Below are 57,421 nucleotides of genomic sequence, written 5' to 3' on the forward strand. Positions count from 1 at the left end.
GGTGGCGCGGCCCGGCTTCGACCGTCTGGTCGCTTGGCTCTGCGCGGGTAAGGTCGGGGCCGTCCTGTGCTTCGACGCGTCGAGGCTCGCGCGCATCTGCTGAGCGTGGCGCGTTCCTTCGTCAACCACTCGCGCATCTCATCGAACAGCGGCTTGCTCTTCTGTTGCCGCACAGCCAGTCGTTCTTCAGCGCTCAAACCGTTGATCTGGCGCTCGATTTCGAACAACTCGTCATAGCGCTTGACGGCTTCCAATGCGATCGGCGAGATCGGCTTGCCTTTGCGCTTGTGATCCCGAGCATTTTTCTGGATATCGGCCAGGGCAAAGAATTTCCGACGCGCATGCGCATGGCAAAAGGCAAAGGTGATCGGAACCGTCTTTGTCGCGGCGACAGCGAGCGGCTCGAAGCCATTGTAGCAGTCGCTCTGTAGAATGCCGCCATACGCGGCCAAGTGCCTCTGCGGATGCTCGCCGCGCCGATCACTCGACGCATAATAGATCGCCGCCGGCGCAGCCGCTCCCCCGAACGGCTGGTCGTCCCGGATGTAGCTCCATATTCGCCCGGTTACGCATTTGCCCTTGGCCTGGATCGGGATGGTCGTGTCGTCACCATGCAATCGCTCGGCCCCGAAGACATGCTTCTCGATCAGGTCGTAGACCGGCATGAGGGCCGCCGTTCCAAATCCGACCTGATCGGCCAGCGTCGAGGTCGACAGGTCTATGCCCTCACATTTGAACCTTGTGCTCTGGCGGTTCAGCGGACTGTGCATCCCAAATTTGTCGAAGACGATCGTCGCCAGCAGATGCGGACCAATGAAGCCGCGCGGCGTCGCATGGAACGGTGCTGGCGCCTGGCTGATCGCCTCGCAATCGCGGCAGGTAAATTTCTCCCGAACCGTCTCGATCACCTTGAAGCGGCGCGGTATCTCCTCCAGTGTCTCGTTGACATCCTCGCCCAGCTTCGACAGGCGCGAGCCGCCGCAGCAAGCACAGATGGTCGGGGGATCGATCACCACGCGCTCGCGCTCGGCATCCTCCGGCCAGGGTTTGCGCACCGGCCGTTTGCGTGCGAACGAACGCACACTCGACGTTCTGGCGGCAGCAGCCTTGGCCGCCACTTCATCCTCGGTCGCGGCCATCACGAGTTCTTCGAGCTGTAATTCCATCTGGTCGATCAGACGCGCCGTGCGCTCGGATCTCTGACCGCGCAGTTCGCGCCGGAGCTTTTCGATCGCCAGTTCCAGACTGACGATCAGCGCCTCACTGTCCGACAGCATGGCCTGCACATTGGCGGCCTGCGCCACCGCGATGTCCCGCTCGGCGACGACCGTGTCGCGCTCGGCGGCAACGACATCACGTTCAGCCTGCAGCATCTCACGCTCGGAAAGCAGCGCCAGATAGGCGCTCGCGAGGTCCGCAGGGAGATCCACAGGCTTCGATATCATGAAGCCATTCGATCAGATTCACCCAATATTTTCAATGCAATAATGCTACCCGACCCGTGTCGGACGAAAGGTTTCCTGCGGATGGCGCCAATCAATTCCGGACAACAAATAAGAAAGCTGCGCAGGCGATATCGCGATCGCGCCACCTTCTGCAGACGGCCAGACGAACCGGCCGCGCTCCAACTTTTTTGTAAAAAGGCAGCTCCCCTGGCCGTCACTCCAGATCACTTTTATCAGCGATCCGCTGCGACCGCGGAACACAAATAGATTGCCGTCCAGAGGGTTCAGTTTCAGCACCTCCTGCACCCGCAACGCAAGGGATGGAAACCCACACCGCATGTCGGTATGGCCCGTTGCAATCCACACCCGCACATTTTGACCGGAAGGAAGCGTGATCACCGCAACGTCTCCAGCCCCCGCATGATCCGCAGCAGCGCCTCAACGTCGACGCTGCCGTCCACGACCACACGACGGCCATTCGCCGCAACAATCTCCATGCGGCCGGAAGGAGATGCCACCGGATGCTCCATCGCAGCAGGTGGAGTGACCTGCTTCACCGGCACAAAAGTTTCCGGCATCACGAACGCCGGCACAAAACCGTCGGTTTGTTTCTGGCTGTGCAAACCCTGGCGTACCGATTTGCGCCAACGGTTCAACAGGGAACGGCTGATGCCGTACTCACGAGCCGTGGCCGACGCACGGCCTCTCCCCGCAAAGCTTTCTGCGACAATCCGCAGCTTCTCATCCTCAGTAAAGCGACGCCGCCGACCGGTGTTGATCACCTCAAGACGGCTCACCCGAGACCCGCTGTCTCCTTCAAAAATCTCCATGTTGGCAACTGTCCTTATGCATGGGAATAAGGACAGGGTCTGAACAGTTTTACTCAATATTCATAGGCGGTCTCGCTCGGACGGATACGTTGTACAAGGATCATCGGCGTGTGCAAATTTTGCCCAGATCCCTCAATGCCTCCCAAGGCAACTTGGCTGTCGTCCGACATGGTTCGGCGGCAGCCATTTTTTATACCGGAGAAGCAAGGTCAGAGGCATGGAACTACGCAATAGATCCATGGAGGACCGATGGATCTTCGTAATCACCGAACTCGGCGGCGGGGTACGGCGACTGCCCACAACGGCAGATTGGCCGCCTCTGGTGGATCCGCATCCTTGTTTCGAGCGCGTCCAGTTCGTCGAAGCCGGTTTGCCCGGTTTGCGCGGCAGGGTGAGATATGGGCTGCGGTTTTCGCCTTTGACCTCTTCGATGCAGCCGGGCGCCGCACCGGGATGGAATGATCTATCTCGGGTGCCTGCACGGGTACGTACATCGCGGGAGCGTCATCGTCTCTTCCGGTTGCGGAGGGACATTCTCAGTAGGTAACTAGACCGTATGTTCGCCTGAGTTGAAGGTGGCCCGCCCCGCAGTAAGTAGAAACGGGGGTTGCTCTGGATTGGCCGGAGCCGAGCCCCATACTTAGGAGGCGAGCCGTGGAAGAGTATAGCGACGTTTTTGTTGGATTGGATGTGAGCGCCACGAACACCCCACCTTTTCTTGTTTCGCTTGAGGCTTGAGGATCTGCCCTTTGATTTGGAAGGGCAGATTGGATGGACGACGAGAACGATAGTGCCATGCTCAGAGCCAGGTTTGAAGCCAGGCACCAGGACAGCTACCGCCGGGTTGAAGTGATCACTGGTGAACGTCGGCGACGGGACTGGTTGCCGGAAGAGAAAGACGAGATACTGCTGGCATGTGCCGAGCCCGGTGTGAACATCTCGGGGGTGGCGCGCCGGTATGGTGTCAATCGCGGCCTCCTGAACAAGTGGCGGAAGGCTGCGGGTCTGCCGGTCGGCAGGCGTGGCGGTAGAGGACTGGATGTTCCGGTTTTCGTTCCGGTGACGATTTCGGACGAAGTGGTTGAGGCGCAGAGCGTCGACAGCAGGTCCGATGTTGATACGAGCCGCATCGAGATCGAGCTTGGCGGCGGGCGGATTGTCATGAGCGGCAATGTCGCTCCAGAGCTGGCGCAAGCGGTGGTGTCGGCGCTGCGGGGCAAGCGGTGATCGGTGCGTCGAGGGGACTTCGGATCATGGTGGCGACGCAGCCGATCGATTTCCGGCGCGGTATGAACGGCCTCGTCGCTTTGGTGGCGGCTGCACTTGCTGCCGATCCCTATTTATGTGCCGGGCGAGATTATGTGGCGGAGCCGCGAAGACGGCTGCCGAAGCCTGCCAAATCTGGAATCCTCCGCCACATAATATTCAGATGCTGTTCAGCAGTTGCAGCACGGCGTCATCTGGTCGGAAACGGACCCCAAGATCGCCGGAGACTCCAGCCTTCTCGAGACCTTTGCGCATCATCTCGACATCGGCGGCGGCATAGCGATGGGTTGTGGCGACCTGTGCGTGCCCGAGCCAGGCTTGGATTGTCAAAAGGTCCACGCCCGACTGCAGAAGCATCATGGCAAGTGAGTGTCGGAAGATGTGCGGCGATATAGGCTTGTGGGCCAATGCGGGCCGAATGGTCACAGCTTGGACCGCCGCACGCCGCACGATATGGGTTGCTCCGAAGCGCGTCAGCCGCTCTTGGCGGGCGCCGATAAAGATCGGTCGCGGCTCGTGGTTCGCGATTCCATGCTCGGCCAACAAGGCCGTCAGTGCTCTCGCAAGATCCTGAGGGATGGGGATGACACGGTCTCTGCGCCCTTTGCCGCGCAGCAGCACTTGCGGGTGCGACCGCTCCAACTGAAGGTCGTTTGCGTTGACGCCGATAGCTTCGGAGACCCGCGCGCCGGTCCGAGCCAGGAACAGTAGAAACGTACGGTCACGCCGACCACGGGACGTCCTTGGATTGGGTGCGGCAATGACGGCGTCCACTTCGGCCTTGGTGAGGTGGTGCGTCACCTCGATGTGCGCCCGTTTTATGGGAATCGTCAGCACGCGTTGGGCGACACCGAAGGACGCCGGGTCGGCGGTTGCGACATGGTGGAAGAAAGATCGTATCGCCGCAAGACGGGCATTGCGCGTGGCGACGGAGTTGTTTCGCTTCTCTTCGAGTTCGTCGAGAAAGGCGAGAACGAGGTCTCGATCGAGATCTTCGAGCGCCAACGCCGCCGGCTTCTTCCGCAGCCGGGCGGCGGCAAAGAGGATCAGCATGCGCAAGGCGTCGCGATAGCTGGCCACGGTCGCGGGAGTGGCGTTGCGTTGTTTGGTCAAGCGCCGGCGAAAGTAGGACTCCAAGAGCGGCGCCAGGAGTAGGTGTTCACTCATGCTGCGCCTCCGTCGAGGAAGGCGCGCTCCGCTGCCATGGCGAGAAGATCCACCGAGCCAGTGAGGTAGTAGGCTGTGTCGCTGTAGCTGGCGTGGCCGAGATAGGTGGCGAGTAACGGGAGCAGCGCCTGGACGTTGGCGCGCTGTTGATGCCAAAGGCCCAGGCGGGTCACGGCAAACCGGTGCCTCAGATCGTGCGGCCGCAACGGTTTGCCGTCATCAAGGGCAGCGATCTTGCGGACCTGAGCAAATCCGCTTTGCAAGCCAGTCGCCGAGAGGCGGTTACCACGAGAGCTGAGGAAAAAGGCCTGGTCCTTGGGACTGGGAAAAGCGGCATCGCGCTCACGGGCATAGCGACGAAGCGCTGTTTGGGTCGTCGTGTGAACCGGAACGAGACGATCCTTGCGGAACTTCGTCTTCCGCACGAGGAGAACTCCGTTGGTCAGATCGACGTCGGAACGATCAAGCCTGACCACTTCGCCCGATCGCAGTCCCGAGCTTGCTAACAGTCCGATCAGCATCGCCATCGTCCGCCCCCTGAGAGGGATATCTGGAGAAATGCGGGCGCATGCGTCGATGAGCGACGCCAACTCTGCCTCGCTGAGGATACGCGGAGGCGGAATCGCCCTGGATCTGGGGAAGACTCTACGCTCCAAGGCCTCGGTTTGGGCATCATAGACGGCGAGATATTCGTAGAATCGGCGGAGCACGCCGTGACGAGTGGCGCGGCTGTTGGCAGCGCCGCCGAACGACAGGACGAAGTCCAGCGCCATCGTCCGGGTGGCGGGCGCATCGAATTGAGCGCGTTCAACGTAGCTGACGAAAGCCCGCAACGTGCCGGCTTGTTTGCTGAAAGAGTAGCCGAGCGAGTGGCGCAGTTCGATGTAACGCTCAGCCTTCTCGCCGAGGAATAGGGCAAAGGCGGTCATGCCGCGCCTCCCGGAAAGGGGAGTGCGACCTCGGCGAGCTGCGAGGTCGCAACCTTTACGTAAAGCGCCGTTGTGTTGATGCTCCGGTGGCCAAGAAGATCGGCGATCTCGTTGATTGGCCTTCGCTGCCCGACAAGCTGGGTGGCGAGGCTGTGGCGCAGGAGATGTGCACCTGCGACCCGCCCGAGTTCGACCCCGCCATGCCGCAACCGCTTCCGCACGATTCTTGAAATAGGCGCCGCAAACTTGAACGGTCCCACCGGCGGCGTGAACGACAGGAGCAGATACGGACTGTCCACTTTTGGTCTAGCGCGCAGGATGTAATCGGCGAGTGCGGCGCCGGTCTCTTCAAGGAGTGGCACCACCCGATCACGCTTGCCCTTGGTGCGCCGGACAAAAACCTCGCCAGTACGCCAGTCGATGTCCCGCAGCCGAATGGCGCGTAACTCGCCGTTGCGAATGCCCGTGGTGGCGAGCAGCAGCAGGATGGCTCGATCGCGGATATCGACCGACGTCGTTGCGCCGATCGCATCGATTGCGCGCCGAACGTCACCCCATGCAAGGCGCGGCGGCAGATGCGCCAAACGCCAATAGGGCGTCCTCGGGACGATGCGGGCAAGATCTTGGTGATGGTGGCCAGCCCAACATAAAAACCGAAGAAATGTTCGAATGTGAGAAGTCGCTGCCGTGCGGGTGCCGGAGGTCGCCGATAGCGACAGTCGATGCTCGACAGCAGCGAGCACGTGCTCAGCTGTCAACGCCTCAAGGTCTTGGCCGGGGTGACGCTGGCGGACCCAATCCAGAAAGCGTCGGCCGCCCAGAAGAACACCTTCGCGGGTCTTCGGCTCCAGGCCCCGTACTCTGCGCAGATAGTCCGAGAAGGAGGCCAGAAGCAGAGCATCCGGGTCAGCCCCTTCACTTGGAACGGAAATAATGAATCGTTCCGGAGCCACTCGCCGTGCGTGTGCCAGAGCCGATACTGCCCCGATGCGCGGAGTATCCGTAGTAAACGAGCCCAAATAGCTGTCGATGACATCTTGATGGATTGGCATCAGGCCACAGCGCGTCGCGGCAAACTGGCTAAAACGCGCAATCCGGCTCAGGTAAATCTTGGCGGACGCTCGCTTATAACCGACCGTGAAGAAATGCTCCGCGAGGCGATCCATCTCGCCACCGAGCGCACCGCTCCGCAGTCGTTTGAGTACCCCACGATACGAAAAATAGAAGTCGAGCATCCTGCCCCTCCAGCATTGCGGCGCAGGGGGATCCCGCGTCCGTCAGAGAGGCATGAAATATTATGTGGCGGAGGATTCCAGATTTGGCAGGCTTCGGCAGCCGTCTTCGCGGCTCCGCCACATAATCTCGCCCGGCACATAAGAACGGTTGGACTAACCCGCTCCGCTACGCCGGAGCGGGAAGGAGGTCAGGTATTCAGTAGGAGCCCCAACTGCGAGAGGATGGGACGGCTGTTTAGCAGCCATTCCATCCGACAGAGGAGCTCGTCATGACCCCACTTCGCCAGCGCATGAGCGAGGACATGCAGGTGCGCAATTTTTCGCTCAATACCCAGCTCTCGTATCTGCGGCAGGTGTCGCTGTTTGCACGATACTTCGGCAAAGCGCCGGACTTGCTCGGCCGCGAGGATATTCGAACCTATCAGGTCTATCTGGCCAACGAGAAGAAGCTGGCGCCTAACTCAATCCATATCGCCATTTCGGCGTTGCGCTTTTTCTTCAGCGTCACGCTCGAGAGGGATTGGGTGCCTGCAGAGGTCTTGCCGCTGCCCAAGAAGCCGCAGAAGCTGCCGATCATCCTCAGTCCGGATGAAGTGCAGCACTTTCTCGGCTGCGTGGCCGATCTCAAACACCATGCCATCCTGACGACGTGCTATGCCGCCGGCCTGCGCATTTCGGAAGCGGTGCAGCTGAAGCCCACGGACATCGACAGCCGGAGAATGGTCGTCCGTGTCGAGCAGGGCAAAGGCCAGAAGGACCGCTATGTGATGCTGTCGCCGAAGCTCCTGGAGATCCTGCGCGATTATTGGAGGATGCGGCGGCCAGAGGCGTGGCTTTTTCCCGGAGATCGCGCCGGCCACCCGATCAGCCGGCATGCAGTCGGGCAAGCCTGCGAGAAAGCGCACGATCTCTCCCGCTTGTCCAAACCGGTGACACCGCACAGCTTGAGACATGCCTTCGCCGTTCATCTCCTGGAGGCCGGCGCCGACGTGCGCACCATCCAATTGCTGCTCGGTCACCGCAGCCTGGCGACCACCGCCCACTACCTGCGCATCGCCACCAACAAGGTCTGCGCCACCTCCAGCCCCCTCGAGCTTTTGCCCCGTCCAGCGCCCACCCCGCCGCCGCCCGCCAAGCCTGAGTATTTCTGAGCTCCCGATGGCCCGTTCGGGGCCGGAAGTGGCGGATATCTTCCGCCGCTACGGCGAGGCCTATCGTGCCCAGCACACATCGCTGTCGACCGCTCAGCGCCGTGTCATGACGGCGATCGAGCTGTGTCGGACTGCCGCGCTCGGTGGGCACGTCGAAGCGTGCGATCAATGCGGCCACCGGCGCATCGCCTTCAACAGCTGCCGCGACAGGCATTGTCCCCGCTGCCAATCGCTGGCCCGGGCGCAATGGCTGGAGGATCGACGCGCCGAGCTGCTCGACACCCAGTACTTTCACGTCGTCTTCACGCTGCCGGAGGCTATTGCCGCCATCGCCTATCAGAACAAGGCGCTCGTCTACGGGCTACTCTTCCGCGCCACCGCCGAGACGCTGCGCACCATCGCCGCCGATCCCAAACATCTCGGCGCCGAGATCGGCTTCTTCGCCGTTCTGCACACCTGGGGGCAAAATCTGCTGCACCATCCGCACCTGCACTGCGTCGTCCCGGGGGGCGGATTCTCGCCGGACGGCACGCGATGGATCGCCTGCAAGCCGGGCTTCTTCCTGCCGGTCCGGGTGCTCTCGCGCCTGTTCCGACGCCTGTTCCTGGAGCACCTGGAGAAGGCCTTCAACGCCGGCAAGCTGCAGTTCTTCTCCGACTTACAGGCCTTGAGCGACCGCAACGCTTTCCGGCGCTATCTGGCGCCGCTGCGAAAGGTCGACTGGGTGGTTTACGCCAAGCCGCCGTTCGCCGGGCCCGAACAGGTGCTCGATTACGTTGGCCGCTACACGCACCGCGTCGCCATCTCCAACAACCGCCTCGTCGATATCGAGGATGGCGCGGTGCGCTTCCGCTGGAAGGATTATCGGCACGGCGATCGGCAAAAGGTCATGACCGTCTCCGCCGACGAATTCATCCGCCGCTTTCTGTTACATGTCCTGCCCGAGGGCTTCCACCGGATCCGCTATTACGGCTTCCTCGGCAACCGCTACCGCGAGCAAAAGCTTGCCCATTGCCGCGACCTGCTCGGCATGCCGGTACCAGAGCCATCACAGAGCCAGGCTCCGAAGGACTATCGCGACCGCTACGAGGAACTTACCGGCTGTTCCCTCAGGCAATGCCCGGCCTGTCGCCAAGGGCAGATGATCACCATCGAGACCTTCGACGGCGTCAGCGGACCGCCGCGATGCTGGGACACGTCATGAAAGAAGCACGCCGATGTCATCGTCACCGTCGCATCGTTCCGCCGGAAACCGGTCGGTCCCAAGCAGGTGCGTACCGTCGCGCCCACCAGCCCCTCCCGGCAGGCTACAGCGGTCATCGTTACCCTTTTCCACTCTGGAATCGGCGCTGCTTTCGCCTACGGCGTTCCCGCAGCCGCTGCGTCAACACCGCCCGATGATGCCCTTCCGGGGAGGGGGCATGATTCAATCCCCATAGAACCCTGGTCGCGCCCGCGGCTCAGTCCAACACGTTTTTAGCGCACCGTCGCTGTCGGGCTCGGTGCGCTCCTCAACGTCGATACCCGCGACGCCACGCTAAAAACGCTCTGCATTATGTGGCACGCCACATAACCGTTCTGCGGCGACGTTTTCGTTTTCCGGGCTAAACGTCGCGATCGGCTGCGCTGCATTTACTGGGACGGATCGGGCATGATTTTATCGACGAAGTGGCTGGAGAGCGGCAAGTTCGTCTTCCCGCCCGTAAAGGACGGCGCGATCTGCATGTCCCCGGAGGAATTTAATCTACTGGTTGCCGGGCTGGACTGGACACGGGTTCAGCAGAAGGCCGTAAAGCGGCCTACGAAAGCCGCTTGATCCCATTGTATTTGCTTGAAGATCCATGCCGGTATGGTAGGTTTCGGCATGTCTCTTCCAACCGATCAGCTTCCGCAGGATGTCGAGCAACTGAGCCGAATGGTTCTGGCTCGCGATGCCCGGATAGCCGACCTTCAGGAGGAAGTCGCCAGCCTCAAGCGGCTGATCCATGGCGCGAGATCGGAGATGCTTTCGACCATCGATCCGGCACAGGCGAGCTTTGATCTTGGCGATCTTTCGACTGTCCCGGTCGCCGCTAATGACGATCGACCGGACGGCGGCGAGCAAGGTTTGCGATGCAGGCCATCCGCGGCGCGCAATATCGGCTTTCTTCCCAAGCACCTGCCACGATACGACGTCGTCATTGAGCCGGAAAGTCGTACCTGCTCCTGTTGTGGAGGCGGCCTACATGGCATTGGCGAGACGACGAGCGAGGCGCTTGATGTCGTACCAGCCATCTTGCGCGTCAGACGGACCATTCGCCCTCGCTATGCCTGCCGGGCCTGCGAGAATGGTGTCTTGCAGGCACCTGCACCGGCACGCTTCATGGATGGCGGCATGGCGACGACAGCATTGGCCGCCCATATCGTCGTTTCCAAATTCGCCTGGCACCTGCCGCTCTATCGGCAGACACAGATCTTCGCAGGCTATGGCGTAAGCCTCGATCGTGGAACGCTCGGCATCTGGGTCGCCCGTGTTGCCTGGTGGCTCAAGCCCCTCTACGACAGGCTGCTGGCCTTCATTCGCTCACAGCCAAGGGTATTTTCCGACGAGACGCGGTTGCCACGGCTCGATCCGGGGCGAAAGCGAACGAAAGTCTGCCAGCTCTGGGCACAGGCCATCGATGACCGACCCTGGAATGGACCCGCCCCGCCGGCGGTCGGCTATATCTTCTCCGAGAGCCGCAGCGCTCGTGAGGCAGAGCGTCAGTTGGCGTCCTTCAACGGCGTTCTCCAGGTAGACGGATATACCGCATACAAGACCCTTGCCAGACATCGCGGCAAAAGCAATTCCAGTCCCCTGAGGCTGGCCTTCTGCCTGGCCCATGCCCGGCGCAAGTTCGTCGACGTAGTCAAGCTGACAGGGTCGCCGGAGGCGCTCACGATCGTCTCGATGCTGGCCGAGATCTATCGGATTGAACAGGAGATCAGGGGGCAAAGCGCCGAGGACCGTCAAAGCATCCGGCAGCGTCGTTCAGCCCCTGTCATGCGTGAGATAAGGACCCGCCTGCTTGAACTGAAGGACGACATCTCGACCCAGTCCGCCCTGGCCAAAGCCATCAATTATACGCTGACGCATTGGACGGGTCTCACCGCTTTCATCGACGACGGGACGATAGAGGTCGACTCCAACATTGTTGAGCGTTCGATGAAGTCCGTTGCCCTGACGAGAAAGAATTCGATGTTCGTGGGTAATGTGAAGGGTGGCGAGACCTTTGCGATCCTGGCCTCGCTCGTTAACTCCGCCAAACTGAACGGGCTCGATCCACACAACTGGCTTGCCGATGTTCTCGAACGGATCGTCTCGGGAAGCACCACGATCAACCAGCTCGATAGGCTGCTTCCCTGGAACTGGAAAGCAGAGCACCATCAGGTTGCCGCATGACAAAATCCACCCAGACCAGTTCCACCAGCCCGGCGCAGGCGGCAACAGCACGGCCGAAGCTTGACGATGAGGCATTCGAGGCCTTCATTCGCAGGCGGCGTCCTGCGGCGCCGGTGTGGAGCATGAGCGGGCTGGATGGCTATCTCACCGCGTTGATCATCGGGCCAAAGTTCATCAACCCCTATCAGTGGATACCCCTGTTCGCCGGTGAGGGCGCCATGGCCTTGCCAATGGAAACCACAGAGCACCAGGCCGTGCAGACGATCGTCGCCGAATATAACCGCATATCGGCAACCCTTGGGGAAAGGCCGGAAGAATATCGGCCACGCTTCAGTCACATCACCTACTCCCACGACAGCTTCGATTGGCACACCGGCTTTCTCCTCGGAACGGAATTCGCCCCCAGACTATGGAGTCCGGTCATCCGCGGCCATGCTGTGACCGGTGACATCATCGCTCCTATTCGCGCCCTCTGCGACGCCACAAAGATCACCCCGCCCGCCGAAATCATCCAGATCGCTGGTGCCGTCATCAAAATTCGTGACTACTTCATGCCGCGGCGCGCAAGGCAGAAGTTCTGAACCCGGCCTTCTTCAGACCACTGCAGATGTCAACGGAAATAGCCGTGGGTTGCTCGTAGCGCTTACGATTGGATGTCTCAAAATTAAAGATTTCGGTTGCGGTTGCAGAGGGCGGCCGCACGGGACAGGTGAGGTTCTATGGCGACATCGGCTCCAGCCCCGGGGTGGTGGCGACGATGATCAGGAAGCTGGCGAAGCCAGGGTTGAAGCTGCACTTTTGCTACGAGGCGGGGCCCACGGGCTACGAGCTGTACAGGCAGATTACCGAGGCGAAGCACGAATGCACCGTGGTGGCGCCCTCGCTCATTCCCAAACGGCCAGGCGAGCGCGTCAAGACCAATCGCCGGGATGCGTTGAGTCTGGCTAAGCTGCATCGGGCAGGCGAGCTGACGGCCGTATGGGTGCCGGACAGGAGCCATGAAGCCATGCGGGATCTTATGCGAGCCCGAGAGGCGGCCTCGACGGCGTTGAAGGTGGCTCATCAACAGTTGCAATCCTTCCTTTTGCGTCATGGCCGCATTTACACGGGTAAAAAGCCTTGGACGAAGGCGCATTCAGGATGGCTTTGCGATCAGACATTCGACCATCCGGCCCATCAAATCGTGTTCGAAGAATATCGGCGCACCATTGAGGAGGCGGGAGTTCGACTGGACCGCCTAACCGGCCAGGTCAGAGAGACGGTGGCGTCCTGGTCCATGGCGCCTGTGGTAGATGCCTATCAGACGATGCGCGGCGTCAGCCTGATTACGGCGGTCACCTTCGCCGTGGAGATCGGCGACGTGCGCCGCTTCGATAGTCCCCGTCAGCTGATGGCCTATCTGGGCCTTGTGCCTTCAGAGAGTTCGACGGGGGAGCGAGTGAAGCGCGGCGGCATCACCAAGGCCGGCAACAGCCGAGCACGACGGGTTTTGGTGGAAGGCGCGTGGACCTATCGCTACCCCGCCCGCATGAGCCGGCTGCTGCAGGCTCGCCAAGGGGGCGTCGCCAAGGTGGCGCGCGAGATAGCCTGGAAGGCGCAGGTGCGTCTGTGCAGCCGCTACCGCAAGCTGATTGCGGCGGGGAAGCTTAAGACGGTGGTGACGACCGCAATCGCACGGGAGATGGCGGGGTTCCTTTGGGCGATCGCACAGAACGTTGCGCCCAAGGCCATTTAGTAAGCTGAGGTCCGAGGATCAAGCAAAAGGCGGCTTCCAAGGACTGCACGACAAATCTGCTACTGTATAAAGTTGGAGGCAGGGACGCGGTCGGGGAATCCTCGTTGGTACTATGTGGCCGACATCCGTCGACGCCCGCTTCTAGACCGAGGCAGCCCCAGACGAACACACGGGAATGCGGTAACCAACCCGCGGATAAGAGCCTGTAAACCGTCGCTTTGAGGCCCTGTCTCCTGCTTTATACAGCAGCTAAACTTCATATATTCCGCTAAAGTAAGCGGAAGGGCGGATCTGTGACCGTTACTGTTGACGGCGAACATAAGAGTACTACTGTGTCACAAACTTTGTTAATGATTGATTGCGAGAATGGCGATTCAAGCTTCAGATGGAGGGAGCGATGGATCTCCAGGACGGAATCGAAACGAGTGAATCGCGTTTTGCGGCCTATGTCGAGGCGCTCGCATCGGCACTGGGTCATGCTGACCGGGTGGCGCCGCTGAAGGCGTATTGCACCGGGCTGCTTTTGCCAGGCGATCGCAAGAGCGTCGAGCCGATGGCGGCACGGGTGGAGCCTGGTCGTGTCCAGGCGGCGCACCAGTCTCTGCATCACTTCGTGGCGAAAGCGGACTGGTCGGACGATGCCGTGCTTGACGCCGTGCGGGCGCAGGTTCTGCCGGCCCTTGAGCGTCAGGCGCCGATCCGCGCCTGGATCGTCGACGACACCGGCTTTCCCAAGAAAGGGAAGCATTCGGTCGGTGTGGCGCGGCAGTATTGCGGCCAACTCGGCAAGCAGGACAATTGCCAAGTCGCGGTCAGTCTGTCAGTTGCCACCGAACAGGCGAGCCTGCCGGTCGCCTATCAGCTCTATCTGCCGGAAAGCTGGGCGAACGACCGCGGCCGGCGGGAAAAGGCGGGCGTGCCGGAAGACGTTATCTTCCAGACCAAGCCCGCAATCGCGCTCACTCAGATCCGGGCGGCGCTGGATTCCGGCGTCTCGTCGGGCGTTGTGCTGGCCGATGCCGGTTACGGCAACGACACCGCCTTCCGCACCGGGCTGACAGAGATGGGCATGACCTATGTCGTCGGTGTCCAGGCCTCGATCAGCCTGTGGCCGCCGGGCACGCAGCCGCTTCCGCCCAAGCCGTGGAGCGGACGCGGTCGCCCGCCCTCGCTGGCCCGGCGCCAGCCCGGGCACGCGCCCGTTTCCGCCAAGGAACTGGCGCAAGTCCTGCCCGAGGACGCCTGGCACCGCATCACCTGGCGCGAGGGCACCAAGGCGCCGCTCGCCTCGCGCTTTGCCGCCGTCCGCGTCCGGCCGGCCCATCGCGATTACTGGCGCTCCGCACCACGAGCCGAGGAATGGTTCCTGATCGAGTGGCCGGACGGCGAGGTCGAGCCGACCAAGTACTGGCTCTCGACCTTGCCGGAAGATACCGAGCTCACCGACCTCGTCGACCAGGCCAAGCTGAGATGGCGGATCGAACGGGATTATCAGGAACTTAAGCAGGAGATCGGCCTTGGCCATTATGAGGGCCGAGGTTGGCGCGGCTTCCATCACCACGCCACGCTCGCGATCGCCGCTTACGGTTTCCTGGTCTCCGAACGGAGTCTGATTCCCCCCTCAGCCCCACGCTCAGCGCCGTTCCTCAAGGCACCTGCGCTATCCAAAGATTATCGACCCCGCGGCGCCGCCGCTCCGTCCCGAACGCCACGTCAGCAATTCAATCGCCACCATCAGGATTAGACTCGCCTATGCCTTGGCGCGGCGGCTGCCACGATGTCCATGCTGCCACAGCGGTTTTATGACACAGTAGTACTAGGATGTCGATCCGGGCAGGGCTAGCCGGCTTGTGTTCGACCCACAGCTGATTTCTCTCCCAGGACGTTCTGAACTCCATCGAACCTTTGCAATTCGCCGGGCGGGCATCGCTCGAAATTTGGCGCTGGTTGCCGCGACTGGAGTGGTGTTCGAGGCACTTGAGTGACAAGAGGCGCTCACGACCGAAGGCGTATTGGCGGCGGTTGCCAATTCCACAGGCATTGCCCATCTAGAAACGCGATGGCGCCATGCAGGACTTTATATTGGCGAACTTAGCGGCACGCGCGCATAGTTGAAGGGAGTGGCTTGAACTGCATCGGCCATCATCGCAATCCAATAGAATCGAGTGAAGCGAAGTGCAAATCAAAGACGTCCTCCTCGCGCCTGGCAATGGCGCATTTTTCTATGACGATCAAGCCGCTATCAGGGCCGGCGCTTCGCAGGACGGTTTCGTCTATCTCGGCGAGCCCGTCACCCCGGGATTTAAATCCATCCGCGTTCCGGCGCGTTCGCTGAGCGTCGGACTTGTTCTTGCCGACGATACCGTCGTTTGGGGCGACATGATGGGCGTTCAGTATTCTGGTGCCGGCGGTCGCGATCCTTTGTTCGAAAGCGCCCAAATCTCGGATCTAACCTCGCAGATCGTGATACCGCGCCTTCATGAGGTCGATGCGTCCCAATACCTTGATGCGTGCGAAAAGGTCTTCGAGCCTTTCGATGGTAAGCGGCTACCTCTCGCGATAGAGTACGGCGTCAGTCAGGTGCTACTTCGAGCTGCCGCCCATCTCCAGCGCAGGACCATGGCGGAGATCATTTGCAGTGAATTTGACCTTCCGCTGCCGGCGAGGAGGATTCCGATTTATTGCCAGAGTGGCGATGCTCGCGAAATCAACGTGGACAAGATGATCCTGAAGGGCGTGGATGTGCTTCCCCACGGCCTGATAAACTCCCGGCAAAAATTCGGCCAACACGGTCAGACTTTCAAGGAGTTCGTGAAGTGGGTCGCCGCTCGCATTCGCCAACTCGGCGGCCCTCATTATCAACCAGTGCTACATTTCGATGTCTATGGCTGGATCGGTATGGAAATCGGCCTTGAGCCGCAACTTATCGCGGACTTCATCTCCAGCATTGCCGACAGCGTTCCGGGATTTACCATAAACATTGAGTGCCCAGCGGATTTCGGATCGACCCACGCCCAAATGGAAAACTACGCACGGCTTGTATCGATATTGGATCAACGAGGTTCCAACGCCCGCATTGTCGTGGACGAGCGGTGCAATACGCTCGAAGATATTCGCCTCTTCGCCGAAGCGAAGGCTGCGCATCTCATCCAAATCAAGACACCCGATGTTGGCTCACTGGCCGATACCGCGCGCGCCGTGCTCCATTGCAAGAAAAACAAGGTGGGGGCGTATGTCGGGGGAAGTTGCTCTGAAACGGATCTGTCCGCCCGGGCTTCGGTTCACGTATCGGTGGCAACCGATGCAGATATGATGCTCGCCAAACCGGGAATGGGGGTCGACGAAGGATTCTCGATTGTCGGGAACGAACAGAACCGCCTGCTCGCGATGGTAAACCGTCGCCGGGGTCACGTTGGGAATAGTCAAACGAAGGGCGCGGTATCTTATGCAAAACAGTCTTGAGGGGGTCACGGTCGTTGCCGTGGAGCAGGCCGTAGCGGCGCCTTATGCGTCCTCTCGCCTTGCGGACGCCGGCGCCCGCGTGATCAAGGTCGAGAGGCCCGAAGGGGACTTTGCCCGAAACTATGACAGGTTGGTTCGGGGGCAAAGCGCCTATTTCGTCTGGCTCAATCGGGGTAAGGAGTCGGTCTGCCTGGACCTACGGTCCGAAGAGGATCGTGACGTCCTCAAATCGCTCATTGCCGATGCTGATGTGTTCATTCAGAACCTGAAGCCGGGCAGCATCGGAAAACTCGGATTCGGCTCTGCGGACCTCCGTCGGCGCTTTCCACGGCTGATCACCTGTGACATCTCTGGTTTCGGAGAAGGGGGGCCGTTTTCTCACCTGAAGGCTTACGATCTGATTGTTCAGGCAGAAGCGGGCCTATGCGCCATCACAGGTACACAGCAGGGACCAGCACGGGTCGGTGTCTCGGTCTGCGACATCTCGGCAGGGATGACGGCGCATAGCGCAATCCTCCAGGCGCTTTTTCATCGCGAGCGGACAGGGGAAGGCGCCGGAATACAGGTTTCACTCTTCGATTCTGTCGCTGATTGGATGAACGTACCGGTGCTGCAACATGACTATGGCAGCTACGAAACTGTACGCGCCGGCGTGACCCATCCGTCGCTGGCCCCGTATGGCGCCTATCGTTGTGCCGATGGCAAGGACGTCATTTTCTCGGTCCAGAATGACCGTGAATGGGTGAATTTCTGCGAGAAGTTCCTCAAGCTTCCGGAACTCACGCGCACGCCCGGTTTTGCTGACAACATGGAGCGGCTCGGCAACCGTGCTCGTCTGGATGAGATCGTCGGACGGCGTTTCTCCGAACTGTCGAGCGAAAAGGCGATGCAGGAGCTTGAGGCTGCCGGTCTGGCATATGGCCGGTTGAACGAGATCTCGGATGTTTCAAAGCATCCACATGTTCGCAGAGTGCCGGTCAGAACGCCTGCAGGAGATGTCGAATCTATCGCGCCTGCGGCGGTCTTCAACTCGGAGAAGGTCTCACTTCGCCCCGTCCCGGCGCTTGGCGCCCACACGACGGCGATCCGCGGGGAGGTCGAGGCGCGTCTCCGCAAGAGCGGAGTGTCCGCGTGACAACGGGATTGACCAACTGGGGAATGTGCGCAGCAAATGCAGGATCACGGCAGCCTTCCATCCGACCCCCATTGCGATTGCAGAAAGCCGCTGGAACCAAATACCCGTATGTCGCCACCAGGAGTCGTCCATGATCGGCAGCACAGATCTATCCACTCGTAGCGTGGCATCCATTCCCCGTTGGAGGTCTCTGCTATTTGTCCCCTCCCACATCCCCCGGTTCGTGGAAAAGGCCCATGAACGGGATGCGGACGGTGTCATTCTCGACCTCGAGGATTCGGTGCCGCAAGACCAGAAACATGGTGCGCGGCGGCAACTTGTTGAATGTGTAAAAACGGTGGCCGGCAAAGGCACGTCCGTATTGGTCCGTGTGAACCGCGGACTGCGCCACTTGGCGGCCGATCTCGATGCCGCCGTAGTGGCCGGCGTTGACGCACTTGTTCTCCCGAAAGTGGATTCCGCAGAGTGGATTTTGGAAGTCGCAAATGCCGTGGCGGAACTTGAAGGCGAGAGAGATCTCGCACCGGGGCGTATCCGGTTTCTCGCCCAGATCGAGACTCCGGGCGCATTGCAAAAACTTGCAACGATCGCGTCGGCCCATCCGCGGATGGCCGCAATGGCGCTCGGTCCTGAGGATTTCAGTGCCGCTGTCGGCGGAACGCCGGAATTTGATCTGCTCCTGGCCCCCAACCTTGCCGTACTTTATGCTGCGCGCGCGGCGGGATTGGTCCCCTTGGGGTACATAGGAAGTATTGGCGATTTCACGGAAACCAATAACCTCCGTGAAGCTGCGATGCATGCGCGACGGCTTGGCTTCGCCGGCGCCCTGGCGATCCATCCGGCACAGGTCGCGATCCTGAACGAGGCTTTCTCGCCGACCCGAGAGGATATCGAGTGGGCGCGCCGTGTCGTCACGGCCTCGCAAGATGCTTCAGGGCATGGTGCTTCGGCTTTAGCAATAGACGGCAAGATGATTGACCCGCCAGTGGTCCGGCGTGCCCAAGAGATTCTGGCGCTCGCCGGCGGCAGTTGATCTGTCTCTGGCGATAGCGTGCAGAGCACCAGAGGCGTCGTCGCTCACCGCTTGATCGCCATCTCGTTTCAAGATATTTTCAAACGAACTGGAGGAGAGACCCCCAGTCGGATCCCTTAAGTCGTGGAAATCAGACAGCTAAGATACTTTGTTGGCGTAGTGGAGGCAGGCAGCTTTACGAAGGCAGCTAGCGTCCTTCATGTTGCACAAAGCGCGCTTAGCCTACATGTGCGACAATTGGAGGAAAGCTTTGGCACTCAACTGCTGGTACGCGACAGGACCGGCGTAACTCTGACGGAGCCCGGAGCTAAATTGCTCAAGCGGGCTCGATCCATTTTGAAGGAAATCCAACTCACCGAGGCGGAACTGACCAGCACGGCGGCGTCTCCTTCGGGGGAGGTAACCATCGGTGTTCCGTCCGGTGCTGCCCGTGTGCTGAGCGGTCCACTGCTGGAAGCGGCAGCGGCCGAACTGCCGCGGGTCTCTCTCAAGATGATCGAAGGCATGACGGGACCGCTTGAGGAGTGGATGGCTGGCGGCCGCTTCAACTTGGCAGTTCTCTACCGCACCGCGGAGAACGTGGGGCGGATGACGGTGCTGGCACATGAGGAGCTTTGCTTGGTTGTTCCGCCCCACCAACCGCCCTTCGAAGACTCGGTGCCTCTTGCGAACCTCCACACGTTTCCGCTCGCGGTTCCAATGCGTAGCAATAATGTCAGGCGTTCGGTGGGAGATGTCGTCGCACAGCACGGGTGCATGCTTGACGTCAGGTTTGAACTGGACTCGCTTTCGACGATCATCAATATGGTTGCGGAGGGACGGGCGTATTCCATTCTTGCCCCATCCGCCGTTTACAAAGAGGCCTCACAGGGACAGGTCCGGACGGTCAAGATCGTCGACCCGGTTATTACCCGTTCGGTGGTGCTCGCCGTCAGCCCGAGCGATGACAGTTCTCCGGCGGTTTCCGCTGTCCGCAAGCTGATCCCCATTGTGGTCAGAAAATTGATCGAGACTGGTCGCTGGTCAGCCACTGCCCCGGAACTCGCCTGACAGGCTCTGATCCATCTTGGCAATGGCAACTTCCCATCCATAGCGAACGGAGCTGTCTGGATCTGGATTCCAGATGGTCCTCGGCAATATTCTATATTTGACCTGCAAGGCCCCCCCGAGGACATTGGCAGGTGAGCCAGCGTCGCCATCAAAGATACTGAGCGATGCTCACAGGAAACACGAATGGAGCATGAAATGTCCGACGCCAAGAGCTACCGGCTATTCATCAACGGGATGTGGCGCGCTGCTAGGGACGGAACAACTCTGCCGGTCATCAATCCTGCGACAGAGGAAGTTTTCGCCTCCGTTTGCTCGGCGTCGACGGCGGACCTCGACGAGGCTCTCGCTGCTGCGGAGCAAAGTCGTAGGGCTTGGTCCTCACGACCGGCAAAAGAGCGTGGCAAGATTCTGCGAGCAGCCGCCAAAATTTTGGATGCGAACGCCGGAGCCGCGGCTAGGGACTTGTCGGCCGAACAGGGAAAGACGATCGCTGAAGCTACAGGTGAATATAAGCGCGCTGTCGAGACACTGGAATGGAATGGTGCGCACGCGGAAGAACTGTCGGCCTCGATCCCGATGGGCCCAAACCGGATGGTTGTACCGGAGCCCCTAGGCGTCGTCGCTGCGTTCACGCCGTGGAACTATCCGGCCGTCCTAATCGCCCGCAAGCTCGCCCCAGCCTTGGCGGCGGGCTGCCCGGTCATCTTAAAAGGGGCTGAAGAGACGCCGAGCGTGGCTGTGCATACCGTCGAAGCCTTGCAGCAGGCGGGTCTTCCCGCCGGTGTTGTGAATCTCGTCTTTGGCGTGCCGGCTCAGATCTCCGAGCGTCTTCTCAGTTCTCCGATTGTGAAAGTCCTGACGTTTACAGGATCCACGGCGGTCGGAAAACAGCTCGCCAAACTCGCCGCAAATAATTTGCAGCGGTGCATCCTTGAACTGGGTGGGCACTCCCCGGTCGTCATATGCGAGGATGCCGACCTCGAAAAGGCCATTCCGGCAATCACGGAATACAAATTTGAATGCGCGGGTCAGAGCTGCAATGCGCCCAGCAGAATTTTGGTCGCACGTCCTGTCTATGAGGAGTTTCTCTCCCGGCTGACGGAAGCGGCCCGCAACATCAAGATCGGCCCACCAGACGACCCGGCAACGGAGATGGGCCCGATGGCGAACGCGCGGCGAATTGAGGCCATGCAGCGTTTGACAAGGGATGCGGTCGACCGTGGCGCCCGCGTCGAGACCGGAGGAGAGCGGCTCGATCGCCCTGGCTTCTATTGGCCTCCAACCATCCTGAGCGGCGTTCCTAAGGATGCGAAGGTGCTCCATGAAGAGCCGTTCGGGCCGATCTTGACCGTGGCGCCGTTCGATACCATCGAAGAGATGATGGAAGAAGCCAACGCCACCGAGTATGGCCTGGCCGCCTACATCTTTTCCGGCACCGACAGTGCGAAGCGCGAACTAATCAATGGTCTTGCCGCGGGCGCTGTGAGTGTGAATTATCTGAAAGGCGTTTCCGCGGATGCGCCATACGGAGGCGTCAAGCAGAGCGGTTACGGTTATGAGGGTGGCGAGCCAGGGTTTCGGAGCTTCCAAAGCTCGAAGCTAGTCAACGGACTTGGATCGTTTGGATCAGATCAGTGACCAAAAGAATACGGACCATCGCCGGCGAGGAGATTACGAGGAGCGTCGCAGACGCCCTTCAGTATATCTCGTATTACCACCCACCGGACTATATCCGGTCCCTTTCTCAGGCTTATGCACGCGAACAGAGCCCCGCGGCAAAGAACGCCATCGGGCAGATTCTGATGAATTCCCGTATGGCCGCCTTCGGGCGTCGTCCGATCTGCCAAGATACCGGCCTCGTCGTGGTCTTTGCAAAGATCGGCATGAATGCTCGCATCAAATCAGAGAGCAGTTTCGCGGATCTCGTGAATGAGGGCGTGCGCCAGGCATATCTCGACCCGGAAAACCCCCTTCGGGCTTCGATCGTTAAAGATCCGCTCGCCGGGCGGGTCAACACCAGGGACAACACGCCCGCGGTCATCCACGTCGATCTCGTGCGCGGCAGTCAACTAGAGATCACGATCGCCGCGAAAGGCGGCGGATCGGAGAACAAGTCGCGGTTCACTACCCTCAATCCCTCAGCTTCCGTTGCCGACTGGGTGGTTGATACCATGTCAAAGCTTGGTAGCGGGTGGTGCCCGCCCGGTCTGATTTCCGTGGGCATCGGTGGCAGCGCCGAAAAAGCGATGTTGCTGGCTAAGGAAGCCATGAACGAGCCGATCAACATGTCGGAACTGATCGCCAGAGGGCCGTCCAGTGCCGAGGAGGCACTGCGAATTGAGCTTTATGAGCGAATTAACGCACTTGGTATCGGCGCTCAGGGCCTTGGCGGCTTGACCACAGTCGTGGACGTCAAGGTTGCTACCTATCCGACGCACGCGGCGTCTAAGCCTGTGGCGCTCATTCCTCAATGCGCTGCCAACCGGCACTTGACGTTCACACTGGATGGCACGGGGCCGGTAGAGCTACAACCGCCCGACCTGTCGGAGTGGCCCGAGATCGACCGGGAGGACTTGCATGCAGCCGGCGTCCGGCGAGTCAACCTGGACTCGCTTACGAAAGAAGAGACGGCATCGTGGGGCTGCGGGGAAACCCTACTTCTGTCTGGAAAGATGCTGACGGGCCGCGATGCTGCCCACAAACGAATGGTCGACCTGATTGATGCCGGCAAGCCACTTCCCGTCGACCTTCGGGGACGTGTGATCTACTACGTGGGACCAGTCCGCGCGGTAAGAGATGAGGTGGTGGGCCCGGCGGGTCCCACCACCTCGAGCCGTATGGACGGCTTTACAGAAAAAATGCTCGCTGAAACCGGGCTCATTGCAATGGTGGGCAAGGCGGAGCGGGGGCCGGCGACCATCGAGTCGATTGTCAAGCACAAAACGCCCTATCTCATCGCGGTAGGTGGTGCTGCGTACCTCATCTCGAAATCGATCAAGGCGGCGCGCCTGGTTGCCTTTGAGGATTTGGGTATGGAAGCCATTTATGAATTCGAGGTCCAAGACATGCCGGTCATCATGGCCGTCGACGTCGAAGGAAACTCCATTCACAATTCAGGGCCTCTTGAATGGCGCAGGCGCATGGCGGCCGATAGCATCGCACGCAACATCGGTCTGTAAGCAACGGTGCGCGGCGAGGCTACCCAAAAGGTAGCCGCTGCTGAACGGCAACAGGGAGAAACACTATGCTCGCGGGCAATCTCGGAACAGAACAAATCCAGGAAAAGGATCGTAACTTCCTTTTCCATCCTTCCACGCATCTCGCCAAGCACAGCCGAGGCGAAACGCCAAACCGGATCATGGCCGGCGCGGAAGGCGTCTACATGTGGGATACTGCCGGCAACAAGTTCCTTGATGGTTTCGGCGGACTGTACTGCGTCAACATGGGATACGGGGTCAAGGAGATTGCCGACGCCATTTCCCGGCAGGCTCGTGAACTGCCGTTCGCGCATGTCTATGCGAGCCAGACCACCGCGCCCGCCGCGCTTCTGGCTGAGGCGGTGGTCGAGTATTTCGGAGAGAATGCGCGAAGGGTCTTTTTTGGCCTTTCCGGTTCAGACGCCAACGAGACCAACATCAAGCTCGTCTGGTACTACAACAACATCCTCGGTCGGCCGGAAAAGAAGAAGATCATTTCGCGGCATCGCGGCTATCATGGGTCGGGCCTGGTAACAGGCAGCCTGACAGGTCTTCCGTTCTTTCATGATCATTTCGATCTGCCCCTCAATCTGGTACGCCACACGACAACGCCGCACTATTACCGGCAGGCGCATGACGGGGAGGGTGAGGAAGCATTTTCACAGCGATGCGCCAACGAGCTTGAAGCCCTGATCCTTGCCGAAGGGCCGGAGAGCGTCGGCGCGTTTATCGGAGAGCCCGTGCTCGGAACCGGCGGGATCGTGCCGCCGCCGGCAGGATACTGGAACGCGATACAGAAAGTGCTCGACAAATACGATATTCTTCTGATTGCTGATGAAGTTGTGTGTGGCTTCGGGCGGACCGGTGAGAAGTTTGGTTCTCACCTCTACGGAATGAAGCCGGACTTTGTGACCATCGCCAAGGGCCTCAGTTCTGCCTATCTTCCAATCTCCGGATCCATAATCGGCGAACGGGTTTGGTCCGTGCTGGAACAGGGCACGGAAAAGCACGGTGCTCTTGGTCACGGCTGGACTTATTCCGGTCACACACTCTGTGCCGCAGCGGCATTGGCCAACATTCAATTGCTCAAGGAAAGAAACATCCTTGATCATGTTCGAGACGTTGGCCCCTATTGGCTTGGCCGAATGAAAGCTGAGTTGGAGGGTCACCCAATTGTCGGCGAAGTTCGAGGCGTAGGAATTCTTTCGGCCGTCGAACTCATGAGTGATCCAAAGGGACGAGTACCCTTCGAACCAGACCTTCAGGTTGGCGCTCGCGCCGCGGCGGCTCTGCTTGAAAACGGCGTGATCGCCCGGGCGATGCCTCATGGCGATATCCTCGGATACGCTCCGCCGCTTGTCATCACCCGTGAGGAAGTCGACACGATCGTGAGTGCGACCGCGAAGTCGGTTGATACGGTCTACAGCGGACTAAAGGCTGAAGGCGTGATCTGATCGTGACAGAGCCTAGTAGGTGTCGCTGCGGGTGAACAGCTAGGCCTACCTGCTTCTCGGCGGCCACGCTGATTGGAGCACTTCGAGAGACATAAGGGCGCGTTGACAACCGCGCCCTTAGACAGCCTCCCGGGGAACAACGAAACACCGTCCAGTTCCAAAGAATGCCATTTCGGGAGTGAAGCTGGGTGAGTGAGTAAGCCTTATCCCCTGATCAGCATGGGCTCTCGCTTGGCGTAGCTCAAGAACGCTGTTGCGTGCCGGATTTTCCACCTTTTGTTGCTTTCGCTCAGACGCGGATTCGCAACGGCTGTTACCAGTGTTGCGGAGCCTCTTCGGCGCTGTGTTGCTTTATTCCAGCTCAAAACGCAGCGCCGTTTCCCGCGATAGGCTTTTCGGCGCAGAGGTGACAATTTCATTGATGAGATCGAGGTCGCCGACCAGCACCACGGTCTCGATGCCGCGAGTGATGGCAGTGTAAAGCATGGTTCTGTCGAGTAGCCTGGAGCGAACGACGGGAATGATGACGCGGCGGAAGGCAGAGCCTTGCGCCTTGTGCACGCTGATCGCCCAACCGTGCGTCAGCTTTTCGAGATCAGCTACAGTGATCATGTCCTCAGCGCCGTCGTCGAACCGGACCCAGGCACCTTTCGGATGAGGCTTCTTCAGGACGCCGAGGGAGCCGTTCATGAACCCCGAGCAGATGGGCTCTCCCGTCGCCTGGTCAGTCACTGGATTCCCCGCTGCATCAAACTGCGGGGCTTTGGAATAATCGTTCCTGAGCCAGATAACCTTGGAGCCTACACTGAGGCCCCAGTCCTCGATCTTCGGCTGACGGACCATATATTCGGCCTCGATGGCACGGTTCAGGTCCTTCGAACCGGCAGGTCCGTTTTTCACCTGGGTGAGTATCTGCACGTCGAGATCGTGCAGTGCCGAACTCTTGCCGTTCGCAGGTGCCGGGCCACACATGGCGCGGAATGCTGCCAGCGCCTTCGTCGCGACCTCCTCCTTCGAGGCAGGAAAGAGATAAACACCCGGAGAGAGGGCGACGTTCGGATCGAACCGCCGGAGGTTCACTGGTTTGCCCTGGCGGACGGAAGAGGCCACGGCAGGAATGCCGGTGGCGTCGTCCTGCCGATGGACGACATCCAGAGTGACCGCGGGAATGCCGTCCGCCTTGACCATCGTGTGGAACGGCAAGCCCGGTCCTATCGGCGGAAGCTGTCCCGGATCGCCGATGAAGATCAGGTTGACCTCGGGCGGCAATTGCATGAGCACCCGATAGATCGAGGGCGTGTCCAACATCGAGGCCTCGTCGAAGATGATGGTCCCACCACGAATCTTGCGGCCGGCGTCTTCAATCTCGTGCACCAGTCGGGAGAGGGTGCAGGCAGGACGGCCAGTCGCCTCGCCGATCCTCCTCACGGCGCGTCCCGCCAAGGCCACTTGCAGGTGCTCGATCCCGTCGCGGTGGCCGACCGGAAGAGTGTCGCGCAATGCTTCCAGCGCAGCGAGGATCGCCCGTATGGCGGTGGTCTTGCCTGTCCCGGCGCCTCCGCTGATAACGCAGACGCCGCAGGACGTCGCCATGAACACTGCCTCCCGCTGGGCCTCGGTCAGGCGGTAGTCGCTCTCGGCTTCGACCTCGGCAATGGCATCAATGATGCGCTTGCCGTCCGAGGCCGGGGGCTGCCGGCGGACCCTTTCCGCGATCAACCGCCTGACCTCGTCCTCGATGAACCGGCACGCCCGGGATTGCAATGTCTCAGGCGTCGGCGAGACGACCCGGCCGCTCGACAGAGCGACATCGAGGGCCTGCGCCGGGTCGCCGTTCCACGGCATCAGCAGACGACCGACCAATTGCTTTACCACCGGAGCAGGGGAGGCCATATGCCCGGAGCGGAAGCTGACAGCAAGGGCTTCCTCGACGGCCGCAGCAAGCCGCCTGTGATCGTCGAGGGCGACGCCGAGACGAAGTGCTCGAGCATCCACATCCCGCCACGCCTCCAGAAGCGTCATGGTGTACGGATCGGCCTTGATCCGCTCGATCGCACCGAGGCCCCAGACACGCGCCGCCGCGCCGGCGACGCGGGGCGAGACGCCATAGCGGTCGAGCCAGCGAAAGATTTCGACCTCGTCGCACAGTATGCCGAAGCCGTCGACGATGGCGACGGCGCGTTCGGCGCCGACGACGTCTGCCAGGGGTTTCAGCTCGCGATCGCGAATGCGGTCATAGATGGCTTCGCCGAACGCAGTCCAAAGCCTGTTCGCGGTCACCCAGCCGATACCGGGAAAGCGCTTGTCTGTCGCCAAATGCCGGATGATCGCCTGGCCTTCGGTGACCAGAGGGAGCGCCACATCCGCATGAAGTTGAGGGCCAAATTCAGGGTGCGGCCGGACCCGGCCGGTCACGCGCCAGGTTTCACCAATCGCCGGATCGCGCGGCGTTCTCTTCGCTGGCGCGAGCGCGCGACGAAGCTGACCCCCGCCATCGCGCCCGATGATCACATTGTCGCCGAAGCGGCTCGTGTGGACTGAGGTAACGGCCAGCTCCCAGGAGGACTGCTCAGATCGCTCACCAAGGACCGGGACCGTCTGCCCCTCTGCGCCACCCCGTCGTTTCACGGTCCCTGCCATGGTGTCCGGCTCTCCGTTCACTGCGGCCACCCACGACGTTCCGTCGCGGGTCCCTGCGCCTCGTTCACTGCGATCCGGCCTCCACGGCTTTTCGGGGCCACGACGGCGCGGCTCCGAGGACCAGACTTCGAGAACCCAATCACGGAAGCCTGCCAGTCTCGGCAATCACCGCGCTCAATCTTTTCAGGCGGTCGAGCTCTCGTCGAAGCGAGGCATTCTCGGCCAGCAATCGAAGGTTTTCGTCCTCGAGCGCCATCTGGGCAGCATCTGTCTTCGCCTTCTGATCCCGGACAGCTTCGGCCTGCTCCAGCCGCGACAGGCTCACCTTGCGATCCCGGTCGTCGGCGTCGCGGAGGATTTCGGCGCAACGCGGATTGGTTCGGAAGACCTGCCGGTCAAAGCCGCATTCCTTGGCGATAATGCTCTTGTTCAGATCGACACCGTATCTCGGAAGCGGCTCGTCCTTGTGCCGCTCCAGATAGTCGATCAGGGCATCGACGTGCTCCTGGGCGATTTCGACGCCGCTTTTGCCAGTGCCCCGCGCCATCAGGCGTCTCTCCGCGACGACAGGCTGATGACGCTCGCCTCGGGAAGGCTGCCCATCTTTTCTAACCGATCGATGGCAGCCTGGTATCCGTCGAAGAACCGTTTCCACGCCGGGAAGCCGCCCGTTTCGGCGACGGCCAGAATCATGGCACGATGCGACGCAATCAGCAGTTCCTTGTCAGTCTGCAACTGGTCGATATCTGCGGCCTTCATTGCTGCGAGCCTTTCCAGCTCAGCAGGGGACTTCTTGCTGGATCGCTCGACGACTGAGCGGATGGTTTTCTGCTTTTTGATCGCTGCCTCGACCATCCCGCGACGGCTTTCAATGCGGGTGATGTCGGTCGCATGCCTGAAGACACCATCGCTGCGCCTGCACACAGCACGCACGCTGATGTCCTCGTCATCGGCGATCATCGCCTCCAGAAGTTCCTCAAGCAGCCGGCTCTTATCAATCATCGAGGTCCCTCAAACGCTTCATCGTGTCGATGATGGTGGTGCCAGCTTTCCGTTCGGCCGACACGGACAGATCGCTCCCGTCCGGGAATGCCTGTCCCGCGTCCGTGCCGAGCGCCTTGACGATGTTGTCGTAGTGGAGGCGAGCGTGGGTAAGCTGGTTGGCCCAGCCGACGTTGCGTTGGTTCTCGGGCAGGGCTTCCAGCTTGATAATCACCTTGGCAAACCTGTCTCGCATGCGCGCCAGGTTTTCCTGTTCGCTGATGACGTCGGTCCGCGCCAGGTGGCGACAACCGTTGAAGCACTCGAGATGCTTGGGGCAGGGGTCGCTGGTGAAGCTGTTGATACATAGGCCGTAGGGCGTGACGTGCAGCCCGTCGGCCTCGGCATTGAGATAATCGAACGCCGCCTCCTCGCCGTACTCGCGTTGGACACGGCGGAACTCCTCAACCACAGGACCACGCGCCTTGTCAGCCAATATCAGCTTGGAGACCTGCTTCGCTTTGTCACCGAGCCTCTCCTCCGCCTCCGGGGCAAGGTCGATATCGGCGAGGTCCTCGGCAAGGCTGCGATGATCGTAGACGTGGCTCTGCTGAACGCTGCGCCGGTTGAACTTCTTGGTGATGATCGTGTCGGCGACGCCCAGACGGAATAGCTCGGTATTCTGAAGGTGTCGCAGCGCATGCGAGGTAAGCCGAAGAGCGCGATCTTCCTTAGTCATTCCGTACCGCTCAAACAGGGATTCGCCGCCACCCTTACCGCTGGTCGAGCCGATCAGGTCGCCCCTGTCGATGCGACCAATCGCGGAATACAGAGTGGTATCGAGGATGCCGTTGTTACGACCTTCGATCAGGTTCCTGACCGGCATGATGAACATGAGTTCGTGAGGGTAGAGCTCGGTACCGTCCGTGATTGTCGTTGGCGTCGTATCCGACAGCTTGGTCGTGCGGTTCTTCCAGATATGCTGCTCGACATCACCGACGCGAACGTGGGCCGACCGCCAGTCGGCCCGGCCGTACATAGAATTTTCCCATGGTTTTCTGACGGGGATGTCCTTTTGCGAAGGGGCGCCCCAGAACCGTGGAAGCACGCTCTGATTACCGCTCAGTTGGTACTGCCTGATTTTATCGAGTGCCTCGATGTCATAGGATTGTCGGTAATTCTCGACCAGGCTAACGGGGATGTCGGGGTCAGAGAAAGCGATATTGCCCGTCATCCTGACGTACATTTCCCAGGCAGGAATGAGCGCATCTTCGGGGTATTCCGGGAAGATGCGGCCCGTTTCCGTCTGTCGTCTCAGCCTCTCACGCAGTGGGGTCGTGATCCTTTCGACATGCTCAAGTGTCTCGATGAGGATCTCCTCGAACATCGGCGGGACATGCTGGGTATTCTCATAAAAGGACACGCCGTCAGGGCGCTCATCTTCTTCCTGCTTTTCGGCGAAGTGCCTGATCATCAGGGAGCGTGAGAAGCCGCCGCGGTCTGCGGCCGGTCGCCCATCGGCATCCAGATATTCGCGCCATCGCTTCCAGTCCAAGGGCACGCGCACAGCTTCGCCGATCCGGAAGCCCATGATGATCTGCACCTTGAAGACGGCAAAACGGATCGCGTCGGAGAAGGAGCGCGGGGTTTCCGTGAACACGATCCGCGCTAATTCCCAGAACGCACGTTCCTCGGGCAACTTCGCCGCCGATTTCCTTTCGGTGAGCGAGCGGCGGAGGCCGTCCTTTCCGCCGTGGGCATTCTGCCGCTTTCGAAGGGTCTCGACCTGCTGCTGGGCGGACAGGGATTCGTTGGTCGGGTAAGGGATGCAAAAACGGGCCAGGGCAGGGATGTCGGCGAGCTTCTGCCGGTCGAGAATGGTTTTCACCATGGTGACGAAGTCCAGAGCAAGCTTCCCGGAATTTGCAGAACGCAAGGCTGCATTGTAGGCGAGCCGGATTTGCTCGGGGGTGATCGCCCAAGGCGAAGCGCCGTCAGCGGCAGGGGCGAGCCTCCTAATGCCGTGCGCAACCAGCATCGCACTCTGCGGCTTGGTCTTGCCGACGAGCAGCTTATGAACGAAGACCGCTTGATACAGGTCGCGCCAGTGTTGCGGCATTGCCCCAAGGGCAAGAGGCTCCTGGTTCATCCCTTGTCTGATCTCGTTGACTTTCTGGAGTGCTACCGGATCTACCCCCAACTGCCCGAGCCAGTGAGTGGGTGGCGGCAGCATACCCACGAGTTCAGTGAGATCCCAGCGCGTGTCTTTGCTGACCTTGCCCTTTTCGTCGCAGACGAGGTCCCAGACAAGGCCGCGCGCATTCGCCAACTGCTTGGCCGTGGCGATGTATTCCGCATAGAACGGGTTCACGATTGCTCCTCGTCCATGCTCTCGGATTTGAGTTCCTCAACGACCCGGCGCACCGCGTCGAGGGTCGTCTTGAGCTGTGCGTAGGCGTGGGACTGCTGGTTATATCGGGAGGCGGCGGCGAACTCGGTCACCACGGGCCGCAAGCTCTCCAATACCTCCTGATGGATTTCCGGCTCGCCAAGCGGCATGAACCTCGAACAGGTATAACACGCCAGAACCGGATTCTTGATGCAAAGGCTCTGGCCGAGATTGCAGCCGCCGATCCCGGCAATCGGGATGCCGTGTGGCACAGCGCCGATTTGCTGATCTGACGGCAGCCCGAGAAGCATTGCCTTGTCTATGGTCTTCGTCTTGGCGATTTTGGCGAGGTTCGAATAAATCGGCGAGATCGCCAGCGCCTCGTTGATGCGCTGCGCCTGGGCGGGCGACGCGTCGAAGTAGACGTTGGCAATGCGGTCGCTGTTGTGGCCGAGGAACTCCGTAAGGCCGACATGCGAGATGCCGCTGTCTGCGAGACGCTGTGCTGCCGTGTGCCTCAGGTCGGTTGGCGACCAGGCTTCGCCCGTCAGATCCCCGGTCAGCTCCATGATGGCGCGGCTGACCGCTAGCGGCTTGAGGCCGAAGAGCAGGCGAGGGGGCACTCCCTCGTCCGGCTGCATCGTGCCGTTCTCCCGGCGTTTCACCAATTCGTTGAACAGGGGTCCCCATTCCCGTTTGATGCGTCTGGTGACACGGATACGCTGGCTGTTGTCCTTTTGCTTGATCAGCAAAACAGCGACGTGGACCGCACCAGTCGAGAAGAGCCGCACGTCGGTAAGCTCGATGCGGGCGATCTGGCCCGGTCGGAACGCGTACTGGTACGACATGACGAGCATGCAGACGTCACGCAACGCGGTTCCATCCACCGCGTCGGGATTGGCCGCAAGCGTCGCGCACATATCATCGATGTGGTTGACGATCATGACCTGCTGGTCGAGGGGTAGGAAACAGTCGCCGGCGCGGACGACGCGGTACTTGAAATATTTCACCACGCGCGGTAATGGCGGTAGTTTGGCAGACAAGCCGCGGATCTCGTTTAGAAGTCCAATCTCCAACTTGTGACCGGGCGCGCTCAATGATCTCGCTCCGGATTGATGCTCCTCAAGGCCTCCACGAACGTGCCGAACTTCTCGTCCCAGACCTCGGCAAGGCTGGTCTCGTAGTACGCCTTGGCGTAGAGGCGCGGCATGTTGGATTCCTTTGACCACCCGAAGTATATCCGGAGCTTCTCCTGCGCCATTTCAACATCAACGCCGGCCTCCTGATAACGCCTCATGCGGATGGCCGCCGCGGTATGGCGAAGATCATGGCAGGTAACGCCTTGAAGACCCTGTTTCTGCAAGGATTTTCTGGCGTCACCGGACAACGCTGTTGTGACGGTCGCGAAGATTTCGTTTAACGATCGCAGGGCCAGCGGTTTAGCCTTCTGCGAGATGAGCAGTTGGGGATAATTGGCCTGTCCGCGATAGTTCACTCTATATATGTGCTCCAACTCAATGATCTCCTGCGGGAGCGGGAGCTGGCGTCGGGACTGCTCTGTCTTCAAACCTGGCCGTTCGTAGCGGGGATCTCCGTCATCTGTATCTTCGATGTCCAGCCAGTGAACGGATTTTCCCACCACAGGATCGAAGTCTTGCTTGAATGAATTGGTGTGCAGAAGTGCCACCTCGCCACGACGCAAACCGAGGCGCAACAGCAGCAGGAAGATCAGCAAATTCCGCCAGCGTAGCGCCCCCGTCTTGAATGGATTGCGCGAGGATTCCGGATTGAAGATGTCGTACAAATCCTCGACCACAATCGGAGGAAGTGCCCGGACCTGCGACACTGACGTCTGGGGATTGGGCGCGAGCTGCCGATACAGCGTGTCGAGCCTGAGAAGCTTGGCCTCCATTTCGGAAGCGCGAGCGCCAGATGCATCGCCGGCAATGCGCAGCATATCGGTCACGAAGCTGACGGCAGACTTCCAGGTAGAGGTCTTATCGACTCCAGCGACGGCGGCCTCGTTGCGGAGCTGTGCGAGGAAGCCCATCAGGCAGTTTTCGAGCGCATTGGCATCGGCGTTGGCGATCAGGCGTTCGAGGCAGTCGCTGCCACGCTGGCGCCCAACCGACTCGTAAAGCTGGTCCAAAGCGGCAAGATGCCTGCGGCGTGTCGACGGCCGCAAGGACGTCTTCAGCACATCGCTCCAGATCGTGGCCCAGAAGCGCGGAAAGCCGGAAGCACTGACGCAGACCAATCCGGTCATGGTCTTTGGAAGTGAAGAAGAAACGAGATTGACTGGCATTGGCGAATCGCACTCAATGGCGAGCGCGCCTTTCACGTTTTCAACGGGAAACGCAACAATCCAAACTGCTCATTATCGGAATGTGCCACACCGGCATGACGGCTGTTTGAACGCCAAAAAGCAACAGGAGCCAAACCGCCTGGTTGTTCCATAAGCTATCTTATGCGATATGTTATAACGTTACGGTAAATGGTCACTCATTTAATGGTCGAACTATGCCGGTTTCCTGCATCGGATAACTGCATAACGCCGAAATCCGTCCGTCGGTACCAGATATTCTGCTGCGTCGCAGCAAGGCGTTAGGAGCCTGGAAAGACAAGAAAGCAATGCAGCGTGACGATCCGCATTCGGCCGTTTCGACCACCCTGGCTCCTCTCCGGAACCGGGCGTTTCGTGCGATCTGGACGGCCACGCAGATCTCCAGCCTCGGCTGGCTGATCCAGACAACGGCAATCAGCTGGCTGATGGCGACGATCTCGGCCTCCGATACGATGGTCGCGCTGGTGCAGGCCTCGTCGACGCTGCCCGCCTTCTTCCTGTCCATCCTCGCCGGCGCCATTGCCGACAGTTTTAGCCGGCGGGGCGTGATGCTCGCCGGACACGTCCTGATCGCTCTGGCTTCGCTGACGCTGGCGGTTACCGTCGCACTCGGCCTTGTCAGTCCATGGCTGATCCTCGGACTGGGGTTCCTGGCCGGATGCGGCTTTGCCTTGAACGATCCGGCGTGGCACGCCTCTGTCGGTGACATCCTGGAAAAGCGCGACATCCCGGCGGCGGTGACGCTGATGTCGGTCGGCTATAACATCGTGCGAAGCACGGGCCCGGCCATTGGCGGCGCGCTCCTCGCCTTCTTCGGACCCCTTGCCGCGTTCGTGCTGGCGGCGCTGAGTGATCTTGTGCCACTCGCCGCGATCTCCCGCTCGAAGTGGCACGTGCGCTCGTCCTCGCTGCCGCGCGAACGCGTGGTTACGGCCATTCAGGATGGACTGCGCTTCACCGCGATGTCCTCGGAAATCAGGGCGGCGATCGTGCGCGGAACGTTGTTCGGCTTGGCGAGCATTTCCATCCTCGCGCTGCTGCCGCTGATCGTCCGGGATCATCTGGCGGGCGGTCCAATCGTCTACGGCGCCCTGCTGGCCGCCTTCGGCGTCGGTGCCTTTACTGCTGGTCTCAGTAGCAGCCACCTCAGGCGCATTGTGCCTCAGGACCGGCTGATCGCACTCGCAGCCGTTGCCTGTGCGGCCTGCTGCTTTCTCCTTCCGCTCACGACGTCGATCCCCGTTGCGGCGCTGGCGCTGGCAATCGGCGGCGCGGGCTGGCTGCTGACCTGGACCGGCGTTGACGTTGCGATCCAGCTTTCGAGCCCGCGATGGGTCGTCGGGCGGACGCTTTCGATCTACTATGCCCTTTCCTACGGCGGCATGGCCGCGGGCAGCTGGATCTGGGGTTCTGTCGCCGATAACTACTCTCTGACCATGGCTTTCCAGGGCGCCGCCGCGATTCTGCTCCTGGTGGCCGCTCTTGCCTTCGTGCTGCCGATCGAGTTGTGGGAAGAATCGGAACAGCAGGCCTTGGAGTTTGTCCCGCCGTCGCTCGCAATCGACTTGAAGCCGAGAAGCGGACCTATCGTCGTCAAAGTCGAATACGCCATAGCGGAGCAGGATCTCGAGGCCTTTCTCGAGTGCATGCGCGAGCGGCGGCGCATCCAGAGCCGGGCGGGGGCACGCAACTGGACGCTCCAGCGGAACCTTTTGACCCCTACCCTATGGACGGAAACGTTCCGGACGCCAACATGGACGGACTATCTTCGTCTGAACCATCGACTATCGCCGGCCGATAAAGAACTCGGCGAGCGACTTGCCGCCTTCCACGATGGGGCCGGCGCCCCTGAGACCGTGCTGGCAATCGAGCGCGCGACAACCCCGTCTCGCGCCCGAAGCCAGCCGATAACCCGCGTCTCGCGTCCCTGAGGAGCATTTGAGATGCGGCAGACCATCAAGCGCCAGCAATATCTGCACCCAGTGTGCCTAATCGAAATTTTGGCCCAGACCTCGACGATTAACCCGCATCAGCGTCGATCTGGGGAAGTTCCCGGCCTGCGAGCGCCATTTTTCCGAGCCTTGCAGGGTTGTTCGGCTGCCGTCGAACAGGTCCCGACGGCAGCCGCTTTTTCTTCGGTTTGCGATGGTGTGCGTGTCACCGGCCGGCAGCCTGCCACGCTTGGGGGGCCTCGCGAGGACACTTCCCGCGATGACGATGGCGGTCGGACGCGAATGCGCGGCAACAGAGTCAGCCGCCGGTTTCCGCGTCGAACGCGCCAAACGACGTTTTCGGACAGATTTTCGGTTTGCCCAGCCTCCCAGGGCAAAGCGGCTGTCGTCGGGCCCGTCCCGGCGGCAGCCGCATTTGGTGTTTCCACCGACAGGCACTCGCGAGCGGATATTGTCGGCGCTGTTGCGGGAGGCCGTGCGCAATGACCTGCATGAACACCGCACCGTCCCGGTTTCGGCTTTCAGCGATTTCGCTGGAACCGCCGGGCGGCCCGATGGATGCCGCACAGAAGCACGAGCAGGCTGTCGCCATTTTCGACCTGCTGGACAACAACAGGTTCGAACCGGTCGAACATGGCGGCGGCCCCTACCGGCTGCACCTTGAACTCATGGAGCGGCGACTGGTGCTTTCTGTCACCACGGAGTGTGGCGCGCTCGTCCTGTGCCATCACCTCTCACTGACTTCATTCCGCCGGCTGCTAAAGGACTACCGGATTGTCTGCGAAAGCTTAGCCAACGGTGCTGCGCGGCTGCCGCCCGATCGGCTGGAAGCCATCGACATGGGGCGACGTGCGATCCACAACGAAGCCTCCGCCTTGCTCAGAGACCGCCTCAAATCCAAGGTCGAGATCGATCAGTCTACGGCCCGTCGGCTGTTCACGCTGATCGATCTCATGGTCTCGCAGACGCTGCCGGCAGGGGTCGATTGAAGTGCAAATGCCAAACAGTCGAGCAATCGCAATTCTCCTCCTTCCGCCGGCCGCGACAGAACACTGTCCGAACGGTTGATGACGGGACCGCCTTCGGGAGCCGGCAAGCCCATGTCGAGCGGCTTGCACGGCTGGACCACTCCGGCGCGGCCCAACATATGAGGAGAAGACTGAATGCGACAGTGGCTGGACAAGCTGACCGATCTCGCCGCCATACCTGGCGATGAACGCATCATAAAGCATGGGCTTGCCAATTTCACCGAGGAGATGGGCTTTGTCGGCTATGCCTATGTCAACATCCTCTCAAGCCACGCCCACGTTGTTTCAAACTATGGACCGGCGTGGCAGGCCGAATATGCGGAACAGCATTATTTTGAGATCGATCCTGTGGTGCGACGCGCCCGAGCGCTCAAAGGCGCCTTCACATGGAGCGGTGAAGCCGAGAGGTCAAAGCTTACGAAGGAGGAGCGTTCGTTTTATGCACACGCGGCCGATTTCGGCATCCGCTCCGGCGTGACCATTCCGATCAGAGCCGCACACGGCACGCTTGCGATGTTCACGCTGGCCTCGGGGAAGCCGGAGAGCGAATTGAAACATGGGCTGGACCCGCTGACCGCGGCCGCTGCGGTCGGACAGTTGCATGCCCGCATCAGCTTTACCGACCTGGCGCCGACGCTTCCGCAGCCTGACTTCTTCGATTCCACCGCAGCCAGCTATCTGTACTGGATCTCCGAAGGCAAAACGAAGCGCGAAGTGGCAGACATTTACAACGTCTCATATGGCAGCGTGCGGTCGAAGTTACGAATAGCGGGCCAGTATCTCGAGACCGGGAACACGACGCACATGGTCTCGACCGCCATCCGCAAGGGACTGATCTGACACTCAGTTTGCCCGCACCTTCGGAATATAGCCGAGGATGTTGATCAGCGTGTTCGTCGTATACAGCTGGGCGTGCATCTCCATGCAGGCCCTGATGTAGTCGAGATGCTGCGCGCTGCCGACCATCTCCGGGATCTTGTCCTCTTCAGGCAATGCCTGGAAGAGCTGATCGGCCTTGTCGACCAGGGTCCGGTGGGTTCGGATGGCTTCCACGGTCAGGAGTTCCAGCTGGGGCTTGGGAAGCCCTTTCGTGAGCCCGAACAGGGCCCGAATTTCAGGTTTCGATTGCAACGCGGCTGTTTCCGGTCCCATTTCATTCTCCCGGCTTGTCCGCGGTACGCCCCCGCAAACACTAATCCCATGATCCCAAGCCGGGGGTTGGAAAACTGTCGTAGACAGTCCTGCGACCTTTAGCACTGGAGTACCTGGACATGCGTCACAGGCCCCCGGCCAAATGGTCAGAGGATCTGGCGCCGTTTCGGCCGGCGCCAACCGCTACGAGAGGTTTCCACACCCCGAGGCAGCGCGTACTGCCCTACCCGCCCTTATAGAGGGCGGAATCAATATTCGCCAGTGCAAACAGCCGGATAATTGCCGACGGCACGGTGCAATACTGGCTGTCTCTTGCGCTCATTCTGTACCGATGCCCGAGAGATCAATCCGGATGCTGGCCTTGTTGGGATCGCCGTCACCTACAGGATCTTCGGCCGGTTGGCGCTGTCCTTCGTCACCGGGCTTTTCCAACCCGGCCTGATCGTCCACCGGCTCTTGGGCATCGGGCGTATCCGCTTCGGCCTCGCCAGGATCCGGTGTGCGAAACACCGCCTCCCCCTCGAAATACCCCGTCTGCCAGGCAATGATCGCGTCCTTGAACACCTGGCGCGCAGCCTCTTCACCGGTCGGGTTGCCGTACCACTTCAAGACGATCCGGTAGATCTTGGAAAAGAGCGCGGTCCCCATCCGGAGATTGGCGCAGGCATCGATGAGATCGGGCTTCAACGCACCCGCCTCGAGCACACCGAGGCCGGCCGGATACTGGGTGATGCCGACGCGCACGACATTGCGGCCGATGTGCTCGCGGATCAGAGCAAGCGCCTGTTCCGGCGTGGTCGGTTTCGGGACGAGGACGACGCGCTTTCCCCAGCGCACCGTCACGGAAAGCGGATCATCCGTGCCGGCCGTGGCGACAAATTGCTCGACGATTGCGGGCTTCAGCCCGGGATCGGCGCATTCCTTGATCAAAGCCGCATCGACCATGCTGGTTCTCCATGTCTCTCAGGTGTTGAATGCCGTGACGAGCGGCAGGCCGAACAGTTTTGCCCAGGCGATCGTGCTCGCCCGCTGGATGGCGACGATCGAGGTGCCTGTCGTCCACCAGCCATTGCCCGTCGCCACGATGATCTCGGGGGATTCCAGCATCGACTGCACTGCGGGCCAGACGAGGAGCTGCTCGTAGCAGATCAACGGAGCAAGCCTTGTGCCGCCAAGCTCGACGACGGGATTGGCGAAGATGTGGGCGCTGGCGCCGCCGCCCTCACCCGTCCAGGCTTTCCAGGGTTGCCACATCGAAACCGGAACCGGCATGCGTTCGCGATAGAGGATTTGCGAGCTCTCGGCCGAGACCGCCACCAGCACGTTGTCATAGCCTTGGGGCTCAAGCACCGCCGCGCCGGCAATGACGGTGATATCGCGACCACGCAACGCCTCCCGCCAGAGACGTTCCACGGTGGGCGTCCAGAAGCCGAGCGCGCTTTCGGGAAGCACGATGAAGCGAATGGACGCATCCGCGGCCGATTGCACCGTTGCGATGAGGTCACGGTGATGCTTGCGTGAGCCATCTCGCCCCAGGGTCCGTCCCTGTTCGAGGTCGACGCCTTTCCATCCGTCCGGTAGGGTCGGTGCTGTCCACGTTGCGACGGACCAGAACCAGAAGCCCATCAAGGCGACGGCGGCTGCCGGCCAGTAGCGCGATGTCATCATCGCGAGGCCGGCAGCCGTTGCGACCAGACCCCACCATCCCCAGCCGGGAAACAGCACGCCGGCCGCGGCGATTGGCTGAGCCCAGCCGGTGATGCCGAATGGCGGCAGCGCCATCACCACGGTCGCCGCCAGATACCGCAGCGCCCGCCCTCGTTCCGGATCAGCCCTTCCCTCCCGCCCCGCATGCGAGTGCCCCAATCCCGGTCGCGCCCGTCCCGACAGCTTTGACCAGGCCGCCGCATGCACGGCGACAAAGGAAGCCGAGGCCACGATCCACAGCAGAAGTCCCGGCCACAGATCGGCGGCATAGAAGGTGGCGACGCCTTGCGGCAGGCCGCGTGAGGCGGCAAGGAAATATCCTGCCGAGACAAGGGCTGCAACTCGGCGCGACCGCGACATCGCCCAGAGCGCCGGAAAGATCATCGCGACCGGCAGGGCGAGGACGAAGCCGCTCCAGCCGACCGCGCCGGCGAGGATTGCCAGCGCAACAAGAAATGCGGCGTTTGCGCACTCACGGATCGACCGTGAGCACCGGCCGGGCAAGGCCGAGCAATCCGGTCTCGGGGACCGGGCCAAAATATCTGGAATCATAGGAGCTCGCAAAAGGGGAGTGCAGATAAAGCATGCCCGCCGGCACGATGCCGCCGGCAAAGGGTTTTAGCGATCGACCGGCGCCGTCAGTCCGGCGCAGACGTGACGACGGCAGAAGCTTGCCGTCGATGCGAACCGCGTCGCCGATCTCGACCCGCTGTCGGGGCAGTGCCGCGACCGCCTTGATCAGCGGTGCGACGCCACCTTGGCAGAGGCCGCGGGCAAGATAGGAACGACGGCGGGCCTCCTCGATCACCGGCGTCATCGGCGGGCAGACGAACACGAGATCCCCGACCGCGATGGCCCGGCTCGGCGCCTCGATCCGCCAGAGGCCGAGCGGTTCGCTTGGCGTCAGGTTGAGGCGGAAGCCGCCGAACACCGCGGCGCTCAAAACGACACCGGTTATGATTGCTGCCGCCGCAAGTATCATGATCGCACCTCGCCGCTTCATTGTTTCAGGGCCGGGGTCTGGCGCTGGCTGAGCCGTAGGTCCTCTATCTGCTTGAGGGTAACCGTCGTGCGCTCATGGGCGGCCAGTTGCTGGGCCGTGCGCATCACAGGCCAGGCCTCTCTGAGGCTTTCCTTTTCCTGTGCCTTGAGGCCGGCGGAAAGCTTGTCGAAGAGCTGTCCCTCCGGATGGCGCGCGGCATTCGAAAGCAGTGCGCGGTCACCGAAGCGCTCGGCGACGGCCTGGATGAGAGTATCGATTTCAAGCTTGGCCTCGCGGTTGCTGATCGCAAAGCCGAGTGCGGCCGGAAGATCGTTGCGGTCGATCGCGTCGCGCACCCGTTCGAGCACGACACGCGCCGCCGGCGACAGCGCCGGGATGTCGATCGACACGCGGTTGCGAAGAGTCTGCTCCTCTGCCGCCAGCCGCTCGCGAGCGCTCTCGCGCATGCCGAGATACTGTTCGATGTCGCGTTTCAGGGCGGGGACATTGACCTCGGCGACGCGCCGCGCCTCGCGCTCGGCCTTGCCGGCAAGCAGGCCGGTCTTGCCCTTCAGCGGTCCGATCGACGCCGGCTCACTCGCGAGTTGCTGCAGCGCCTTGCTGGCTGCCTCCCGGTCGGCCAGCACCGCATCGAAATTCATCGCCCGGAAAGCGGCTTCCGGATCGGCGAAGACATAGCGGAAGCGGGTCGAGACCTCCTGCCACTGGGCTTTGAGCGCTGGATCGTCACCGAGCTTGCGCTCGACACTGTCCCCCACGGAGAATGCGAAGTCTTTGATGCCAGCGACCATCGGTCGGGTCTCCTTCTTCTGTTGCTGGACGGGTGATGGGAAAAGCCCGAGCCGTTCGCCGGCGACACGCAGACGAGACACGAGATCGGTCAGCTTGTCTTTCTGCCTGAGCGTCCAGTCGAGCCGGTCGCGGACAAGCGTGCGGGCGACCCGGACCAAGTGCAGGCCGCGGTTCTCGGCAAAGGAAAGCGCTTGGCGGTAGAGCGTGGCGCCTTCGTAATCGAGCGTCGTCTCCTTGGCGTTACGACGCGACAGCACCTGTTCGAGCCCGCCATTGAAGGCGAAGGATCGCGTGCCGTAATAGACCTGCAGATCCTCGCGGTGGCGCGTCATCGCCACATAGGTCAGGTGCCGGTCGAGCGACAGTGACGCGAGCACCTTGACCCGATCGACGGTGGCGCCCTGGCTCTTGTGGATCGTTGTCGCATAGCCGTGATCGAGATTGTTGTAGCGCCGCTGTTCCACCGTGACCTGCCGGCGTTGATCGCCCTTGCCGATCACAGCGACGAGACGGTTTGGGGCTGCCTCGACGACATGGCCGATCATGCCGTTCTTGACGCCAAGCGATCCCTCGTTCTTCAGGAAGACGATCTGGTCGCCGGCATCGAAGCGGCGCATGCCGTCGGCGGTGCGAAACGCATGGCCCTCACTGAGGACGCCGCGCTCGACGAGTTTTTGCCGCGCCATTTCATTGAGGAGGCGCACGTCGCGGCGCAGATGCGCGAGCATCAGCATCGACTTTTCCGGATCGTAGTCGCGGTCCCAGTCGCCGATCAGACGGTCGATCGCCTCGGATTTCAGCGTCGAACCATGCAGCCGGCCATGGCTGCCGTAGGCGGCAAGGGCCGGCCCGATGTTGCCGCGCGCCAGATCAAGCGAGGCAGACCGCATCCAGTCCTGGCGCTGGCGGTAGATCGTTTCGAGTTCGGCGTAACCGATGCGATCGGCAATGGCGCGGAAGGCCGCTCCCGCCTCGATCGGCTGGAGCTGGTCGGGATCGCCGACCAGGACGAGCTTTGCCCCTGCCCTGACCACCGCCTCGACGAAGCCCGCCATCTGTCGGGAGGCGACCATGCCGGCCTCGTCGATGACGAAGATCGTCCTCGCGTCGAGACCATCGCGCCCGCGGTTCCAGCGCAGTTCCCAGGAGGAGAGCGTGCGGCTCGCAATGCCGGCTTCCTTCTCCAGGCCCTCTGCCGCCTTGCCCGCAAGGGCTGCGCCAACCACGCGATAACCGGCCAGTTCCCACGCCTCCCGTGCCGCCTTCATCATCGTCGTCTTGCCGGCGCCGGCGCGGCCGACGATCGCCGCGATCCTGGCCGGCCCGGCAACGTGCTCGATCGCGGTTTTCTGCTCGTCCGAGAGCCGCGCATGGCGGGCGAAGGTCGCCTTCAGCACGGGGTCGCGAACGCCGTGCGAGAATTGCCGCGAGAGCCAGATGGCGCGATTGGCCATCTCGGCTTCAAGCCGGATCAGCGCCCGCGTCGTGTAGCGCGACGGAACCCGTTTCCCCGTGGCAAAGTCAATCCTGTCGCGCTCGAGGCGCAACACGTCGGGGTCCTGAAGAACACGCGCCATCAACTGCTGGAAGATGCCGGGATCGTCGACATAGCGATTGAGGACCTTGGCAATGTCCTGGCTGTCGAAGACGCTTTTCTCCCGGGTGATCAGGTCGAGGACGATCGCCGGGTTTCGGAGCATGTGGCGAGTGTTTTCGGTGCGGCGTTTTTCGTTGAGATCGAGCCGTTCCAACTCCGGCCGGACGCCTTGGCTTTCCGCCTTGCGCTCGATCGCCTTGGCGCCGACGCCGACATGCAGCGTCGGTTCGAGTTCGATGCCCTGCTTTTCATAGGAGCGGCCATCGACACGAAGCGAAATCCCGTTCAGCGCCAGATGGTGGTTCTGCCGCTCGAACCAGCCGCCGCGCAGGGCATTGAAATCATCCGTCGAACCGGCCCAGAGTTCATAGACGATTTTGCCCTCTTTTGTGCGAAGCGGCTGCCCGTCCTCGCCGATGACCGGAACCTTCTTGGCGCCGAAGCCGTCCTCGGTCAGCGGCCGCAAGGTGGTCATCAGGTGGATGTGCGGGTTGCCGGGGTTGTCGTGATAGACCCAGTCGGCGACCATGCCCCTGGCGAGGATGTGTCTGTCGACGAAATCGCGCGCCAGCGCAATGTTCTGCTCGGGCGTAAGCTCCAGCGGCAGCGCGATGGTCAGGTCCCGGGCGAGTTGCGCATCGACGCGCTTCTCGAAGGCTTCGACCCGGTTCCAGAAGCCTTCCGATGCCCCGGCAACGGCGCGATCGGCGATCAGGGCGCGCGCCCATTTCGGGGCATCGGCCGGAAGGGCAAATTCCTCATGCAGCAGGCCCTGCTTCCGCGTGTAGTCGATCGTGCGGGCCTCGCGCTCGTAGTCCATCCGGGCGCAGTGGCGATAGGCCGCCGACAGCACAGCGCTGCGGCCGTCGCCGCGGCTGACGATGCTGGCGGAGAAATGGGCGATGGCCACGGCGCGAAAAACTCCCGGGGTTGAACCTTGTTCGGCCTGAGAGCGGGCCCCGCCAGGGCAGGCAAGACAGCACGTCGCGCCAGCGACGTATAATTGCGCCCTTGGATCCGCTCTCATCGAGCGGCGGGATGATGCGCCAAAGTGTCGGCTTTGCCGACGTGCAATTCTGCACCTTTCGCTCGGTGACCATTCGGAGCAGTCTGGCGCCGCAGAAGCAACGCCGGAACGACCAGGAGATGCGACCGGAATGAAGAAGCCGTCAGCGAAGATCAGGGAAGAAATCGCCCGCCTGCAGGAGCAGCTCAAAGCCGCCGAGACACGCGAGGCTGAGCGCATCGGCAGGGTCGCACTGAAGGCCGGCCTGGGCGACATCGAGATCGACGAGGCTGACCTGCAGGCGGCGTTCGAGCAGGTTGCTCAGCGGTTTCGCGGAGGCAACGGGGTTGCGACCGGAAAGAGACATGCCGGCGACAGCAAGACCGCCGGCGCATCGTCAACGAAGGACGAGACTGGCCCGGCTCAGAGCGGCGCTGGCGAGGCTTGAGCGCATGGTGAGAACGATGACGGCCGACGCGCGCAAGAAGGACACCCGCGAGAAGATCGAGCTCGGCGGCCTGATCGTCAAGGCCGGGCTGCGCTACGAAAAACGCGCGCTGCTGCTCGGTCTGCTGATCGATGCCGGCCGACGGATCAGGAGCGACGAACAGGAGCGAGCGCGCCTCGCCGCAATCGGGGCGGAGGCCTTCGGCCATGACGGCGATTAGGTTTCTGCTTGCCGTGGTTCCGGCGACAGTGATGCTCGCGACTGCGCTCGTCTTGCCTGGCATCGAGCATTGGCTGGCGGCGTTTGCAACGAGCCCAGAGGCGAAACTCTGGCTCGGACGGATTGGCCTTGCGCTTCCCTATTGCATGGCAGCTGCGATCGGCGTCATCGTCCTGTTTGCCGCCAACGGCGCGGCGAACATCCGAAGCGCCGGCTGGGGCGTGCTCGCCGGCTCTGTGGCGGTGATCGTGATCGCGATGCTGCGCGAAACCCTGCGTCTTGCCGCTATTGCGGGCAAGGTGCCGAGGGAGCAATCGCTGATCGCCTATGCCGACCCGGCGACAATCGCCGGCGTCGCCGTCACCTTGCTTGCCGGCACCTTTGCGCTCAGGGTGGGCCTTCGGGGAAATGCCGCGTTCACGACGCCGGCGCCCAGACGCATTCATGGCCAGCGCGCGATCCATGGCGAGGCCGACTGGATGAACATGCCCGACGCCACGAAACTGTTTTGGCAGGAGGGCGGGATCGTTGTCGGCGAGCGCTACCGGGTCGACCGGGACAGTGTCGCAGGGATGCCGTTTCGCGCCGATGATCGACAAAGCTGGGGTGCCGGCGGCAGGGCGCCGCTCCTCTGTTTCGACGGTTCCTTCGGCTCGTCGCACGGCATCGTCTTCGCCGGCTCGGGCGGCTTCAAGACGACCTCGGTGACGGTCCCGACGGCGCTCAAATGGGGCGGCTGTCTTGTCGTCCTCGATCCGTCGAGCGAGGTGGCCCCGATGGTCGTTGACCATCGCCGCAAGGCCGGCCGCAAGGTGATCGTCCTCGACCCCGCCACGCCGGCGATCGGCTTCAACGCGCTCGACTGGATAGGACGGTTCGGCGGGACGAAGGAGGAAGACATCGTCGCGATCGCCACCTGGATCATGACCGACAATGCGCGCGCGGCCTCGGCCCGCGACGACTTCTTCCGCGCGTCCGCCATGCAATTGCTGACGGCATTGATTGCCGACGTCTGCCTGTCTGGCCACACCGACGAGAAGGACCAGACGCTGCGGCGCGTGCGCGCCAATCTCTCCGAGCCCGAGCCGAAGCTGCGCGAGCGGCTGACACGCATCCACGAACAGTCGGGATCCGACTTCGTCAAGGAGAATGTCGCGGTCTTCGTCAACATGACGCCGGAGACGTTTTCCGGTGTCTACGCCAATGCGGTGAAGGAAACTCATTGGCTGTCCTACCCGAACTACGCCGCACTCGTGTCGGGCGACAGTTTCCCGACCGATGCTCTTGCGAATGGGGAAACGGACGTATTCCTCGCCTTCGATCTCAAGGTGCTGGAAGCCCATCCGGGGCTGGCGCGCGTGGTAATCGGCTCGCTCCTCAATGCCATCTATAACCGCAATGGCGACGTCAACGGACGCACGTTGTTCCTGCTCGACGAGGTCGCCCGCCTCGGCTATCTGCGCATCCTTGAGACGGCGCGCGACGCCGGCCGCAAATACGGCATTACACTGACCATGATCTTCCAGTCGATCGGCCAGATGCGCGAGGCTTATGGCGGCCGCGACGCCACCAGCAAATGGTTCGAATCGGCGTCGTGGATCTCGTTTGCCGCGATCAACGATCCCGACACGGCCGAGTATATTTCGAGGCGCTGCGGCGATACCACGGTCGAGGTCGACCAGGTGAACCGCTCGACGGGCATGAAGGGTTCGTCGCGATCGCGATCGAAGCAGCTCAGCCGCCGGCCGCTGATCCTGCCGCATGAGGTGCTGCGCATGCGCGCCGACGAACAGATCGTCTTCACCGCCGGCAACCCGCCGCTCAGATGCGGACGCGCGATCTGGTTCCGGCGCGCCGACATGAGGGCCTGCGTCAAGCCGAACGCGTTCTTTCGCGACAGCGCGGAGAAGCTGTGACGGAAGGGTTCAGGTCCGGTCGGCAGACGCCTCATAGAGCAGCCCGTCATAGACCTCGAGGAGCGCATTGGTGATGGCTTGGCCCAAGGCATTGCCGGCGGCCCGGACATCGTCCTCCGCGCCGTCACGGGCGGCGCTGGCAAGCGCGAAACCCTGCTCGCTGACGATCTGCTTGGCGACTTCGATCGCCCACAGACCGAAGTCGCCGCGGTTTCCGATTTGTATCGTGTCTTCCATGATGAACCTTCGAATGTCGTTGATGTCGCCATACAGTCTTGCTGTGACGATGGCCAGCCAATGTCCGCGCAGCGCTCGACCGGAGGCTCGCGCAATCCACAGGTCCCCCGCAACATCCTCTGGATAAACGATCAGCTGCCCGAAAGAGACACGTCCTCTCCTCTAGCTGTGGAAATGGAGGCGATTGTGCGGGTTTGGCGCCCGCCGCAGCGTGACAATCGACGAAACAGGTGGAAATGTTCCCGGCGCACATAACAGGGAACGAACATGACCACCACCAATGAAATCGCCGACAAGATTGCGAGCGAGCATGGCCTGACGAAGGCGCAAGGCAAGTCGATCGTCGAGGCGGTCTTCGCCGCCGTCACGGCTGCCGCCACGTCCGGCGCCGAGACGTCAATTCCGGCCTTCGGCAAGTTCAAGGTCAGTGCGACGTGAAAGTCGCCTAAGTAATTGTCTGTACGGGATTTATATTCCGGGACAGTCCTGATGTTCCGTCATCAGTAGCCTACCGGCACATGCGGGACTGGTAACGGTCCGGTGTGAAGCTGCCGGGACAATGTAGCCGGGCCTTCGGGCCATGCCGATGTCGTGAGGCGGAGGTGTCTTCTGCGAGCATCATTGCGGATGGGGCGCTAGGCTGGGTGGTATGATCAATGCAAATGAACTGCTGATAAACGTCGTGAAATTTGACAAGCCAAAGATGCTGACAGGCTTGAACCAAAAGGTGCGCGGTCGGATGCTTCCCTTGATTTTGGAGGCACACGGACAAAAGGACCGCCGGCGGATAGGCAGGATCTAACCCGCCCACGTTATTTAGGTGAAACACGGTAAACCCGTATCGTCGCCCGGCAGCGGGCAGGCCGACCGCAAGGAAAGCTATTGGCGGTGCGGGCAGAGGATGTCGGAGAAAGCGAACGCCGAGCTGTAATGGTTCGGACAGGGGTTGCGGCTCGCCAACATCACCCCGCCCGAAAGGGAGCAGACTTCCGACGGGTCTCCCGTCGCGAGAGAATGTGCAGAACCCTCGGCAGGAGGACAGGCAAATGACGGTCACAATAGTGACTGGTGCGGCCTCCCGCGAAGCGGTGAGTTGGGACCAGATTGACTGGCGCAAAGCTTACCAACACGTGCGACGGCTGCAGATGCGTATTGCGAAGGCAGTTAGGGAAGGTCGCTGGGGCAAGGTGCAAGCCTTGCAACGGTTGCTGACCCACTCGTTCAGCGGCAAGGCGCTTGCCGTAAAACGGGTTATTGGAAATCAGGGAAAGAGAACACCCGGAGTGGACCGGATCATCTGGGACACACCGGATAAATGCGTCAGAGGATTACTGTCGCTCAAACGACGGGGGTATCGTCCTCTGCCGTTGAGGCGGGTATATATCCCGAAAGCAAATAGCAAGAAGCTGCGTCCGTTAGGTATTCCGACGATGAAGGACAGAGCTATGCAGGCACTTCACCTGCTTGCCCTGTTACCTGTCGCGGAAACTACGGCAGACCCCAACTCGTACGGTTTCCGACCGTTTCGAGCCACACGTGACGCGGCCCGGCAGTGCTACATAGCCCTGCGGGGACGTGGAACGGCGGAATGGGCCTTAGACGCGGACATTGCTGGCTGCTTCGACGAAATCAGCAAGGACTGGCTCATCGCCAACATCCCCATGGACAAGGCGGTGCTCCGGAAATGGCTGGACTCCGGTTACATACAGGACGGTGATTGGCACGCAACACGAGCGGGAACTCCGCAAGGGGGAATAATCTCGCCCACGCTCGCCAACATGGCCTTGGACGGAATGGAAAAGATGCTACGGGCCCACTATGGCCCGAAACGTCGCAACATGAGGACCAAGGTTCACTTGATACGTTACGCCGATGACTTCGTCGTCACGGGTGCCTCGAAAGAGGTGCTAGAGGAGGCGAAATCTCTAGTGGAGAAATTTCTGGCAGAACGGGGCCTGTCCCTGTCTGCGGAAAAGACCCGCATCGTGCGGGTCGAGGAAGGCTTCGACTTCCTCGGCTGGAACGTGCGCAGATATGATGGGCACACCCACATCAAACCCGCCAAGAAGAACGTGGTGGCGTTTATGCGCAAGGTCCGAGCGATCATCAAGGCTGCCGCCGATGTGAAGCAGGAGTATCTGATAATGCGGCTGAACCCGGTCATCCGGGGATGGACCAATTATCATCACAACCAGGTGGCGAAAGAGACCTTTCGCAAGGTCGAGCATCTCATCTGGAAGTGTCTCTGGCAGTGGGCCTGTCGTAGACACCCGGACAAGCCGCTTCGCTGGGTGAAGTATCGTTACTTCGCTCGGGAAGGTACGCGAGACTGGGTATTCCGCGCAGGGATGAAGGATAAGGCAGGAAACATCAAGTTCATCCGCCTCATCCACGCGTCCGACGTTCCTATTCGTCGCCACTGCAAAATCCGGGCTGAAGCGAATCCGTTCGATCCGATGTGGGAGAACTACTTCGCCGCAAGGCGCGGTCTGCCATCGGAAATTACGGATCAGCCCGGCGAGCGCACATCCTCTACTGATGCACAGGAACTGGCGGCTCTGGTCAAACAGGGCTTAGCGGAGGCTTGAGCTGTATGCTGGGAAACTCGCACGTACAGTTCTTAGGGAGGAGCGGCCCGGCAACGGGTCGTTCCTACCCGACAGGAAACGCCGGAGCGCGATGCGCGCAATCCCGCGACGGGCGCGATGATCAAGGTTGCTGCTGCCAGGAAGTTGACGTTCCAGCCGGCGAAGGCGCTCAAGGACGCGATGAACAAGTAATCATCGGGGGTGCGGCCCGGCGGGCTGAAACCCGACCGCCGTGCCCCGGAGAGTGCGATTGCGGCTGGGGAGAGATCGGCCTGGTCATGCGAACCTGCGTTCCAGACCGGGCTGCGGCGCAGGGAACCCATCACGATTTGCCCGCGGTCTGATGTCGACCGGTTGCGCCGCGATTGACCGCCGCCTGCCGGATGGGTCTCGTCCTCGCATTCATCACAATGATGAATCGATGGCGGCGGACCGATTCATAAGTGTCGTTGGACGCTGATGCCGAAATCTCCGACTCTGTCGGCATGATCGCGCAGCCCTATCAGCTCTACGTCGAACGGACGGACATCTCGAGAAACATGGCCCGTTATTACGCCATGTCGATTGAACCGACCCTGTTCGGCGATGCCTGCCTGAGGCGGCGATGGGGCCGCATCGGATCCACCGGCCAGCAGATGATCCATCATTTCGACCGGGAAGAAGATGCGGTCCTGATGTTTCTCGATCTGCTCCGGCAGAAGCGAAGACGCGGTTATCATCCGCGATCTGCCGCGGCGGATTGAGGAGGTCCGCCGAGCGGAAGCCGGCCGTTTTACCTCATCGTCCCCCGATTCCAATCGAACTCGAAGGACACCTCGATCTCGACAAAGAACGGAATCCTGAAGCGAAGTTTCAGGCCGAGCTTTCGCTTGCCGAAGACGTTGCTGGCCACTCGCCGAGGACGGAACCGGCGGCCGGTAGCGGCGAGGACCGTGTCGACAAGGAGATTTTGAAGCGATCAAAAACCTGCCGGTGCCGTCACGGAGAGACGGCTCTCGCCGCCCCTCGGAAATCGAGATCGTACCAAGGCCCTCAGGAGCCTGCGCACCTGCTATCGACGACACGCGCCGCATGAATTGCGATGCCTGTTTCCTGGCGGATATCCCTGATGATCGCCGCCAGCGAGCCGAGTTCGGTCTCGGTCAGCGCGACCAATCGCGGATAGTCGATCACGACGCCGTCGCAATCCGCCGACAAAGCGACGGTCCAATTACCACCGTTTATGCGGTACTCGTTTGTCTCGAAATCGACATCGAGCTCATCCAGAAGATTGATGGTGAAGCGCCCGAAGATCTCGTTCTCACCTTCGAGCCGATATTGGGCATATTCATCGTCGTTAGCTAAAGCGCTCCGTTCCAATTCCATGACGATCCGGACGCGCACGATTGCCGTCTCCAGGCCCTCAACCAGGCGCTCGTGAAGGGCTCGCGAGAAGTCTGTCTCGCAGCCGAACCCGTTCGCAAGCACGACGAGCCGGAAGCCAGAAAGCTTGGTGTAGAGCATGAGGTTCTGATTGGATGTCATAAGGTGATCCTCCTTCGTTGATGACGGAGACCGGCCACTCCGTGGCAAAGAGGGGTCAAGGACCGCGGACCGCGGCTCGCAAGCGGGGGAACCGATTTTTCCAGAGCGTAGTGCAACGTAGCAGCGGAAAAATTGGCGGAGACCGCGCCGTCCTTGACGCCGGATTTGCCGGAGTAAAATAGGACGTCAGAGAGAGAAGAGACCCGCGGCCGCGAAGGGGCCGCGACCGTGCCCGGCGCCAGCCGGAGGGGAGCGTCGAGGGGCGAAATCCCTCGCGGGCCGGGCCGCCGGTCGATCCGGCGGACCGGCTCAGTCCAGCAGGAAGAGAGCCGCCTCAGAAGGGCGGCTTAGCATCGATGGCACCGTCCTGTTCGGCAAGCGCCACGGCCAGATCTGCCAGTGCGAGCTCGAGCTCGCCCTCGATCTGGCGGCGCTCGGCGGTATCGCAGACGTTCTTCAGTTCCAGTCGCAGTTCTTCAACTTGAATTTCGAGTGCAATCGTCATCGTCGTCATCTCCTGATGATGTGAAAGATGACGCCCGGGGTCGTGAGGATCGGGCTGGGTCAAGGATCGCGTCAGCGACCGGCGGAGCCGGCGAGCGGAGGAACCGATTTTCTGACGGTGCCCTTCGGGGCATCGGCTGAAAATTGGAGGGGCCGCAAGGTCCTTGAGGCGGCACGAGCCTCACGGCACACTCGCGTATCTGAGCAGACAAAATTCCCGTTCCGTACCCCCACCGAAAAAGCCGGCGGCAGGCTCGATGCCTGCCGCCGGCTTCCTCATACGTGGCAGGAGCCCCGCCTTGCGGCGGGGCTTCCCTCGGGAGCCTCAATCCCGGTTCGGCCGAGACCAGATCAGTTGCAGGCCTTCCTCGCCGTCCACCTCGATCAGGGTGGCGTAGATCGGGGCGGGGAAGCTCGGGTCGTCCAGCTTGACCGAGAGGTAGTCTCGGCCCTCATTGGAAACTTTCTGCCAGGCGGCTCCGAGTTCGACATTCGCTGCCGCGAAAATGCGGAAGTGCGGTCCCTTGTCGGAGGGGTTTTCGATGCGGACCAGCTTGGCCTTGACGTTGAGGTTGAGGGTCTTGATGACCCCGGAAAAGCCGGAGTTGCCGTTCGAGGTGAAAGTGCCGATGGTAGCCATCTGTCGTCTCCTGTGGGTTTCTCGGGCCGCGACCACCGCGACCTCGATGGCGGTCGATGGACCGGAGGCGATCGGCCCGCACCCCCGGGGTCCCCGATGCGCGCGCGCAATGGGGTGGCTTGCTGGGCCGGAACGACAGTGAAGGGCAGCCAGGGAGAGACTTTCTTGATCCGCGCGGAATGATGGCGAAGCCAGCAGGGGAAGAAAGTCGCGGGTCGGCTGTTGCGGGCTTGAGAACGAGGCGAAGCGCAGCGAAGACGGCCTTCGGTCAGACAAGCCCCATCGAGGACGTGAGGTGCGCGTCCTCCTTGAAACGACTGGACCAGACGGCAGACGGCGGCTCGTCGTCCTGATGACCGTAATCCCGGCAACGGTCAGGGACCATCAAACCGTTCCGCAACCCGTCAGTGGCATCGCGTAACGCAGACATCCTCACCCGGACGCGGACGCACCCGCCGCTTCGTTCCGGTCGAACGACGACTGGCCGGCTGCTTGAAATCCCCGAGGCCGGGCGGCCGCCAATCAAGGCGCACCGGCGGCTTCGCGGATCGTGGCTACGCCAAGCTCGGGGTTGAAGGCCTTGGCCGGCTGGTCCGATTTCAGCCCCAGGCTTGCCTGTCGAACAGGGATCGCCCGCAAGGTGGATCGCGCAGGCCTCGGTGCCCTCCCCGTTTTGATCGAAGACGACGGCAGCATCAGGCTGCATCCGCGACCTCGGCGGCGGGCGGCTGTAGGTCGTGAAGATAATTGACTGCGCGCTGTGCATGGGCGGCTGCGGCGAAGATGAACCGCTTCTCGTTCTTGAGAATTTCGAGCCAGCTGGCAAGGTAACTTGCGTGATCGGGTCTCGGCTCGAGCTCCGGGACGATGCCGAGGTCGGCCGCCAGAAAACAACCGCCAAGATCGGCGATCAGCTCTTCGTGAGCCCTCATCGAGCGATCCTTGTGATAGCGGGAGAGGTTACGGTCAAGCCGCTTTTGCGCGCCTGCCCAATGGGTTAGCTCGTGTCCGAGCGTGGCGTAGTAGCTCGCGGCGTCGCGAAAACTCTCAAACGGCGGCATTTGAACGATATCGCGAGCCGGATTGAAAAAAGCCTGGTTGCCGCCGTGCCGGATGACGGCGCCGGTATTGGCAAAGAAGGTATCCGCATGGGCGATCCGCTCCGCCGGATCGGTCGCCGGCGCCGGAGTAAGGTAATACTGCTCCGGAAGGCCGTCGATCTGGTCGGCGCAGAACACCGTATAGGCTTTGAGGAACGGGATGCCGCGTTCCACTTCTTCACCATGGGCATCGGTCTCCGTGCGCGTGAACCGGCTGGCATAGACGACGGTTGCGCCGGTCTCGCCCTTGCGGACATGACCACCAAGTTCGATGCTCTGCTTGAAGGTCATCCAGGTCGCGGAAACGAAGCCTCGCGAAACCGCCTCCGACCAGAGAAGCAGTGTATTGATCCCCTGGTACGGCATTCCGTTGTGACGCAGCGGACGGGTGATCCGACCTGTGGCATTTGCGGCACTCCACGGCTTGACCCACGGGCGCACGCCCTTTTCCAGCTCCGCGACGATGCGGTCGGTAATTTTCGCGTAGATGTCGACGCGGGCCTTGTTTTCCTTGCTGCTCATGTCCTCAACCTCCATTTGAGGGCCGCGCTGATCGCGGCCGTCACGAGGTCCGACCGCTGCGGACCGCAGGACCGCGAACCGGTCGAGGTTCAATCTGAGCAAGGAGAGATATCGCAACCGGCCGCAACGGACGTGGAGGACGGCGAAGCCGTTTCGGGGGCCGAGGACCGCAGCAGGACCAGCATTCGTGACGGCTGCGTTCGGCGCCGCCGGAAGCGACGGTTTTCTTCCCCTTTTTCAACGCGTTTGACGTTGGACAGGCTGCAACATGGAAAAAGGCTGGCGTCCCCGAAGGGAGCCAGCTTTGGGAAGCAACGGTTGGCGGGGCCGGAGCCCCGCCTATGGCGATCAGCCGAAAGCCGCCATCTGGGCTTCGGCCGCCTTACGGTCGAGCGAGGCGCCGGGGTTTTCGACCGGGCGATCGAACGGCTTCCAGGTCTCGCCGACGATCTGTTCGTAGGCGGCGACGGCGCCCTCGGCGGCCATCCTCAGCGAATGGGCCTGAATGCCCATGTCGGCGGCGAATTCGCGCTTGCGCTGGGCGGCGCTGTCAAAGCCGACAGGACCGTCGAGATCCTCGTCGCGGGCGTCGTTGGCCGCCTTGGCGGTGGCGTCGCGGGCTTCGGAGACGGCGCGGGAGTAGAACTGGCCGGCGCCGTGCGCGGACCCGACATAGGCGCCGACGATGCGCTGCAGATGGATCTGCATGGCGCGTTCGCCAAGGCCTTCGGAAAGGCCGTCGGCCGTCTCGACGAGCAGCCGCTCGTGCAGGTCGCGGATGCCGTCGCCGTCGATCACCGCGGTCCCGAAACTTTCGGCAATCGCCATCGCCTGGGTGGCGTCGGGGCAGGTGAGCCGCACCATGTCGAGCGTGGCGCCCTTGCGAAGCTGCACGAGGCGGGCTGACTGGCGGGATCTGGTTTTGGGCTTGGCCATGAGCTTGTCCTTTCCGAGGTTCCTCCGAAGCGGTTCCGGCCTTTGCCGACTTGCCCTTCGGTGCGGTCGAACCGAACCGGCGGAAGGCGGGCGTTTCAGGGTCCGGCCACGACTGGCCGAGCAAGGCCGGGATGCGGGCAAGCAGGTCATCGTGACCTTGCGAAGCGCGCGGCCCTGCCTTGCCGAGGACGGCGTGGTCCGGCCGCCCCGCGGCGCGGAACGCGGCCTTGAAACGAACGGCCGCTGGTTCAGACCGCAGCAAACCGAAGGGCGAGCCGGCCAAGGCAATGCGCCGGCCATGGGAAACCTGGAGAGGATATGCTGCAGCCAAACCGCGCCCCCCTCTAACGCGCCGGACACGCAGCAGATCTCGCAGTGGCATGGCTCGGCATCGCCATAACCTGCAGCCACCCCGCGGCAATTGCGGATGTCACGTGACAAATCCGCGGGCGGGCAGAGCGGCCGCCCCCTCAGGTGTCCGGTCGGTCCGGCGGGCGGTCCGATTTCTCGAGGTGTTGCGGTTTCGGGAGACGATAGGACTGCAGCCAGGTCGGGCCATGCGAGTTGCGCAAACGCCGCAGCGTACCGGCATCGTCATGGGGCGGGCCGCCCATCCAGACGCGGTTCAGGACGCTTTTCCAGTATCGGCCGTGCCTGGCGGCATAGGCCTCGAGCGCCTGCTCCTCCTCCGCGGTCACCGGTGGCAGCTTTTCCCATCTGGGACGCGGTGCAGTGGTCTTGCCGGCTGCCACTGTCGCCGCCTTTTCGGCGATCAGCCGGTTGAGCTCGGCCACACCGGCCTTGAGGCATGCCGGCCCGTCGAGGTGGTGAAATTGCATCCAGAACGCGGTCCGCTCCGGGAGGGAGGCGCCGATCCCGGCCAGTCGTTCCAGTTCGCCGATCGTGCCCATCAGCGTACCCCTCCTCTCGCGGCGCCGTTTCCATCCTGTGCCGGCTTGAGCGGAAACCCATGGCGGGCCCGCAGCGCCGCGATTGCCGCGTCCTGCCGGACGAGTTTGCGGGTCAGCGCGTCGACTTCCGGCTGGCGCTCGGCGGTCAGCGCTGCCAGGTTGGCGCGATAGCGCTCAAGGAAAGCACCCGGTGTCATTGCCCTGCCGCGGCGATAGCCCGGCTGACGCCGGCCAAGCTCGGGAATGATCGCGGTCATTTTGCGGGTGATCTGCCGCTCGATCAGATCGAGTTGATGCCGCGTCTGGCGGCGCGCCGCTTCCATGCGCGAGAGCTCAGCAGCTCGTTTTTCTGGGTCGGACATCAGGAAGCCCTCCCGCGCCAGGTGGCGAAGCTGGACGGACCGTCATAGGCGGCGTGCTCCGCCTCATCGATGACGAAGCCGAACCGGCCCACCGCGTAGTCGTCGCTCGAAACCAGGAAGCGGCGCTCCTCGGGCTCTCGATCGCGACCGCCACCGATGGTGGCGATCACCTCGGTCATGCCGGGGTGATGCTGCGACCGCAGCGCGGCGATCACGATCCAGTCGCGGGCATGCTGCCGCAGGAATTCCCGCCTATCCTTCTCCTGGGATTGACCGGGGGCGAGGATGCGACCGTGGATCGCTTCCCATGCGTCCGGCCAGGTGTCGCGCAGGGTCTTGTCGGCGGCCTTGCGTTCGTAGCCTGTGTAGAAGTCGGGAAAGGTGAGCGCCACGATCGCCCAGGCGGCGTCTTCCTCGTAGAACCCGTCGTCGATCCGAAGCAGCGGGTGAACGGCAGCGTTTCGCGCGGGCGACAGCTTGAAGCCGCCATGTCCGGCGGTGGTGTGGCAGACGATCCCGTCCGCATATATGGTGGCGCCCTGCGATGGCCCCCAGGGAGTGTTGCAGTCCATTCGCACGGTCTGGCGTCTAAGCGCCCGCAATTCCCTGGCGTGTTCGGCCTCCTCGAACATGCGCGCCCGGAAAGCCGCTTCGTTTTCGACGGCGCCGTGATGCGAATAGAAGTCATCGCGTTTCAGGTCCGTGAGAGGCCGCGAGACGCGCCAGGCGCTGGCGACAAAATGCTGTCCGTCCCGCGCTGGCACCATGGCGAAGACGAGATCACCGAGGCGCGCCACCGGCAGGCCGTCGGCGCTTCGGCCGAACGCAACCCCTGCATCGTCAGGGGTGGAAAGGTCTTCGGAGAAGGAGCGTCCCGTCTTCATGCCACGGCCCTCCCCTCGATCGTGTCGGCCGCCACCTCGTCGGCGCTCACCTCCTCGAGCACGGCATCGCGATAGCCGTGCCGGCCCAGCCAGTCCTCGGCCGCCTGCCGGCCCGGCGCCAGGTGGACGAGCTCGGCGCTTGCCCCCGCGCGATCGAAGATGCGGATCGATCCCGGCGCCGGGCGCGCGATGACCTTGAAGGTCAGCTCGCTTTCGAGCGAGAAGGTCCGGCAGACGCGGATCGCGACGATGCCGTCTGCGCCGAAATCGCCCTCGTGCAGCGTGAAGTCCGGCGCAAGGCCGATTGTGCCGAGACCGCGCCTGTCCTGTTTACGGATCAGCCGGCCCTGGCTGTTGCGGCCTTTCCAGGCCGCGAGCTTCCGCCGGTGACGTTCGGGCGGACGCGGGGTGCCGTCCGACCAGGCGACGATGGCGCCGATCGGCGCGAGATCATGGATGAGAGAGGCGGACATCGCGTGTTCTCCTTCGATTGTTGCGATGGTGGAAACGACACCGCCGCCGGGGCGGCCGGCGGCGGAGATAGATTCGGAAGAGGAAAGATGGAGCGGCTATTCCGCCGCGATGCCGTAGGCCGTCTCGTCCTCGTCGGGGCGATCACCGTCGGCCGGATCGGGCAGTTCGACCTCGCTGCCCGTGCCGGACAGTTCCTGGTCGCCAGCCCCGTCATCCCGCCCGTCGCCGTCAGCCGCCTCTGCCGCCTCGTCGGTGTCGAGATCCTCGCCCTGCCGGAGGAGGTCTAGGAGTTCGTTGCGGTCGGGCGAAAACAACGCGGCCGGATGGACGAAGGTTTCGTCCGCCCCGAATTGCTCGACGAGCGCGGCGCGGGTTTCGCGGACGCGAGCCCGCGGCTGCACGCCGGCCTCCTTTGCGGCGGCTTCGAGCGCCTGGCGCGACAGGCATACGAGAAAGTCCTCGCTGCCCATGTTGGCAAGGAACCCATCCGCACCGATCGTCTGGCCGGCGATGCGCGCAACGACGCCGCTGTTCGACATGCCGCGCCGGCACGACAGCACGTCGATCAGCATCGAGCGGGCAGCGACGCGCACGGTCGCCGGGTCGAAGGACAGGCTGCCGTCTTCGGTGACGAGGCGGGCGGCGTGACGGAGAAACCGCTTCGGCCCGAAGACGGTATCGTTTGCGCCGGAATCGACGCGGACATTGCGGCCCGCAAACGCAATGACCAGCAGCGCCATCAGCATCTCGTCCTCGATCGGCGCGCGGGCGAGCGCCTCGTGCAGCGCATCGGTGCGGAAATCACCGATCATGTCCTGGCCCTTCTGGGTCACGTCCGGACGGGATTTGGCAACGGGGTCGGCCTCATCGCCGTCGGCGGTCGCATCATTGACGGCCGGGCCGACCTGGCCTTTTGCCGGCTTCGGTTCCGGCATGCGGTAATGCACGCTCTGCACCTTGCCGTCGCGGTCGAGATAGAGGCCGGTGCGATCGCCCTTGCCGGGCTTTCCGTAAATGCGTTCCGCCTTCTTCGGCAGTTCGGGCTGGCCCCAGTT

At 61.9% G+C, this 57,421-nt stretch carries 50 protein-coding genes and 4 pseudogenes (1 of these 54 cut by a window edge); 26 read left to right on the forward strand and 28 right to left on the reverse strand.

Annotation, left to right across the window (positions count from 1 at the left end; all coding sequences use genetic code 11):
- From RHIBR816_RS35085 to RHIBR816_RS0132520, 3 genes are all read right to left on the reverse strand, one after another.
- A partial coding sequence (locus RHIBR816_RS35085) for an IS66 family transposase (protein ID WP_018240761.1) occupies positions 1–1,445 on the reverse strand: 1,445 nt, incomplete at its 3' end.
- 45 nt (positions 1,446–1,490) lie between these two features.
- Positions 1,491–1,844, reverse strand: coding sequence for an IS66 family insertion sequence element accessory protein TnpB (tnpB, locus tag RHIBR816_RS36880; RefSeq protein ID WP_018240762.1), 354 nt, complete (start codon positions 1,842–1,844; stop codon positions 1,491–1,493).
- Entirely contained in the window at positions 1,841–2,275 is a 435-nt protein-coding gene (locus RHIBR816_RS0132520) for a transposase (RefSeq protein WP_018240763.1), read from the reverse strand. The genes tnpB (RHIBR816_RS36880) and RHIBR816_RS0132520 overlap by 4 nt, the downstream gene beginning before the upstream one ends.
- Positions 2,276–3,046: 771 nt before the next feature.
- On the opposite strand from RHIBR816_RS0132520, the gene RHIBR816_RS0132525 reads away from it, so the two are divergent.
- Together RHIBR816_RS0132525 and tnpB (RHIBR816_RS37820) are read left to right on the forward strand one after the other, a co-directional pair.
- Positions 3,047–3,502 (forward strand): transposase, encoded by a 456-nt coding sequence (locus tag RHIBR816_RS0132525; RefSeq protein ID WP_018240764.1) that lies wholly within the window; start codon positions 3,047–3,049, stop codon positions 3,500–3,502.
- A 26-nt stretch (positions 3,503–3,528) separates the two neighbouring features.
- A pseudogene (tnpB, locus tag RHIBR816_RS37820) lies at positions 3,529–3,615 on the forward strand (IS66 family insertion sequence element accessory protein TnpB); the annotation flags it as partial.
- 85 nt (positions 3,616–3,700) lie between these two features.
- Here the strand turns inward: tnpB (RHIBR816_RS37820) and RHIBR816_RS0132530 are convergent.
- The 3 genes from RHIBR816_RS0132530 to RHIBR816_RS36885 are packed head-to-tail and all read right to left on the reverse strand — an operon-like array spanning position 3,701 to position 6,872.
- Positions 3,701–4,708, reverse strand: coding sequence for a tyrosine-type recombinase/integrase (locus RHIBR816_RS0132530; RefSeq protein WP_018240765.1), 1,008 nt, complete (start codon positions 4,706–4,708; stop codon positions 3,701–3,703).
- Entirely contained in the window at positions 4,705–5,637 is a 933-nt protein-coding gene (locus RHIBR816_RS0132535; protein ID WP_018240766.1) for a tyrosine-type recombinase/integrase, read from the reverse strand. Before RHIBR816_RS0132535 ends, RHIBR816_RS0132530 begins: the two co-directional genes overlap by 4 nt.
- Complete coding sequence (locus RHIBR816_RS36885; protein ID WP_026187690.1) at positions 5,634–6,872, reverse strand: site-specific integrase; 1,239 nt, start codon at positions 6,870–6,872, stop codon at positions 5,634–5,636. The genes RHIBR816_RS0132535 and RHIBR816_RS36885 overlap by 4 nt, the downstream gene beginning before the upstream one ends.
- 269 nt (positions 6,873–7,141) lie before the next feature.
- Here RHIBR816_RS36885 and RHIBR816_RS0132545 point away from each other — a divergent pair, with 269 nt between their 5' ends.
- The 14 genes and pseudogenes from RHIBR816_RS0132545 to RHIBR816_RS0132615 all read left to right on the forward strand — a co-directional run bounded on the left by RHIBR816_RS0132545 (position 7,142) and on the right by RHIBR816_RS0132615 (position 24,510).
- The gene (locus tag RHIBR816_RS0132545; RefSeq protein WP_018240406.1) at positions 7,142–8,023 is read left to right on the forward strand and encodes a tyrosine-type recombinase/integrase; all 882 of its coding nucleotides are present in this window, start codon (positions 7,142–7,144) and stop codon (positions 8,021–8,023) included.
- A gap of 7 nt (positions 8,024–8,030) precedes the next feature.
- Positions 8,031–9,227 carry an IS91 family transposase gene (locus RHIBR816_RS0132550; protein WP_018240407.1) on the forward strand — a complete coding sequence of 399 codons (1,197 nt, stop codon included), beginning with the start codon at positions 8,031–8,033 and terminating at the stop codon, positions 9,225–9,227.
- Between the two features lie 369 nt (positions 9,228–9,596).
- Positions 9,597–9,839: pseudogene (gene tnpB / locus RHIBR816_RS35100) on the forward strand (IS66 family insertion sequence element accessory protein TnpB); the annotation flags it as partial.
- Between the two features lie 48 nt (positions 9,840–9,887).
- Positions 9,888–11,444 (forward strand): IS66 family transposase, encoded by a 1,557-nt coding sequence (locus tag RHIBR816_RS0132560; protein WP_026187691.1) that lies wholly within the window; start codon positions 9,888–9,890, stop codon positions 11,442–11,444.
- Positions 11,441–12,025 carry a UPF0149 family protein gene (locus tag RHIBR816_RS0132565; protein WP_018240771.1) on the forward strand — a complete coding sequence of 195 codons (585 nt, stop codon included), beginning with the start codon at positions 11,441–11,443 and terminating at the stop codon, positions 12,023–12,025. The genes RHIBR816_RS0132560 and RHIBR816_RS0132565 overlap by 4 nt, the downstream gene beginning before the upstream one ends.
- Before the next feature lie 68 nt (positions 12,026–12,093).
- Positions 12,094–13,179: an IS110 family transposase gene (locus RHIBR816_RS0132570; protein ID WP_018240772.1), complete on the forward strand. Its 1,086-nt coding sequence runs from the start codon at positions 12,094–12,096 to the stop codon at positions 13,177–13,179.
- 397 nt (positions 13,180–13,576) lie between these two features.
- The gene (locus RHIBR816_RS0132575; protein WP_018240773.1) at positions 13,577–14,923 is read left to right on the forward strand and encodes an IS701 family transposase; all 1,347 of its coding nucleotides are present in this window, start codon (positions 13,577–13,579) and stop codon (positions 14,921–14,923) included.
- A gap of 431 nt (positions 14,924–15,354) precedes the next feature.
- Complete coding sequence (locus tag RHIBR816_RS35105) at positions 15,355–16,641, forward strand: methylaspartate ammonia-lyase (RefSeq protein ID WP_018240774.1); 1,287 nt, start codon at positions 15,355–15,357, stop codon at positions 16,639–16,641.
- Positions 16,625–17,776: a CaiB/BaiF CoA-transferase family protein gene (locus RHIBR816_RS0132585; RefSeq protein ID WP_018240775.1), complete on the forward strand. Its 1,152-nt coding sequence runs from the start codon at positions 16,625–16,627 to the stop codon at positions 17,774–17,776. The genes RHIBR816_RS35105 and RHIBR816_RS0132585 overlap by 17 nt, the downstream gene beginning before the upstream one ends.
- A gap of 130 nt (positions 17,777–17,906) precedes the next feature.
- Positions 17,907–18,809 carry a CoA ester lyase gene (locus RHIBR816_RS35110; protein WP_052522785.1) on the forward strand — a complete coding sequence of 301 codons (903 nt, stop codon included), beginning with the start codon at positions 17,907–17,909 and terminating at the stop codon, positions 18,807–18,809.
- 123 nt (positions 18,810–18,932) lie between these two features.
- The gene (locus RHIBR816_RS0132600) at positions 18,933–19,859 is read left to right on the forward strand and encodes a LysR family transcriptional regulator (protein WP_018240778.1); all 927 of its coding nucleotides are present in this window, start codon (positions 18,933–18,935) and stop codon (positions 19,857–19,859) included.
- A 195-nt stretch (positions 19,860–20,054) separates the two neighbouring features.
- On the forward strand, positions 20,055–21,497 hold the full coding sequence (locus tag RHIBR816_RS0132605) for an NAD-dependent succinate-semialdehyde dehydrogenase (RefSeq protein ID WP_026187692.1): 1,443 nt from the start codon (positions 20,055–20,057) through the stop codon (positions 21,495–21,497).
- Entirely contained in the window at positions 21,494–23,038 is a 1,545-nt protein-coding gene (locus RHIBR816_RS0132610; protein ID WP_018240780.1) for a fumarate hydratase, read from the forward strand. The genes RHIBR816_RS0132605 and RHIBR816_RS0132610 overlap by 4 nt, the downstream gene beginning before the upstream one ends.
- 65 nt (positions 23,039–23,103) lie before the next feature.
- Complete coding sequence (locus tag RHIBR816_RS0132615; protein ID WP_018240781.1) at positions 23,104–24,510, forward strand: aminotransferase; 1,407 nt, start codon at positions 23,104–23,106, stop codon at positions 24,508–24,510.
- Between the two features lie 351 nt (positions 24,511–24,861).
- Here RHIBR816_RS0132615 and RHIBR816_RS0132620 read toward each other — a convergent pair whose 3' ends face one another.
- The 6 genes from RHIBR816_RS0132620 to RHIBR816_RS0132645 form a co-directional block, all read right to left on the reverse strand.
- Positions 24,862–27,150, reverse strand: a complete 2,289-nt coding sequence (locus RHIBR816_RS0132620) for an AAA family ATPase (RefSeq protein ID WP_026187694.1) — start codon at positions 27,148–27,150, stop codon at positions 24,862–24,864.
- A 139-nt stretch (positions 27,151–27,289) separates the two neighbouring features.
- On the reverse strand, positions 27,290–27,697 hold the full coding sequence (locus tag RHIBR816_RS0132625; RefSeq protein ID WP_018240784.1) for a hypothetical protein: 408 nt from the start codon (positions 27,695–27,697) through the stop codon (positions 27,290–27,292).
- Complete coding sequence (locus RHIBR816_RS0132630; protein ID WP_018240785.1) at positions 27,697–28,152, reverse strand: hypothetical protein; 456 nt, start codon at positions 28,150–28,152, stop codon at positions 27,697–27,699. The genes RHIBR816_RS0132625 and RHIBR816_RS0132630 overlap by 1 nt, the downstream gene beginning before the upstream one ends.
- A complete protein-coding gene (locus RHIBR816_RS0132635; RefSeq protein ID WP_018240786.1) occupies positions 28,145–30,502 on the reverse strand; it encodes a hypothetical protein in 2,358 nt (785 codons plus the stop codon). The genes RHIBR816_RS0132630 and RHIBR816_RS0132635 overlap by 8 nt, the downstream gene beginning before the upstream one ends.
- The gene (locus RHIBR816_RS35115) at positions 30,499–31,563 is read right to left on the reverse strand and encodes a site-specific integrase (RefSeq protein WP_245262811.1); all 1,065 of its coding nucleotides are present in this window, start codon (positions 31,561–31,563) and stop codon (positions 30,499–30,501) included. Before RHIBR816_RS35115 ends, RHIBR816_RS0132635 begins: the two co-directional genes overlap by 4 nt.
- Before the next feature lie 50 nt (positions 31,564–31,613).
- A complete protein-coding gene (locus tag RHIBR816_RS0132645; protein WP_157628312.1) occupies positions 31,614–32,825 on the reverse strand; it encodes a tyrosine-type recombinase/integrase in 1,212 nt (403 codons plus the stop codon).
- Between the two features lie 326 nt (positions 32,826–33,151).
- On the opposite strand from RHIBR816_RS0132645, the gene RHIBR816_RS0132650 reads away from it, so the two are divergent.
- The 3 genes from RHIBR816_RS0132650 to traR all read left to right on the forward strand — a co-directional run bounded on the left by RHIBR816_RS0132650 (position 33,152) and on the right by traR (position 36,684).
- A complete protein-coding gene (locus tag RHIBR816_RS0132650) occupies positions 33,152–34,795 on the forward strand; it encodes an MFS transporter (RefSeq protein ID WP_018240789.1) in 1,644 nt (547 codons plus the stop codon).
- 503 nt (positions 34,796–35,298) lie between these two features.
- Positions 35,299–35,805 (forward strand): UPF0262 family protein, encoded by a 507-nt coding sequence (locus RHIBR816_RS0132660; protein WP_018240790.1) that lies wholly within the window; start codon positions 35,299–35,301, stop codon positions 35,803–35,805.
- Positions 35,806–35,979: 174 nt separating this feature from the next.
- On the forward strand, positions 35,980–36,684 hold the full coding sequence (traR, locus tag RHIBR816_RS0132665; protein ID WP_018240791.1) for a transcriptional regulator TraR: 705 nt from the start codon (positions 35,980–35,982) through the stop codon (positions 36,682–36,684).
- 3 nt (positions 36,685–36,687) lie between these two features.
- Here traR and RHIBR816_RS0132670 read toward each other — a convergent pair whose 3' ends face one another.
- The 5 genes from RHIBR816_RS0132670 to traA all read right to left on the reverse strand — a co-directional run bounded on the left by RHIBR816_RS0132670 (position 36,688) and on the right by traA (position 43,005).
- Positions 36,688–36,996 carry a transcriptional repressor TraM gene (locus tag RHIBR816_RS0132670; RefSeq protein ID WP_018240792.1) on the reverse strand — a complete coding sequence of 103 codons (309 nt, stop codon included), beginning with the start codon at positions 36,994–36,996 and terminating at the stop codon, positions 36,688–36,690.
- Between the two features lie 318 nt (positions 36,997–37,314).
- Entirely contained in the window at positions 37,315–37,941 is a 627-nt protein-coding gene (locus RHIBR816_RS0132675; RefSeq protein ID WP_018240793.1) for a TraH family protein, read from the reverse strand.
- 18 nt (positions 37,942–37,959) lie between these two features.
- On the reverse strand, positions 37,960–39,207 hold the full coding sequence (locus RHIBR816_RS0132680) for a conjugal transfer protein TraB (RefSeq protein WP_018240794.1): 1,248 nt from the start codon (positions 39,205–39,207) through the stop codon (positions 37,960–37,962).
- Positions 39,176–39,706: a conjugative transfer signal peptidase TraF gene (gene traF, locus RHIBR816_RS0132685; RefSeq protein WP_018240795.1), complete on the reverse strand. Its 531-nt coding sequence runs from the start codon at positions 39,704–39,706 to the stop codon at positions 39,176–39,178. Before traF ends, RHIBR816_RS0132680 begins: the two co-directional genes overlap by 32 nt.
- Positions 39,703–43,005, reverse strand: a complete 3,303-nt coding sequence (gene traA / locus RHIBR816_RS0132690; protein ID WP_018240796.1) for a Ti-type conjugative transfer relaxase TraA — start codon at positions 43,003–43,005, stop codon at positions 39,703–39,705. Before traA ends, traF begins: the two co-directional genes overlap by 4 nt.
- A 247-nt stretch (positions 43,006–43,252) precedes the next feature.
- On the opposite strand from traA, the gene traC reads away from it, so the two are divergent.
- Genes traC through traG form a run of 3 tightly spaced genes read left to right on the forward strand, consistent with a single transcriptional unit; the run spans position 43,253 to position 45,684 of the window.
- On the forward strand, positions 43,253–43,549 hold the full coding sequence (gene traC / locus RHIBR816_RS0132700) for a conjugal transfer protein TraC (protein WP_018240798.1): 297 nt from the start codon (positions 43,253–43,255) through the stop codon (positions 43,547–43,549).
- A 4-nt stretch (positions 43,550–43,553) separates the two neighbouring features.
- A complete protein-coding gene (gene traD / locus RHIBR816_RS0132705) occupies positions 43,554–43,769 on the forward strand; it encodes a type IV conjugative transfer system coupling protein TraD (RefSeq protein WP_018240799.1) in 216 nt (71 codons plus the stop codon).
- On the forward strand, positions 43,756–45,684 hold the full coding sequence (traG, locus tag RHIBR816_RS0132710) for a Ti-type conjugative transfer system protein TraG (RefSeq protein ID WP_018240800.1): 1,929 nt from the start codon (positions 43,756–43,758) through the stop codon (positions 45,682–45,684). Before traD ends, traG begins: the two co-directional genes overlap by 14 nt.
- A gap of 9 nt (positions 45,685–45,693) precedes the next feature.
- On the opposite strand, the gene RHIBR816_RS0132715 is transcribed toward traG, so the two are convergent.
- Positions 45,694–45,921, reverse strand: coding sequence for a hypothetical protein (locus RHIBR816_RS0132715; RefSeq protein WP_018240801.1), 228 nt, complete (start codon positions 45,919–45,921; stop codon positions 45,694–45,696).
- Between the two features lie 267 nt (positions 45,922–46,188).
- Here RHIBR816_RS0132715 and RHIBR816_RS35120 point away from each other — a divergent pair.
- The 4 genes and pseudogenes from RHIBR816_RS35120 to RHIBR816_RS0132745 all read left to right on the forward strand — a co-directional run.
- Positions 46,189–46,356: pseudogene (locus tag RHIBR816_RS35120) on the forward strand (HU family DNA-binding protein); the annotation flags it as partial.
- Between the two features lie 611 nt (positions 46,357–46,967).
- On the forward strand, positions 46,968–48,509 hold the full coding sequence (gene ltrA, locus RHIBR816_RS0132730; RefSeq protein WP_018240804.1) for a group II intron reverse transcriptase/maturase: 1,542 nt from the start codon (positions 46,968–46,970) through the stop codon (positions 48,507–48,509).
- Positions 48,510–48,581: 72 nt separating this feature from the next.
- A pseudogene (locus RHIBR816_RS36890) lies at positions 48,582–48,701 on the forward strand (HU family DNA-binding protein); the annotation flags it as partial.
- 293 nt (positions 48,702–48,994) lie between these two features.
- Positions 48,995–49,252 carry a WGR domain-containing protein gene (locus tag RHIBR816_RS0132745; RefSeq protein ID WP_026187697.1) on the forward strand — a complete coding sequence of 86 codons (258 nt, stop codon included), beginning with the start codon at positions 48,995–48,997 and terminating at the stop codon, positions 49,250–49,252.
- Between the two features lie 289 nt (positions 49,253–49,541).
- Here RHIBR816_RS0132745 and RHIBR816_RS0132755 read toward each other — a convergent pair whose 3' ends face one another.
- The 10 genes from RHIBR816_RS0132755 to RHIBR816_RS0132805 all read right to left on the reverse strand — a co-directional run.
- Complete coding sequence (locus RHIBR816_RS0132755) at positions 49,542–50,033, reverse strand: hypothetical protein (protein ID WP_018240807.1); 492 nt, start codon at positions 50,031–50,033, stop codon at positions 49,542–49,544.
- Between the two features lie 334 nt (positions 50,034–50,367).
- Positions 50,368–50,547 (reverse strand): hypothetical protein, encoded by a 180-nt coding sequence (locus tag RHIBR816_RS38185; protein WP_034817609.1) that lies wholly within the window; start codon positions 50,545–50,547, stop codon positions 50,368–50,370.
- 315 nt (positions 50,548–50,862) lie between these two features.
- Positions 50,863–51,177 carry a DUF736 domain-containing protein gene (locus RHIBR816_RS0132765; RefSeq protein ID WP_018240809.1) on the reverse strand — a complete coding sequence of 105 codons (315 nt, stop codon included), beginning with the start codon at positions 51,175–51,177 and terminating at the stop codon, positions 50,863–50,865.
- A 695-nt stretch (positions 51,178–51,872) separates the two neighbouring features.
- Positions 51,873–52,799: an ArdC family protein gene (locus RHIBR816_RS0132770; protein ID WP_018240811.1), complete on the reverse strand. Its 927-nt coding sequence runs from the start codon at positions 52,797–52,799 to the stop codon at positions 51,873–51,875.
- A gap of 348 nt (positions 52,800–53,147) precedes the next feature.
- On the reverse strand, positions 53,148–53,735 hold the full coding sequence (locus tag RHIBR816_RS0132775; protein WP_018240812.1) for a hypothetical protein: 588 nt from the start codon (positions 53,733–53,735) through the stop codon (positions 53,148–53,150).
- Positions 53,736–54,205: 470 nt separating this feature from the next.
- Positions 54,206–54,646, reverse strand: a complete 441-nt coding sequence (locus RHIBR816_RS38190; RefSeq protein ID WP_018240814.1) for a hypothetical protein — start codon at positions 54,644–54,646, stop codon at positions 54,206–54,208.
- Positions 54,646–55,008 (reverse strand): hypothetical protein, encoded by a 363-nt coding sequence (locus RHIBR816_RS0132790; protein WP_245262814.1) that lies wholly within the window; start codon positions 55,006–55,008, stop codon positions 54,646–54,648. The genes RHIBR816_RS38190 and RHIBR816_RS0132790 overlap by 1 nt, the downstream gene beginning before the upstream one ends.
- The gene (locus RHIBR816_RS0132795; protein WP_018240816.1) at positions 55,008–55,892 is read right to left on the reverse strand and encodes a hypothetical protein; all 885 of its coding nucleotides are present in this window, start codon (positions 55,890–55,892) and stop codon (positions 55,008–55,010) included. The genes RHIBR816_RS0132790 and RHIBR816_RS0132795 overlap by 1 nt, the downstream gene beginning before the upstream one ends.
- Entirely contained in the window at positions 55,889–56,365 is a 477-nt protein-coding gene (locus RHIBR816_RS0132800) for a hypothetical protein (protein ID WP_018240817.1), read from the reverse strand. Before RHIBR816_RS0132800 ends, RHIBR816_RS0132795 begins: the two co-directional genes overlap by 4 nt.
- Positions 56,366–56,461: 96 nt before the next feature.
- A protein-coding gene (locus RHIBR816_RS0132805) for a ParB N-terminal domain-containing protein (RefSeq protein WP_018240818.1) crosses the window boundary here: on the reverse strand, positions 56,462–57,421 show its 3' portion. 795 nt of this gene lie beyond the right edge of the window; only the last 960 of its 1,755 coding nucleotides appear in the window; its start codon lies off the right edge, out of view — the gene reads right to left on this strand; it ends in the stop codon at positions 56,462–56,464.

Source organism: Ensifer sp. BR816 (assembly GCF_000378985.1).
Taxonomy (GTDB): domain Bacteria; phylum Pseudomonadota; class Alphaproteobacteria; order Rhizobiales; family Rhizobiaceae; genus Sinorhizobium.

Coding starts and splice junctions, on each gene's coding strand:
- RHIBR816_RS0132770 (WP_018240811.1), bottom strand. CDS start 52,799: ATGAGCAGCAAGGAAAACAAGGCCCGCGTCGACATCTACGCGAAAATT.
- RHIBR816_RS0132645 (WP_157628312.1), bottom strand. CDS start 32,825: ATGCCAGTCAATCTCGTTTCTTCTTCACTTCCAAAGACCATGACCGGA.
- RHIBR816_RS0132765 (WP_018240809.1), bottom strand. CDS start 51,177: ATGGCTACCATCGGCACTTTCACCTCGAACGGCAACTCCGGCTTTTCC.
- RHIBR816_RS0132670 (WP_018240792.1), bottom strand. CDS start 36,996: ATGGGACCGGAAACAGCCGCGTTGCAATCGAAACCTGAAATTCGGGCC.
- RHIBR816_RS0132620 (WP_026187694.1), bottom strand. CDS start 27,150: ATGGCAGGGACCGTGAAACGACGGGGTGGCGCAGAGGGGCAGACGGTC.
- RHIBR816_RS0132530 (WP_018240765.1), bottom strand. CDS start 4,708: ATGAGTGAACACCTACTCCTGGCGCCGCTCTTGGAGTCCTACTTTCGC.
- RHIBR816_RS0132560 (WP_026187691.1), top strand. CDS start 9,888: ATGTCTCTTCCAACCGATCAGCTTCCGCAGGATGTCGAGCAACTGAGC.
- RHIBR816_RS0132800 (WP_018240817.1), bottom strand. CDS start 56,365: ATGTCCGCCTCTCTCATCCATGATCTCGCGCCGATCGGCGCCATCGTC.
- RHIBR816_RS0132585 (WP_018240775.1), top strand. CDS start 16,625: ATGCAAAACAGTCTTGAGGGGGTCACGGTCGTTGCCGTGGAGCAGGCC.
- traG (WP_018240800.1), top strand. CDS start 43,756: ATGACGGCGATTAGGTTTCTGCTTGCCGTGGTTCCGGCGACAGTGATG.
- RHIBR816_RS35110 (WP_052522785.1), top strand. CDS start 17,907: ATGATCGGCAGCACAGATCTATCCACTCGTAGCGTGGCATCCATTCCC.
- RHIBR816_RS0132550 (WP_018240407.1), top strand. CDS start 8,031: ATGGCCCGTTCGGGGCCGGAAGTGGCGGATATCTTCCGCCGCTACGGC.
- RHIBR816_RS0132565 (WP_018240771.1), top strand. CDS start 11,441: ATGACAAAATCCACCCAGACCAGTTCCACCAGCCCGGCGCAGGCGGCA.
- RHIBR816_RS38190 (WP_018240814.1), bottom strand. CDS start 54,646: ATGGGCACGATCGGCGAACTGGAACGACTGGCCGGGATCGGCGCCTCC.
- RHIBR816_RS0132630 (WP_018240785.1), bottom strand. CDS start 28,152: ATGATTGATAAGAGCCGGCTGCTTGAGGAACTTCTGGAGGCGATGATC.
- RHIBR816_RS0132660 (WP_018240790.1), top strand. CDS start 35,299: ATGACCTGCATGAACACCGCACCGTCCCGGTTTCGGCTTTCAGCGATT.
- RHIBR816_RS0132535 (WP_018240766.1), bottom strand. CDS start 5,637: ATGACCGCCTTTGCCCTATTCCTCGGCGAGAAGGCTGAGCGTTACATC.
- RHIBR816_RS0132745 (WP_026187697.1), top strand. CDS start 48,995: ATGATCGCGCAGCCCTATCAGCTCTACGTCGAACGGACGGACATCTCG.
- traF (WP_018240795.1), bottom strand. CDS start 39,706: ATGAAGCGGCGAGGTGCGATCATGATACTTGCGGCGGCAGCAATCATA.
- RHIBR816_RS0132790 (WP_245262814.1), bottom strand. CDS start 55,008: ATGTCCGACCCAGAAAAACGAGCTGCTGAGCTCTCGCGCATGGAAGCG.
- RHIBR816_RS38185 (WP_034817609.1), bottom strand. CDS start 50,547: ATGACGACGATGACGATTGCACTCGAAATTCAAGTTGAAGAACTGCGA.
- ltrA (WP_018240804.1), top strand. CDS start 46,968: ATGACGGTCACAATAGTGACTGGTGCGGCCTCCCGCGAAGCGGTGAGT.
- RHIBR816_RS0132520 (WP_018240763.1), bottom strand. CDS start 2,275: ATGGAGATTTTTGAAGGAGACAGCGGGTCTCGGGTGAGCCGTCTTGAG.
- RHIBR816_RS36885 (WP_026187690.1), bottom strand. CDS start 6,872: ATGCTCGACTTCTATTTTTCGTATCGTGGGGTACTCAAACGACTGCGG.
- RHIBR816_RS0132650 (WP_018240789.1), top strand. CDS start 33,152: ATGCAGCGTGACGATCCGCATTCGGCCGTTTCGACCACCCTGGCTCCT.
- traC (WP_018240798.1), top strand. CDS start 43,253: ATGAAGAAGCCGTCAGCGAAGATCAGGGAAGAAATCGCCCGCCTGCAG.
- traD (WP_018240799.1), top strand. CDS start 43,554: ATGGTGAGAACGATGACGGCCGACGCGCGCAAGAAGGACACCCGCGAG.
- RHIBR816_RS0132795 (WP_018240816.1), bottom strand. CDS start 55,892: ATGAAGACGGGACGCTCCTTCTCCGAAGACCTTTCCACCCCTGACGAT.
- RHIBR816_RS0132525 (WP_018240764.1), top strand. CDS start 3,047: ATGGACGACGAGAACGATAGTGCCATGCTCAGAGCCAGGTTTGAAGCC.
- RHIBR816_RS0132755 (WP_018240807.1), bottom strand. CDS start 50,033: ATGACATCCAATCAGAACCTCATGCTCTACACCAAGCTTTCTGGCTTC.
- RHIBR816_RS0132545 (WP_018240406.1), top strand. CDS start 7,142: ATGACCCCACTTCGCCAGCGCATGAGCGAGGACATGCAGGTGCGCAAT.
- RHIBR816_RS0132625 (WP_018240784.1), bottom strand. CDS start 27,697: ATGGCGCGGGGCACTGGCAAAAGCGGCGTCGAAATCGCCCAGGAGCAC.
- RHIBR816_RS0132575 (WP_018240773.1), top strand. CDS start 13,577: ATGGATCTCCAGGACGGAATCGAAACGAGTGAATCGCGTTTTGCGGCC.
- RHIBR816_RS0132615 (WP_018240781.1), top strand. CDS start 23,104: ATGCTCGCGGGCAATCTCGGAACAGAACAAATCCAGGAAAAGGATCGT.
- RHIBR816_RS0132605 (WP_026187692.1), top strand. CDS start 20,055: ATGTCCGACGCCAAGAGCTACCGGCTATTCATCAACGGGATGTGGCGC.
- traR (WP_018240791.1), top strand. CDS start 35,980: ATGCGACAGTGGCTGGACAAGCTGACCGATCTCGCCGCCATACCTGGC.
- RHIBR816_RS0132715 (WP_018240801.1), bottom strand. CDS start 45,921: ATGGAAGACACGATACAAATCGGAAACCGCGGCGACTTCGGTCTGTGG.
- RHIBR816_RS0132775 (WP_018240812.1), bottom strand. CDS start 53,735: ATGGCCAAGCCCAAAACCAGATCCCGCCAGTCAGCCCGCCTCGTGCAG.
- RHIBR816_RS0132675 (WP_018240793.1), bottom strand. CDS start 37,941: ATGGTCGATGCGGCTTTGATCAAGGAATGCGCCGATCCCGGGCTGAAG.